General features: G+C 50.6%; 51 protein-coding genes, 1 tRNA gene, 1 rRNA gene, 1 other RNA gene and 1 riboswitch. Of the genes, 39 read left to right on the top strand and 15 right to left on the bottom strand.

The window, feature by feature from the left end; translation table 11 throughout:
- Positions 1-465 precede the first annotated feature (465 nt).
- The 9 genes from guaB to BMX45_RS30310 all read left to right on the top strand — a co-directional run bounded on the left by guaB (position 466) and on the right by BMX45_RS30310 (position 8,949).
- Complete coding sequence (gene guaB / locus BMX45_RS30350; RefSeq protein WP_090914430.1) at positions 466-1,923, top strand: IMP dehydrogenase; 1,458 nt, start codon at positions 466-468, stop codon at positions 1,921-1,923.
- A 152-nt stretch (positions 1,924-2,075) separates the two neighbouring features.
- Positions 2,076-3,494 (top strand): D-alanyl-D-alanine carboxypeptidase family protein, encoded by a 1,419-nt coding sequence (locus BMX45_RS30345; protein WP_090914428.1) that lies wholly within the window; start codon positions 2,076-2,078, stop codon positions 3,492-3,494.
- Positions 3,495-3,658: 164 nt separating this feature from the next.
- Entirely contained in the window at positions 3,659-4,540 is an 882-nt protein-coding gene (pdxS, locus tag BMX45_RS30340) for a pyridoxal 5'-phosphate synthase lyase subunit PdxS (RefSeq protein WP_009595550.1), read from the top strand.
- Positions 4,541-4,555: 15 nt separating this feature from the next.
- Positions 4,556-5,143 (top strand): pyridoxal 5'-phosphate synthase glutaminase subunit PdxT, encoded by a 588-nt coding sequence (gene pdxT, locus BMX45_RS30335; RefSeq protein WP_090914426.1) that lies wholly within the window; start codon positions 4,556-4,558, stop codon positions 5,141-5,143.
- 194 nt (positions 5,144-5,337) lie between these two features.
- Positions 5,338-6,621, top strand: coding sequence for a serine--tRNA ligase (gene serS, locus BMX45_RS30330; RefSeq protein WP_090914424.1), 1,284 nt, complete (start codon positions 5,338-5,340; stop codon positions 6,619-6,621).
- 72 nt (positions 6,622-6,693) lie between these two features.
- Positions 6,694-6,782: transfer RNA gene (locus BMX45_RS30325), tRNA-Ser, on the top strand.
- Between the two features lie 179 nt (positions 6,783-6,961).
- Positions 6,962-7,303, top strand: coding sequence for a hypothetical protein (locus tag BMX45_RS30320; protein WP_009595528.1), 342 nt, complete (start codon positions 6,962-6,964; stop codon positions 7,301-7,303).
- A 104-nt stretch (positions 7,304-7,407) separates the two neighbouring features.
- Complete coding sequence (locus tag BMX45_RS30315; protein ID WP_012818342.1) at positions 7,408-7,557, top strand: hypothetical protein; 150 nt, start codon at positions 7,408-7,410, stop codon at positions 7,555-7,557.
- Between the two features lie 306 nt (positions 7,558-7,863).
- Positions 7,864-8,949, top strand: a complete 1,086-nt coding sequence (locus BMX45_RS30310) for a hypothetical protein (protein WP_090914422.1) — start codon at positions 7,864-7,866, stop codon at positions 8,947-8,949.
- Positions 8,950-9,027: 78 nt separating this feature from the next.
- Here BMX45_RS30310 and tadA read toward each other — a convergent pair whose 3' ends face one another.
- A complete protein-coding gene (gene tadA / locus BMX45_RS30305) occupies positions 9,028-9,522 on the bottom strand; it encodes a tRNA adenosine(34) deaminase TadA (protein ID WP_090914420.1) in 495 nt (164 codons plus the stop codon).
- A gap of 359 nt (positions 9,523-9,881) precedes the next feature.
- Here tadA and BMX45_RS30300 point away from each other — a divergent pair, with 359 nt between their 5' ends.
- Positions 9,882-12,176 carry an ATP-binding protein gene (locus tag BMX45_RS30300; RefSeq protein ID WP_090914417.1) on the top strand — a complete coding sequence of 765 codons (2,295 nt, stop codon included), beginning with the start codon at positions 9,882-9,884 and terminating at the stop codon, positions 12,174-12,176.
- A gap of 34 nt (positions 12,177-12,210) precedes the next feature.
- Positions 12,211-12,912 carry a 23S rRNA pseudouridine(2604) synthase RluF gene (gene rluF / locus BMX45_RS30295; RefSeq protein WP_090914415.1) on the top strand — a complete coding sequence of 234 codons (702 nt, stop codon included), beginning with the start codon at positions 12,211-12,213 and terminating at the stop codon, positions 12,910-12,912.
- A gap of 123 nt (positions 12,913-13,035) precedes the next feature.
- On the opposite strand, the gene motB is transcribed toward rluF, so the two are convergent.
- On the bottom strand, positions 13,036-13,842 hold the full coding sequence (gene motB / locus BMX45_RS30290) for a flagellar motor protein MotB (RefSeq protein ID WP_009595545.1): 807 nt from the start codon (positions 13,840-13,842) through the stop codon (positions 13,036-13,038).
- Positions 13,826-14,626 (bottom strand): flagellar motor stator protein MotA, encoded by an 801-nt coding sequence (motA, locus tag BMX45_RS30285; RefSeq protein WP_009595558.1) that lies wholly within the window; start codon positions 14,624-14,626, stop codon positions 13,826-13,828. The genes motB and motA overlap by 17 nt, the downstream gene beginning before the upstream one ends.
- A 191-nt stretch (positions 14,627-14,817) precedes the next feature.
- On the opposite strand from motA, the gene BMX45_RS30280 reads away from it, so the two are divergent.
- Both BMX45_RS30280 and BMX45_RS30275 read left to right on the top strand, forming a co-directional pair.
- Entirely contained in the window at positions 14,818-15,111 is a 294-nt protein-coding gene (locus BMX45_RS30280) for a hypothetical protein (protein WP_090914412.1), read from the top strand.
- A gap of 108 nt (positions 15,112-15,219) precedes the next feature.
- Complete coding sequence (locus tag BMX45_RS30275; protein ID WP_090914410.1) at positions 15,220-15,534, top strand: 4a-hydroxytetrahydrobiopterin dehydratase; 315 nt, start codon at positions 15,220-15,222, stop codon at positions 15,532-15,534.
- A 100-nt stretch (positions 15,535-15,634) separates the two neighbouring features.
- Here the strand turns inward: BMX45_RS30275 and BMX45_RS30270 are convergent, their stop codons facing one another.
- The 5 genes from BMX45_RS30270 to BMX45_RS30250 all read right to left on the bottom strand — a co-directional run bounded on the left by BMX45_RS30270 (position 15,635) and on the right by BMX45_RS30250 (position 21,090).
- The gene (locus BMX45_RS30270) at positions 15,635-15,991 is read right to left on the bottom strand and encodes a c-type cytochrome (RefSeq protein WP_006207476.1); all 357 of its coding nucleotides are present in this window, start codon (positions 15,989-15,991) and stop codon (positions 15,635-15,637) included.
- Between the two features lie 161 nt (positions 15,992-16,152).
- Positions 16,153-16,653, bottom strand: coding sequence for a GNAT family N-acetyltransferase (locus BMX45_RS30265; RefSeq protein WP_090914408.1), 501 nt, complete (start codon positions 16,651-16,653; stop codon positions 16,153-16,155).
- 646 nt (positions 16,654-17,299) lie between these two features.
- Positions 17,300-17,773, bottom strand: a complete 474-nt coding sequence (locus tag BMX45_RS30260; RefSeq protein WP_090914406.1) for a C40 family peptidase — start codon at positions 17,771-17,773, stop codon at positions 17,300-17,302.
- 4 nt (positions 17,774-17,777) lie between these two features.
- Positions 17,778-17,913: riboswitch (cyclic di-AMP (ydaO/yuaA leader) on the bottom strand.
- 346 nt (positions 17,914-18,259) lie between these two features.
- The gene (locus BMX45_RS30255; protein WP_090914403.1) at positions 18,260-19,087 is read right to left on the bottom strand and encodes a hypothetical protein; all 828 of its coding nucleotides are present in this window, start codon (positions 19,085-19,087) and stop codon (positions 18,260-18,262) included.
- Positions 19,088-19,098: 11 nt separating this feature from the next.
- Positions 19,099-21,090, bottom strand: coding sequence for a M1 family metallopeptidase (locus tag BMX45_RS30250; protein ID WP_090914401.1), 1,992 nt, complete (start codon positions 21,088-21,090; stop codon positions 19,099-19,101).
- A gap of 147 nt (positions 21,091-21,237) precedes the next feature.
- On the opposite strand from BMX45_RS30250, the gene BMX45_RS30245 reads away from it, so the two are divergent.
- Positions 21,238-21,756, top strand: coding sequence for a YwhD family protein (locus BMX45_RS30245; RefSeq protein WP_090914399.1), 519 nt, complete (start codon positions 21,238-21,240; stop codon positions 21,754-21,756).
- A gap of 94 nt (positions 21,757-21,850) precedes the next feature.
- Here BMX45_RS30245 and BMX45_RS30240 read toward each other — a convergent pair whose 3' ends face one another.
- From BMX45_RS30240 to BMX45_RS30230, 3 genes are all read right to left on the bottom strand, one after another.
- Positions 21,851-23,020, bottom strand: a complete 1,170-nt coding sequence (locus tag BMX45_RS30240; RefSeq protein ID WP_090914395.1) for a copper amine oxidase N-terminal domain-containing protein — start codon at positions 23,018-23,020, stop codon at positions 21,851-21,853.
- A gap of 184 nt (positions 23,021-23,204) precedes the next feature.
- Complete coding sequence (locus BMX45_RS30235; RefSeq protein WP_090914393.1) at positions 23,205-25,466, bottom strand: heavy metal translocating P-type ATPase; 2,262 nt, start codon at positions 25,464-25,466, stop codon at positions 23,205-23,207.
- On the bottom strand, positions 25,467-25,850 hold the full coding sequence (locus tag BMX45_RS30230) for an ArsR/SmtB family transcription factor (RefSeq protein WP_090914391.1): 384 nt from the start codon (positions 25,848-25,850) through the stop codon (positions 25,467-25,469). It lies immediately after the preceding gene.
- A gap of 408 nt (positions 25,851-26,258) precedes the next feature.
- Here BMX45_RS30230 and BMX45_RS30225 point away from each other — a divergent pair, with 408 nt between their 5' ends.
- Positions 26,259-27,137 carry a hypothetical protein gene (locus BMX45_RS30225; RefSeq protein ID WP_090914389.1) on the top strand — a complete coding sequence of 293 codons (879 nt, stop codon included), beginning with the start codon at positions 26,259-26,261 and terminating at the stop codon, positions 27,135-27,137.
- 106 nt (positions 27,138-27,243) lie between these two features.
- Here the strand turns inward: BMX45_RS30225 and BMX45_RS30220 are convergent, their stop codons facing one another.
- Complete coding sequence (locus tag BMX45_RS30220) at positions 27,244-29,304, bottom strand: transglycosylase domain-containing protein (RefSeq protein ID WP_090914387.1); 2,061 nt, start codon at positions 29,302-29,304, stop codon at positions 27,244-27,246.
- A 331-nt stretch (positions 29,305-29,635) separates the two neighbouring features.
- On the opposite strand from BMX45_RS30220, the gene speE reads away from it, so the two are divergent.
- The 3 genes from speE to BMX45_RS30205 all read left to right on the top strand — a co-directional run bounded on the left by speE (position 29,636) and on the right by BMX45_RS30205 (position 32,500).
- Positions 29,636-30,463, top strand: coding sequence for a polyamine aminopropyltransferase (gene speE / locus BMX45_RS30215; protein WP_090914385.1), 828 nt, complete (start codon positions 29,636-29,638; stop codon positions 30,461-30,463).
- Positions 30,464-30,481: 18 nt separating this feature from the next.
- A complete protein-coding gene (speB, locus tag BMX45_RS30210) occupies positions 30,482-31,351 on the top strand; it encodes an agmatinase (RefSeq protein ID WP_012818361.1) in 870 nt (289 codons plus the stop codon).
- A gap of 669 nt (positions 31,352-32,020) precedes the next feature.
- Positions 32,021-32,500: an SRPBCC domain-containing protein gene (locus tag BMX45_RS30205; protein WP_090914383.1), complete on the top strand. Its 480-nt coding sequence runs from the start codon at positions 32,021-32,023 to the stop codon at positions 32,498-32,500.
- 97 nt (positions 32,501-32,597) lie between these two features.
- Here BMX45_RS30205 and BMX45_RS30200 read toward each other — a convergent pair whose 3' ends face one another.
- Positions 32,598-34,670 (bottom strand): serine hydrolase domain-containing protein, encoded by a 2,073-nt coding sequence (locus BMX45_RS30200; protein WP_090914380.1) that lies wholly within the window; start codon positions 34,668-34,670, stop codon positions 32,598-32,600.
- 214 nt (positions 34,671-34,884) lie between these two features.
- On the bottom strand, positions 34,885-35,394 hold the full coding sequence (locus BMX45_RS30195; RefSeq protein WP_254778373.1) for a phosphatase PAP2 family protein: 510 nt from the start codon (positions 35,392-35,394) through the stop codon (positions 34,885-34,887).
- 352 nt (positions 35,395-35,746) lie between these two features.
- On the opposite strand from BMX45_RS30195, the gene BMX45_RS30185 reads away from it, so the two are divergent.
- The 6 genes from BMX45_RS30185 to argS all read left to right on the top strand — a co-directional run bounded on the left by BMX45_RS30185 (position 35,747) and on the right by argS (position 40,953).
- Positions 35,747-36,604 (top strand): carbon-nitrogen hydrolase family protein, encoded by an 858-nt coding sequence (locus tag BMX45_RS30185; RefSeq protein WP_090914373.1) that lies wholly within the window; start codon positions 35,747-35,749, stop codon positions 36,602-36,604.
- A gap of 47 nt (positions 36,605-36,651) precedes the next feature.
- Entirely contained in the window at positions 36,652-37,323 is a 672-nt protein-coding gene (locus BMX45_RS30180; protein WP_090914371.1) for a GNAT family N-acetyltransferase, read from the top strand.
- A gap of 80 nt (positions 37,324-37,403) precedes the next feature.
- A complete protein-coding gene (locus BMX45_RS30175; protein WP_090914369.1) occupies positions 37,404-38,075 on the top strand; it encodes a GNAT family protein in 672 nt (223 codons plus the stop codon).
- Positions 38,076-38,205: 130 nt separating this feature from the next.
- Positions 38,206-38,724 carry a hypothetical protein gene (locus tag BMX45_RS30170; RefSeq protein WP_090914367.1) on the top strand — a complete coding sequence of 173 codons (519 nt, stop codon included), beginning with the start codon at positions 38,206-38,208 and terminating at the stop codon, positions 38,722-38,724.
- A 127-nt stretch (positions 38,725-38,851) separates the two neighbouring features.
- On the top strand, positions 38,852-39,277 hold the full coding sequence (locus tag BMX45_RS30165; RefSeq protein ID WP_090914364.1) for a YwiB family protein: 426 nt from the start codon (positions 38,852-38,854) through the stop codon (positions 39,275-39,277).
- Positions 39,274-40,953 carry an arginine--tRNA ligase gene (argS, locus tag BMX45_RS30160; RefSeq protein WP_090914362.1) on the top strand — a complete coding sequence of 560 codons (1,680 nt, stop codon included), beginning with the start codon at positions 39,274-39,276 and terminating at the stop codon, positions 40,951-40,953. The genes BMX45_RS30165 and argS overlap by 4 nt, the downstream gene beginning before the upstream one ends.
- 112 nt (positions 40,954-41,065) lie before the next feature.
- Here the strand turns inward: argS and BMX45_RS30155 are convergent, their stop codons facing one another.
- Complete coding sequence (locus BMX45_RS30155; protein ID WP_090914360.1) at positions 41,066-42,214, bottom strand: S8 family peptidase; 1,149 nt, start codon at positions 42,212-42,214, stop codon at positions 41,066-41,068.
- Positions 42,215-42,579: 365 nt separating this feature from the next.
- On the opposite strand from BMX45_RS30155, the gene rpoE reads away from it, so the two are divergent.
- From rpoE to BMX45_RS30075, 15 genes are all read left to right on the top strand, one after another.
- Positions 42,580-43,143 carry a DNA-directed RNA polymerase subunit delta gene (gene rpoE, locus BMX45_RS30150; protein ID WP_090914358.1) on the top strand — a complete coding sequence of 188 codons (564 nt, stop codon included), beginning with the start codon at positions 42,580-42,582 and terminating at the stop codon, positions 43,141-43,143.
- A gap of 527 nt (positions 43,144-43,670) precedes the next feature.
- A complete protein-coding gene (locus BMX45_RS30140) occupies positions 43,671-45,272 on the top strand; it encodes a CTP synthase (protein ID WP_090914355.1) in 1,602 nt (533 codons plus the stop codon).
- Between the two features lie 273 nt (positions 45,273-45,545).
- Complete coding sequence (locus tag BMX45_RS30135; RefSeq protein WP_009595517.1) at positions 45,546-45,938, top strand: response regulator; 393 nt, start codon at positions 45,546-45,548, stop codon at positions 45,936-45,938.
- A 174-nt stretch (positions 45,939-46,112) separates the two neighbouring features.
- A complete protein-coding gene (gene fba / locus BMX45_RS30130) occupies positions 46,113-46,967 on the top strand; it encodes a class II fructose-1,6-bisphosphate aldolase (protein WP_012818384.1) in 855 nt (284 codons plus the stop codon).
- 322 nt (positions 46,968-47,289) lie between these two features.
- Positions 47,290-48,549: a UDP-N-acetylglucosamine 1-carboxyvinyltransferase gene (locus BMX45_RS30125; RefSeq protein ID WP_090914353.1), complete on the top strand. Its 1,260-nt coding sequence runs from the start codon at positions 47,290-47,292 to the stop codon at positions 48,547-48,549.
- A 154-nt stretch (positions 48,550-48,703) separates the two neighbouring features.
- Entirely contained in the window at positions 48,704-50,032 is a 1,329-nt protein-coding gene (rho, locus tag BMX45_RS30120) for a transcription termination factor Rho (protein ID WP_012818386.1), read from the top strand.
- A 32-nt stretch (positions 50,033-50,064) separates the two neighbouring features.
- The gene (locus BMX45_RS30115) at positions 50,065-51,342 is read left to right on the top strand and encodes a radical SAM family protein (protein ID WP_009595518.1); all 1,278 of its coding nucleotides are present in this window, start codon (positions 50,065-50,067) and stop codon (positions 51,340-51,342) included.
- Between the two features lie 172 nt (positions 51,343-51,514).
- Positions 51,515-51,712: a 50S ribosomal protein L31 gene (gene rpmE / locus BMX45_RS30110; RefSeq protein ID WP_006207505.1), complete on the top strand. Its 198-nt coding sequence runs from the start codon at positions 51,515-51,517 to the stop codon at positions 51,710-51,712.
- A 117-nt stretch (positions 51,713-51,829) separates the two neighbouring features.
- Positions 51,830-52,096, top strand: an RNA gene (gene ffs, locus BMX45_RS30105) — signal recognition particle sRNA large type.
- A 295-nt stretch (positions 52,097-52,391) separates the two neighbouring features.
- Positions 52,392-54,107, top strand: coding sequence for a DNA polymerase III subunit gamma/tau (gene dnaX, locus BMX45_RS30100; protein ID WP_090914350.1), 1,716 nt, complete (start codon positions 52,392-52,394; stop codon positions 54,105-54,107).
- A 39-nt stretch (positions 54,108-54,146) separates the two neighbouring features.
- Positions 54,147-54,458 (top strand): YbaB/EbfC family nucleoid-associated protein, encoded by a 312-nt coding sequence (locus tag BMX45_RS30095; protein ID WP_009595540.1) that lies wholly within the window; start codon positions 54,147-54,149, stop codon positions 54,456-54,458.
- A gap of 25 nt (positions 54,459-54,483) precedes the next feature.
- Complete coding sequence (gene recR / locus BMX45_RS30090) at positions 54,484-55,083, top strand: recombination mediator RecR (protein ID WP_009595539.1); 600 nt, start codon at positions 54,484-54,486, stop codon at positions 55,081-55,083.
- A gap of 224 nt (positions 55,084-55,307) precedes the next feature.
- Positions 55,308-55,595: a hypothetical protein gene (locus tag BMX45_RS30085; RefSeq protein WP_090914348.1), complete on the top strand. Its 288-nt coding sequence runs from the start codon at positions 55,308-55,310 to the stop codon at positions 55,593-55,595.
- A 48-nt stretch (positions 55,596-55,643) separates the two neighbouring features.
- Positions 55,644-55,913 (top strand): pro-sigmaK processing inhibitor BofA family protein, encoded by a 270-nt coding sequence (locus BMX45_RS30080; RefSeq protein WP_009595500.1) that lies wholly within the window; start codon positions 55,644-55,646, stop codon positions 55,911-55,913.
- A gap of 330 nt (positions 55,914-56,243) precedes the next feature.
- Positions 56,244-56,534 (top strand): 16S ribosomal RNA (locus BMX45_RS30075); the annotation flags it as partial.

Here is a 56,534-nt window from a genome sequence, read left to right as displayed (position 1 = left end):
CAGCGCCGATGGTACTTGGACCGAAGGGTCCCGGGAGAGTAGGACGTCGCCAAGCGAACAACCATAAAGGCCGTTATCGAGTAATCGATAGCGGTCTTTTCCTATATGCCGTGACGTGGATTTCTGATTTCTGGACTATCCCGGGCCGGCTTGGGTGATACTAAACGACAGTCATGCGTGATAATGCCTAAAAGGATGCAATATGGCAGGTCAATCGTATACGTGGATAAGTCTCCATTTAATAGTAGAAATCCATCCATTTGTCCACTCCAAAGAGACAGGACAACGCGCTGGATGGATACTTGCGAACTTCAGGGAAAGGGCCAATTCAATCCTTGACAGCCTATGGGCCCTTTGCTAAGATGGCAATAATATATTTCTGAAAATACTTGAAAATGCCGTCCGGTCCAGCTCTGACAGTAGTTGTAGTCCGCAGGAAGACGACAAAAAGGAGGAATAACCCAGGTGTGGGAAGATAAGTTTAGCAAGGAAGGCTTCACTTTTGACGATGTATTGTTGGTTCCTAGAAAATCCGAGGTACTTCCAAAAGAAGTGGATGTTAGCACCAAATTGAGCGAGCACGTGAAATTGAACATCCCGCTCATCAGTGCAGGTATGGACACCGTTACGGAAGCTCCTTTGGCAATTGCCATTGCTAGAGAAGGCGGAATCGGCATTATTCATAAAAATATGACGGTTGAACAACAGGCGGAAGAAGTAGATCGGGTGAAGCGCTCGGAAAGCGGAGTCATCACCAATCCATTCTCGCTTCATGCCGATCATCTTGTATCCGACGCTGAGAAACTCATGGGCAAATTCCGGATTTCCGGGGTTCCGATCGTGGATGAGAACAATAAGCTGATCGGGATTTTGACGAATCGTGATCTTCGTTTTGTTCATGATTACAATACGGTTATCAGCGAAGTAATGACCAGTGAGAACCTGGTTACCGCTCCGGTTGGAACGACCCTTCAGGATGCTGAAATGATTCTGCAGAAGCATAAAATCGAGAAGCTGCCTTTGGTGGACGAGGATAATGTTCTTAAAGGACTTATCACGATTAAAGACATTGAGAAAGCGATTCAGTTCCCTAGAGCAGCGAAGGACGCTCAGGGCCGCCTGCTTGTAGGTGCAGCGATCGGAATCTCCAAAGATACCTTCGAAAGAGCAGAAGCGCTTGTGAAAGCCGGTGTAGACGTCATAACCGTTGACTCCGCTCACGGGCATCACATCAATATTATTGATTCCGTACGCAAACTGCGCGAATTGTATCCGGATCTGACCATTATCGCGGGCAATGTAGCTACAGGCGAAGGTACGCGAGAGCTTATCGAAGCCGGTGCATCCGTCGTTAAAGTGGGAATCGGTCCTGGATCCATCTGTACGACCCGCGTGATTGCCGGGATTGGCGTACCGCAAATCACAGCTATTTATGACTGCGCAACGGTTGCTAAAGAGTACGGCGTGCCGATTATCGCAGATGGCGGTATCAAATACTCCGGGGAAATTACAAAAGCCATCGCAGCCGGCGCCAGTGCCGTTATGCTGGGGAGCATGTTCGCAGGGACGGAAGAAAGCCCGGGCGAAGCCGAGATCTACCAAGGACGCCGTTTTAAGGCTTATCGGGGCATGGGTTCCCTTGCTGCCATGAAACAAGGCAGTAAAGACCGTTATTTCCAAGATGACGACAAGAAATTGGTACCGGAAGGTATCGAGGGCCGTGTAGCTTATAAAGGGCCATTGGCAGATACCATCCATCAGCTGATCGGTGGATTGCGTTCCGGCATGGGGTATTGCGGAACGCAAAACCTGGAGGAGCTGCGGAATGATACCCAATTTATCCGCATTTCCGGGGCTGGTCTCCGCGAGAGCCATCCGCATGATATTCAAATCACCAAAGAAGCGCCTAACTATTCCTTGTAATTCACGGAAAAGAATAAGGATATACAGTATATGTCATTTATTTCCTGGACAAGCTGGATGAATTTCATCTAGCTTGTCTTTTTTTGATACCCCCCCTATGATAGAATAGAACAAGTTAATGACTTATTGAGAATTAGAGGGGAGTAATTCCATTGATAGACAAGTCTATAAAGAAGAATAAGCGACAACGAATTCAAAGAACGCTGGCATCCTTGATGCTGTTTAATATACTATGTTTCTCTGCTGCGCCTGCGGTTTCGTTCGCTGCACCTAATATGCTCGCTACAGCGGATACAACCAAAGCTACGGAAGACAAAGCGGCAACGGACAAGGCTGCGACGAATAATGCGAAGCCGGACAAAGTGCCCTCGGTCGATCAGTTGGGCTTGGAAGTGAGCTCTGCCGTCATGATCGAGCCATCTACGGGCCAGGTGCTGTTATCCATAAATGCGGATGAAGCATTGCCGCCTGCGAGCATGACGAAGATGATGACGGAATACATCGTGGCAGAGAAGGTAAAACAAGGCGAGTTAGCATGGGATGACGTAGTCACGGTAGGGGAAAATGCTGAAAAAACCGTGGGCTCACGGATATTTTTAGCTGAAGGCGACCAACATACAGTGGAAGAGCTCTACATAGCCATGGCTGTCGGCTCGGCGAATGATGCAACGGTAGCATTGGCTGAACATGTCGCTGGTTCCGAAGCAGAGTTTGTTACCATGATGAACGATACGGCGAAAAAGATGGGATTGAAGACCGCTTTCTTCATTAATTCCACAGGCCTTAGCCGTGCAGATATGCCTGAGAAATACCGTCCTGCAGAAGATAAAGAAACTGTAATGTCGGCAATGGATACTGCATTACTTGCCAAGTATATCGTTGAGGATCATCCTGACTTTGCGAGGTTTACGGCCATTCAATCGCATAAATTCCGGCCGCGCGATACGAGTCCGATCATCAACTACAACTGGATGCTGGAGGCCAACAAAAGCATTACGAACTTCAAGGCCTATGCTTACGAAGGTTTGGACGGTTTGAAAACCGGTCATACCAAAGCGGCGGGTTATTGCTTTGCCGGTACCGCTGAGCGTGACGGCATGCGTTTGATCAGCGTGGTTATGGGAACGAAATCCGAAGGGGCTCGCTTTAAGGAAACCAAAAAAGTCCTGGATTACGGCTTTGACAACTTCGAAGTGAAGGAAGTCCAAGCAGCCGGAGCAACCGTGCAAGGATTTGAAACCGTCGAAGTGAAGAAGGGCAAAGGTAAGGAAGCTGGGCTGGTGACCGATAAAGCCCTCACATTTGTTGTGCCTAAAGGTTCTAGCGGAAAGAACATTACCTTCGAAGCCAAACTGGATTCTTCCAGCGTGACAGCGCCTGTCGCTAAGGATACAAAGGTGGGCACGGCAACCTACTCATACAAAATCGAAGGCATGAAGGAAACCCAGACCGAAACGGTGAATCTCATCACGGCAGACGAGGTAGAGAAAGCTGGCTGGTTCAAGCTGTTCCTCCGCGCGATCGGTGACTTTTTCGCGGATTTGTTTGATTCCATCAAAAATCTTTTCTAAGCAGCCGATAAATTCCGAGTAAATGGGTTGTATATTTGATTTTGATGCGGTAAAATATCAAGTTAGATTCATTGCAGGTATGCACCATACGGGTACAGACCATATCGCCAGTGAATGCTCTAAATGGCGATGAGATACAACATATAATCGGGAGGCTAGGGGACATGGAAACAGGAACATCTACTGTAAAAAGAGGTATGGCGGAAATGCAAAAAGGCGGCGTCATTATGGACGTCATGAATGCGGAACAAGCGAAAATCGCTGAAGCTGCCGGTGCTACGGCAGTTATGGCGCTGGAGCGCGTTCCTTCCGATATTCGCGCTGCTGGGGGAGTAGCACGTATGGCTGACCCAACCATCGTTGAGGAAGTCATGAAGGTGGTATCCATTCCAGTTATGGCCAAAGCTCGTATCGGTCATTACGTTGAAGCGAAAGTGCTTGAATCTCTCGGCGTGGATTACCTCGATGAGAGTGAAGTGCTGACGCCTGCGGATGAAGTGTTCCACATCGACAAATGGGATTTCACCGTACCGTTCGTATGCGGCGCGAAAGATATCGGCGAGGCGCTGCGTCGCATCGGCGAGGGCGCATCCATGATCCGTACGAAGGGCGAGCCGGGAACGGGCAATATCGTGGAAGCTGTTCGCCATATGCGTTTGATCAACAGCCAAATTCGCAAGGTTCGCAACATGTCGAAGGACGAACTGTATGCCGAAGCCAAAAACCTCGGTGTTTCCTATGACCTCCTGAAAGGCGTTCATGAGACCGGCAAGCTGCCTGTCGTTAACTTTGCCGCCGGTGGCGTGGCAACCCCTGCGGATGCCGCATTGATGATGCATCTGGGCGCTGACGGCGTTTTTGTAGGATCCGGTATTTTCAAATCCGATAACCCTGAGAAATTTGCTCGTGCGATCGTTGAAGCGACAACGCATTATGATGATTATAAATTGATTGCTGAAGTATCCAAGAACCTGGGTGCTCCAATGAAAGGCATCGAGATATCCAAGCTTAGTCCGGCTGAGCGCATGCAGGATCGCGGCTGGTAAGAGAGAAGGGGTAACATGAAGGTCGGCGTACTGGCACTTCAGGGTGCCGTTGCAGAGCATATTCGAAGCATTACGCTTGCTGGCGCCGAAGGGGTGCCGATCAAGAAGGTCGAGCAGCTGGACGGCATTGACGGCTTGATTATCCCTGGCGGTGAGAGCACGACGATTGGCAAGCTGATGCGCAAGTATGATTTTATGGATGCGATTCGTCAGTTTTCAGCCCAAGGCAAACCGATATTCGGAACCTGCGCCGGACTGATCGTGCTGGCCGAGCGAATTCAAGGCGACGAAGAAGCGCATTTGAAGCTGATGGACATCACGGTGGCGCGGAACGCATTCGGACGTCAGCGTGAAAGTTTCGAGACCGATTTGCCGGTGAAGGGCATCGATGAAACGGTGCGAGCCGTCTTCATCCGCGCTCCGCTTATTCTGGAAGTGGGACCGGGCGTTGAGGTTCTGTCCACGTATAAGGATGAGATCGTCACAGCCAGACAAGAGCATCTGCTTGCAGCTTCCTATCATCCGGAGCTGACAGACGATTACCGGCTCCATCAATATTTTGTGGAGATGGTTCGCTCCAGGGCGACGACGCCACAGGCGTAACGTAATAGTTTCAGTAGAAGACATCTTGACTCTTTGGCAGTATGTGAGAGTCAAGTTGTCTTTTTCGCTGAAATGCAATAAGATGTATCGTATGTAATAACGTATAATGCAGCCTTGTCCCAAGGCTTTTTATCAACAGGTAGGGCAGCTGCTTCGATATACTTGATGGATGTTTTACTTTAGGAGGGTTTCCCGTGTTAGACGTAAAAATATTGCGCAGCGAGTACAGTCGTGTTGAAGAAGCGCTGAAGAATCGAGGCAAATCGCTCGATTTGATTGCGGATTTTCCTAAGCTTGACGCCCGGCGCCGGGAATTGCTGCAGGAAAGCGAAAGTTTGAAGAATCGCCGCAACACCGTGTCGGCTGAAGTAGCCAAGCTGAAGAAAAATCGCGAAAATGCAGATGAACTGATTCTGGAGATGCGCCAAGTGTCAGACCAGATTAAAGCAATGGATGAGGAAGTTCGTGAGCTGGAAGCCAGTATATCCGAGCTTACTTTGGCGATTCCGAATATTCCCCACGAAAGTGTGCCTGTCGGCGCCTCGGAGGAGGAGAACGTGGAAATTCGCCGCTGGGCGGAGCCAAAAGCTTTCGATTTCGAACCTAAGGCTCACTGGGAGATTGCCCAGAACCTGGGTATTTTGGACTTTGAAGCAGGCGCGAAGGTTACGGGTTCCCGGTTTACGTTCTACAAAGGTCTGGGTGCGCGGCTTGAGCGTGCCTTAATCAGTTTTATGATGGATCTGCACAGCGACAAACACGGCTATGAGGAAATGCTGCCTCCATATATTGTCAACCGGGACAGCTTGTACGGAACGGGTCAACTGCCTAAATTCGAAGAGGATTTATTCAAAATCAGCGATACCGACTATTACCTGATCCCAACGGCTGAGGTTCCTGTAACGAACTACCATCGTGAAGAAATCCTAAATAGCGAGGATCTGCCTAAATATTACGTCGCATACAGCTCCTGTTTCCGTTCGGAAGCCGGTGCGGCAGGACGCGACACCCGGGGACTTATTCGTCAGCATCAGTTCAATAAGGTCGAGATGGTGAAGATTGTACATCCGGAAACATCGTTTGATGAGCTCGAGAAAATGACGGCGGATGCGGAGCGTGTGCTGCAGCTGCTGAATCTCCCTTATCGCGTCATGACGCTATGTACCGGGGATATGGGCTTCGGCTCCATGAAGACCTATGATCTGGAAGTATGGCTTCCGGAGAGCGGCGTATACCGTGAAATCTCTTCCTGCTCGAATATTGGAGATTTCCAGGCACGCCGTGCCAATATTCGCTTCCGTCCGGAGCCGAAGAGCAAGCCGGAGTTTGTTCACACCTTGAATGGTTCCGGGCTCGCGGTAGGACGTACGGTTGCGGCCATTCTGGAGAATTATCAACAGGCCGACGGCTCCGTTGTCATTCCGGAAGTGCTTCGCCCTTACATGGGGAATGTTAGCATCATCGAACCTAAGAAATAGGTTGATAACATAGGTTGACTTGTGGTATAATGATTTTTGCACGTGATTCATTTGCAGTGATCATTTCCACATGGAGAGGTACCGAAGCGGTCATAACGGGGCGGTCTTGAAAACCGTTAGGGGGCAACTCCACATGGGTTCGAATCCCATCCTCTCCGCCATACATATACAAACGCAAGCCGTTTCCTTAGGGGAACGGTTTTTTTGTGGTCTTGTCTTTATGCTTTGTTTGCCAGACAAATGCATGGAAGCTTCGGATCTATAGCACTTTATACTTGGGGGAACTGCTGTATAAAACAGCGCCTGTTATCGCAATTTATAGAGAAGGGGAGGTGTGAACATGAACTCAGAACTGAATGTCGATCAGTCGACGCTGGTCAATGCTTGGCAGGAAAGGCTGCCGACCATACTCAAACCGGGGGATCGTGCAGAAGTGGCAGCAGACGAAGGAGATCCGAACGCCATCCGCATTCACATTGGCGCAGCAGGTCGTCAGGAGTATTCGTTTGATTTTCAATGCACCTATGTGGATTCCCGGGAAGTGAAGGTCGCTCTGATCGATGTAGAGCGTGATGGCGCGACGACGGATGAGCGCAATGAGAACATACAGGGCATGGTGGGCGATTATACGCGTCATATTCATGAGTGCGCTCAAACGCTGCAGCAAATCACGCATCACTAAGTTCCATGAATGAATATGAGAGCTGTGATGCTCCTTTTAGGCCGGAGCATCAAGGCCGATTGCGTAGAACAATCGCTGTGATCCATGAAATGGAGGGCTATCAGATGAGTAAACCAAAGTCGATCCCGGTGCCTGAAGCACAGGAACAACCGAGGCAGCGAAAGGACCATGACCGAGGCGGCCAGGAGCCGCTGTCAGGTTCGCACAGAGCGAAGATCCGCAAGCAGGATGGCCATTTTAATCCGGAGGGCTAACAGCCTTTAGGAGCAAAATACGAGGCGCCAAAAAGCAAGAATCGAGAGAACCTTCTGTCATTCGACAGGAGGTTCTTTTTTTCGATTTGAAACCTTTTGCATCCAACTTCCGTATTAGTGTTCAAGTGTAATATTTTGGGGCCCCACCTTATTCGCATGTTAAGAAGTTTGAAATTAAGATGGATGGAAAAAGAAAGGGAATAAAATTTCAGTAAATATTCCAGAAAGTGTTTCTCATTTTGGCTAAATGGTTTATGATTAGAAGGTCTGTTATTTTTTTGACTGTTAGAGGGGAGAGAAATTTTAATGAACAAGAAGTTTGCAGCTATCATGCTGACACTGTTGCTTACGGTGACAGTTGTGCTTTCCGGCTGCGCGAAAAAAGAAGAGCCTAAGGCGGCAATGACCAATGCTGCTACGAACGCGATGAAGATGACATCCTACGAAATGAAGAGTAAATTTGTCATTGAAGACCTTCAAGTTAACATACCTGCAGTTGAAGGCGATCCAAGCGTAACACAGGCGATGACGATGCTGAAGAATGCGGAGGTTACACTGGACGGAATCTACCAGGCTGAGCCAATGCAAACCGAGATGAACATGGGCATCAATTTGAAGGGTGACATGGCGATGTCCTTCAACATTGATATGGTGATGACGAAAGAGAAAATCTACGTTAAAGTGCCAAGCATTCCTATGCTGCCGTTCCCGGAAGACGTTGTTGGCAAGTTCCTCGTTATGGACATGAAAGAGCTTGCTGAGCAATCCGGCGAAACATTTAACCCAGAAACTCTGGATACCGAGAAGTCCCAAAAATTCGTTAACGAAATCCTTGAAGCTTTGCTGAGCGAATATGACCAAGCGAAATACTTCAAAGAGATCAATGTTAAAGATGCCGGCCTTCCAGAAGGTGTTGACGCTAAACAAGTGGTACAATTCTTTGTAACCAATGATAACCTGAATGAAGCATTGGATATTATGGTAAACAAGGTTGCACCTAAGGTTGTTGATATTGCAGCTAAAGACGAGTACCGCGAACTGCTGGGTCTGACCCAAGAAGACATCGATGCTGCCAAAGCTGAAGTATCCAACGTCAACCAAGACGAATTCAAAGCGGGCTTGGAAGAAATGCAGAAATACCTGAAGATCAACACATTCAATATCAACACAGCTATCGATAAAAAAGATTTCCCTGCGTACCAAGATGTTGTGCTGAACGTTGACTTCAATGATCCAGAAACGAATGAGAACGTGAAGTTGGCTGTGAAGGGTAGCACCCAATACAACAACATCAACGCGAAACAAGAGTTCAAAATCGGTATTCCAAAAGACGCTGATGTCATCACGATGGAGCAATTTGAGGAATCCATGAGCCAAATGAGCACTTACTAATTTTATTCATCGTAGACAAGAAAACCCGGCCATGACGGCCGGGTTTTCTGTGTTCATTCCGATTTCGGTACATAAGAATCATATTTTCCCGCGCAAACGCCGAAAGAACTGAGTCAGCAACGATGCGCATTCTTCCTGCAGCACGCCATCCACCACGTGCGTCCGGTGATTAAAGCGCGGCTCTTGAAGCAGATTCATCAGTGTGCCCGCACAGCCTGCCTTAGGATCGCCCGTGCCGTAGATGAGCTGCGGAACCCGGGATTGGACGATCGCGCCTGCACACATGGGACAAGGCTCCAGCGTTACGTATAATCGACAGTCAAGCAGCCGCCAGGCACCAAGATGCCGACTGGCCTCCCGGATCGCTACCATCTCGGCATGAGCCGTCCCATCGTAAGTCGTTTCACGCAGATTATATCCACGGCCAATAATTTCATCGCCCCGTACGATGACAGCGCCAATAGGAACTTCACCGAGCTCTTCGGCCTTCCGAGCTTCCGCGATGGCTTCTCGCATCCAGCGTTCATGATTGTCGTTATCCACAGCCAGTGGGTCTATTGAATTTGATATCAATCTAAAGTCTCCTTTCGCTGCTTGCCAAAACCCTGTATTTATACCCAATGTTCAACGAACATTTATTCGTTTGTTAACATGATGTGGACAGAATTGTGGATAAGTAAAATTTTATTCACAAAGTTATGCACATTATCCCCAGATAAGTTGTGTATTTGTGCGCAATTTGTGGATACTCGTTTTATTATCGGGATTAGCCTCTTATATTGTAAGGATTCCCTATTTCAATAGCAATGCGATTGCGGAAAAAACCCGGCAGCCGCAGTACAGCTTGTCTTTTCAAACGATCGTGATCAAGGTATCATGAGGGTATATATTCACAAGTCGTCGATGTGACAGCAGAAAGGTGAAGATGCCACTTGTCGATTAAGACGAAATTATCGATGATCATGTCCATATCGGTATTATTTATCCTTCTGCTTAACATTACGCTGAATTATTACACGACCCAGGAAAACCTGCAGCAGGATAGTGAAACCAAAATGGTAATGGCCGCCACGCAGATCGCCATTACGGTTCAGCAAACCGGCTTTAGCTCTGCGTATGTGGATAACATTTTCGGGGATATGCTGAAGGTCGCCGCGGTTAATGCGGCAAAGGCCTTAGATCCCGATATTAACAATATAACCAATCAGCAATTGGCCGAATTAAGTAAAGAGATCGGTGTGACCCACATTTCGCTGCTGGTCCGAACCAACGATGATATCGTTGTTGCCCGTTCCTCCTCCCAAGACGAAATCGGCCTTTCCACAAAAAACTGGGGGTATTGGCATACCGCATTTCTGGAATTGTTCCAGCATGGCAAAGTCGTGTCCGTTACGGAGGGGCAGCGTGCCGAGCATTTCTGGTCCGGACCGTTCGAGTTCTCCACATCCAATCCGGAGTTCATTGATAAATGGGGATACTATTATGATGGCAAGCGGAATTATATTATCGATCCCTACATCCGGAATTCGAATATCAAGGATTTTGTGAAGATCACAAGTCCGAACACCGTGGTGGAAGAGACATTGAAATCGAATCCGCGGATATTGGAAGTGACGGGCATCAACCCCGAAACGTTTGGCAATGAATATATGAGAGAGGATGGAACGGACGATGTTCACCACAAGCTCCGCAATCGACCGATCACGTTCGGCACCTACAGGTATGGGAGCCTGGATCAAGATACGGAAGCTGTGCAGAGGGCCGTTTCTACCAGCGACAATGTGGTGTTTGTCAGCACCATCAATAATAAGAAGGTGTTAAAAAGCTTCATTCCCATCCTGTCCGAAAATAAACCGACCAGCGTGATCAGTGTCGTCATGGATTATGAAGCCATCTCTTCCGTGATGAGGGAGCAGATGATCAGTCTGGTGGCTATTTCACTGGTTTTGCTCGAAATCGTGATTTTTGGCAGTTACATTGTAGCGGGTTATTTTACGAAGCCGATTCAGGCCATCCTGGGCACCGTAAACGATGTATCGGATGGTCACTTCGATCGTAGACTCGAGGTTAGCAGCCGGGACGAGCTGGGGCAGCTTGCAGGCCGCATCAATGCCATGACACGTAATCTAGGTACCTACACGAGCCAATTGAAGCAGATGGTCGATGAGAACCAGTCCGTTAAAGAGTATTTAGAATCCGTTATCAATCAGACGGCCGATGCCATTCATACAACCGACACCTATGAACGCGTGATCAGCGTGAATAAAGCGTTTGAGCAATTATATGGCTGGAAAGCGCACGAAGTGGTCGGGCGGAAGCTTGCGCTTGTGCCTCCGGCCAAAGAGGAAGAGGAGAAGAAACGCATCCGTCGTTTGCGGGCTGGTGAGCGGCTTCCGCCGGTGGAGACGGTCCGTCTGCGCAAGGATGGAAGCACGATTGAAGTGAGCATCAGCACCTCGCTTGTGCGGGACGAGAACGGCGAGGTTACCTCCATGATTAGCGTATCCCGCGATGTGACGGAACGCAATCGGATCGAGGAGTTGCTGCGGCGTTCGGAGAAGCTCAATACCGTGGGGCAGCTGGCTGCCGGGGTTGCGCATGAAATCCGGAATCCGCTTACGACCCTCCGAGGATTTTTGCAGCTTCAACAGCAGACTCACCAAGCGAATCCCGATCATATCGACCTGATGCTGTCCGAGCTGGATCGAATCAATCTGATCGTCAGTGAATTTCTGATATTAGCCAAGCCTCAGGCGATTAATTTCCAGGAGAGGGACGTGGGCATCATTATGGGGGATGTCATCTCTTTCCTCGACAGCCAGGCGCATCTGTACGGCATCGAGTTCAAATTGGATTTTATTGAAGAACCGACCTTTGTGCATTGCGAAGAGAACCAGCTCAAGCAGGTGTTCATAAATCTGCTCAAGAATGCCATTGAAGCCATGCCGGAAGGCGGGAATATATGGATCAGGCTTACACGCCCGCAGGTCGAACAGATACAGATCGATATTCGGGATGAAGGTCAAGGCATTCCGGAAGACATGATGCCGCATCTTGGCGAACCGTTTATTACGAATAAGGAAACGGGCACAGGCCTCGGGTTGATGGTAAGCCAGCGCATTATCCAGGGCCACCGGGGGACGATGGAAATCGAGAGTGAAGTTGGCGTAGGCACGAGAGTAAGTATTGTCCTGCCTGCGGTACCGCAGAAAACAATCGAAGGCTAAACATGAAGTAGTTACAGATAAGGGGATGGCATCTTTGAGAATCAATAAATTTATCAGCGAAACGGGATATTGCTCGCGTCGTGAAGCGGACAAGCTGGTGGAGAGCGGGAAGGTCACCATTAACGGGGTGGTTGCGGTCTTGGGCAGCCAGGCCGAGGAAGGCGACGATGTGCGGATCCAGGGAAAGCCGCTTCAGGACAAGAAGAAGCATGTATATATTGCTCTTAATAAGCCGGTCGGGATTACGAGCACCACCGAGTTGCATATTAAGGGCAATATTGTAGACTTCGTAGGCCATAACGAACGGATTTTTCCCATTGGACGATTGGATAAGGACTCCGAAGGACTGATCTTGTTAACGAATGACGGAGATATCGTCAATAAGATCCTTCGCTCCGAAGGAAAACATGAGAAAGAATATATTGTGACGGTGGACCGTCCGGTAACGGAATCCTTCCTTCGCGGAATGGCCGGCGGCGTCAAAATTTTGGGGGAGATGACGCTTCCCTGTGAGGTCACGCGAATGTCCGAACGCGTATTTCGAATCATTCTGATGGAGGGGAAAAATCGGCAAATTCGCAGAATGTGCAGCGCTTTTGGTTATGAGGTTCGAAAGCTGCAGCGAATCCGGATTATGAATATCCGACTTGGCAGCCAACGTATCGGCTCATGGCGCGATCTCAATGACAAAGAGAAGGAAGAGCTTGGCCGGCTGCTGAACTATAAGCTTGAGTAGCAATTATAGTGTACCGGGTTTGTGAATCCCTTGTGTAAAAATAAAACAACCGATGGGATCTGGAGGCCAGATGCATCGGTTGTTCAGGGTGTGTTATAGTCGGTTAGACCGTTCCTTTACCGGCTATTCATTAACGCTGGTAAACGTTGCGCTATCCTGGTATTTACGTATAATGGATACCTCAACCCTACGGTTCTTCGCTCGTCCAACAGCGGTGTTGTTATCGGCGATCGGATGGTATTCCCCATAACCGATCGGCATGAACCGTTTAGGATCCAGTTCCGAGTTGGTGAGCAGAATTTTCATGAACTGCAATGCCCGATCCGAGCTTAAATCCCAGTTGGACGGATATTTGCTGTTGGAAATCGGCACATTATCCGTATGACCGGAAACAATGATCTCATAATCCGGGAATTTGTGAAGCATTTGCGATATGGCCTTGGCCAGTTTACGGGCCTCCGGCTTCACCACGGCTTCGCCGGACGGGAACAGGGCATTATCCCGGATCGTAATGACAAGCTGGGAGTGGTTTAACTTGGTGCTGAGCTCTGAGGTTAAACCGTTATTTTTAATATAATTATCGAGCTGTTTCTTCAGCTTCTCCAGGTCCTCTTGCTCCTGACGCATCAACTCGGCACGACGTTGGTCTGGCGTTGTTGCTGGAACGGAAGGGGTTGTCGCTTTATGATCGTTAATATTCGGCGGGGTATCGCTGGGCTCGGTCTTGCTGTAATCCAGCACGCCGGTTCCGCCGGTGAGAGCGACGCTGAAGGCTTCGCTCATTTCTTGAAATTTGCGTGCATCCGTCGCGCTCATGGCATACAAGACCAGGAACAGGGCCAGAAGCAATGTCAGCAGGTCTGCGTACGGAAGAAGCCAGGATTCGTCGGCATGCTCCTCGTGCGGCTCGTGTCTAGTCTTTTTGCTCACTAGCACCAGCCTCCCTCTCGCTGAGCTCAGCGCGTTCGGATGGGGTCAGGAACACGGAGAGCTTCTGATTGATTGCAATGGTGGATACACCGGATTGAATGGAGAGCAGGCCTTCTACCATCATCAGGCGGATTTCAACCTCGCGCTTGGATAAGCGCTTGAGTTTGTTCGCTATCGGGTGACAGATAACATAACCGGTGAAGATACCGAGCAGGGTAGCGATAAACGCAGCCCCGATGGCATGGGCAAGCTCGCCCATGTCTTCCATATGGGATAGTGCAGCGATCAAACCGATAACGGCTCCGAGTACCCCGAGGGAAGGTGCATACATGCCGGCCTGGGAGAAGATCAGCGAGCCGGAACGATGGCGTTCTTCCGTGGCGTTGATATCTTCCATCAATACATCGCGTACGAATTCCTGATCGTTGCCGTCGATAATCATGCGCATTCCGTTACGCAGGAAGCTGTCATCGATCTCATCGACTTTGGTTTCCAGAGCCAGCAGACCTTCACGGCGCGTAATCGAAGCCCATTCCATGAACAGCTTGATCATGTCCGTCTTGTCCATCAGATTCTGTTTCACGAAGGTCATTTTGACCAGCTTCGGAATCTTTTTCAGCTCGGATAACGGAAATCCGATGAATAAAGTTGCTGCCGTACCGCCAAGAATGATTAGATAGGCTGCCGGGTTATACAAAGCGAGAAGGGAGGCACCTTTAAGAATCATGCCCACCAGTACCGCGACGATACCGATGATTAAGCCTATAATTGTTGAAATTTCCATACCACACCTCATCCGTGAGAAATAAAATAACGAATCCATTCGTCAGAACGGCTCTCATGGAGAACCGGGCCCCTTTTGTGGGGCGTTATCCTATTTATCGTCAGGTCGGGCTTTTTTTTTTAGTTGTAATTTCCGGTATAATGGAAGGAAGGGAAACGAAGCTTAGTACGGTAAGGAAAGGAGTGATTGAGATGGGTGTGAAGCACGGAAGGGATTACGGCGAAATCCTCGCGGAATTGACCGAAGCCGTCGGGCGAATTTCCGACAGCTACGTTTTCTTTGAAATGGAAGCGGAGGATTGGGGCAATCTGGCCGATGCCGAGCGGAATGAGGTTCATGAGGCGTTGGCAGAGGATTTGTTCTATGCGCTGGGTACGGAGCCGGTGATTAGCGTCGGCAGCGGTGTGGTCATGCATGACCAGAATAACCATCGAATACATATTTTGATCGGTGAAGAAGAGTTGGCCTTTGTGGCTCTTGTGTAATCACTCCAGTTATCAACGGATACAGGGCAGAATAGAATAGATGACAGAAGCCCATACTCGTGTCAGTCGGCTTTACGATAGGTTTTTTTTCGGGGAGGAAGATAAAAGATGCTTTATACGCAGCAAGAAGTAGAGGCTCATCTGGAAAAGCTTGAGGGTTGGGAATTTGAACAAGGGAGATGGATCGTCAGAAAGTATACCTTCTCCTCCTTCATGAAGGGAATCGCTTTTGTTGATGAAGTGGCAGCTATTTCGGAAGCTTTCGGACATCACCCCTACATCACCATAGATTATAAAGTCGTTACGCTGCGTCTCACTTCCTGGGACGACGGCGGCATTACGGCTGTGGATATTAAGGAAGCGCAGCAGTTTAACGAGACCTATGAGAAAAGCCGTTCCAAGGACGGCAAGTCGGGACAATAGACGGGAGACGGGTCCATCCGGTCATAGCTCCCCAATATGTAAAAACACGCTTGCGCCGGGAGGTTCTCCAGGTTCAAGCGTGTTTTGCGTATAAGCTGATTTATTTTTTCTCAGCAAGGTACAGCGCGATGTTTGCGATTTCTTCAGGCTTAAGTTGATCCTTAAAGGAAGGCATGCCCTTACGGCCTTTGGTTACAACGTTGAAGATCGCGTCCGCATCCATGTGTCCGCCTACTTGATTCAAAGCCGGTCCAGCGCCGCCTTGAAGTTGGTCACCATGACAGCTGATGCAGCTTGCTTTCAGTGTGGCTTCCGCTGCGGCAGCATCCAGAGTCACTTCCGGCATAGTCGGCTTCTCTTCCTGAGCTACCTGTTCCTTGCCTGGGAGCGTAAACATCAGCGCAATAGCCAACGCACATGCGACGAAGAACAATCCGCTCATGATCCATTTTTGCATCGTCATATCGTCCCTTCTATGTATACTGCACTTTTGCACTTGTCTCCATTATAAACCAACATCCATAGACAGCATAGCCAGTTGTGACAAAAAAAGCAACTATACCGCGCACCTTCATAAAAAGTACACAAAATTGTGCCTTTTCATATAGACAAAGATTACTATTCCTCATTTGTCGGAGGCTCATACACCATGCAGTAGAAAAGGGCGTTTCCCGTCGGTGTAAGGCGCTCATACGTATCGGTAATATGAAAGCCCGCCTTTTCGTACGCGCGGATCGCGCGTTCATTCCAGGTCATTACCTCCAGGTCGATCTCATTGGCAGGCCGCCTCTGCCTCGCTTCCCGGACAATCGTCTGCATAAACCGTTTACCCATTCCCCGCCCGCACCAATCAGGCCGCATGCCGAGCCCGATCCGCGTAACCTCATGCATCGGAAATAGCTGGGCAAATCCCCATAGCGTCTTCCGTTCATCCAAAATCGAAATGTACTGTTCCCGGCGGATGACCGGATCCCCAAACTCGATCTCAAGCCCTTTCATCTGCTCCCAGGGAAGAAAACCGTAAATGTTATAGGGAGGAGGATAGGTCCAGGCGCATATTTCTTTCGCATGCTCTTCACGCATGACCACCGTGTGAAATGAAATCGGTGCTGCATCCATTGGCAAAGTCCCCCTGTCGTAGTAATTACAAATTAAATTATACCCCATTCCTCGAACATTCTAGCCGCATCAAAAAGCCCGTCCAAGAGAAGTAGGTTTCCTTTGACAGGCAAACGGATATGTATGGGCAGGAGGAGGATAAGACATCGAAGCTTGGGCAGGATTCTCCGGTCGACTTTTCATACTGAACATTGCTCATGATGCGCTCGGCACCTACGTATCGCTGCTCGTAGTAGTCCTCAGCAAGCGGTGGATGACCACGCCCCACTTATTTAATGACAAACTTGTTACTGCGTCCATTCTATCAGACAGCAAGCAAGGGTGGGAATTACTCCTGTTGAGTTTTGCTATTTAATTAATCGCATCGGCTGCCGACGCTGAAAATAAAATCAATATTTTTCCATTATGGTGTTTAATGAAGGGAGAGGAGGGTATATAAAGGGTAGAAGATGCAACGACATGAGGAAGCGATGTGAATTTGCATAATAATTTTCTTTTTTTCTCGAAAAGTGGGAACTTTTTCGTTGTCCCAAACGTTATAAAGGTATACACAGAGCAGACAAAAGAAAAAGCCGCTGGATGAGATCGGCACAATCTCATACGCCCAGGGCTTCTTGTAAAGGATAAATCGATGAAGTTCCAATAATTAATTGTAGTTCACGGCTACAGAGTTGTACGTAGACTGACTCATGACTCGCTTAGCACCTACGTATCGATTGGCGTAATAGCTCTGGCTCAGCGGACTGATAATGACACCGCGCGAGGATGAGGAATGAGCGAATTTGCCGCCCCCAACATAAATACCCACATGAGATACACCTCTGCCGGATGTGTTGAAGAACACGAGATCGCCAGCTTTCAGCTTGCTCTTGGCTACGGCCGTACCGACTTTGTATTGAGCTGCAGACGTGCGCGGCAGGCTTAGACCAAGTTTCTTGTAGATATAGCTGGTGAATCCGGAGCAGTCAAAACCATTCGTTGTGGTTCCACCTGTTTTATAAGAGACACCAATGGCTGGTTTGATTGCAGTATTTAATTTGGAATCGGCGAAAGCGCTTCCGGTCCCTAATGTGAGTGCGAGGGCCAGGCCTAGAGAAACGGCCGTTAACTTCTTTTTCAAAACAAAAAGCTCCTTCCATTGCCTGCGAGGTTAGCTTAAGGGTTCGGTTGAAGGTCCCCTATGATCCCTCTCTTGCGAGATCAATTCACCCAAAACGGATCCCCCGCTTCCCAATCATGGGAATTCGGCTCCTTAAAATGTTGATGAACCCATTCATTGATGTCTGACGTTCCAACATGCTTAACGAAATTACATAGTTCCAGCAAAAAGTTACAGTAAAGATGACAAAGTTGTTACTAACATATTCGTTATTTTAGCAGAGTATTAACAATTTGGCAAATGAGGAAAGCTCATTTTTATACAAAAAAACCTGTCCCCGTCAAGCGGGATCAGGTTTTTTTGTAATTTGGCCATCGGAAAATGTAATATTGAGGAAAAAAGAGTTTCTATTCTTTGTAAAATCAAGTCCGAGAGAGAAATGTGTCGCTTCCGATTACAGCATATTTACGAGCTTGTTCATCATAGGATGGTAACGAAATGTAACGATTAGGCATGCTGCGAGGAAGAATCCCGCCACAAATGGTATTGGGCGGAAATTACCCAAATTTGGAAAAGCCCATTTAGAAAATAAGAGGCTTGCTGAATAATCAAGCCGATCAATCCCGCCCAGAGGAGCGATGCCGAACTCAGGAGCAAAAGAATGACGCAGGCTGATCCGCCAACGGTAAGGGATAACAGCACGGCCGTGCCCAGTCGGCGGAAGAGCGCAAGAACGGAGCTGATCATGCCGGAATTGTCCGTACGGCCGAATTGCATATAGAGCAATAACAGGCGAATCAGATAGGCGTACAGAAACCAGCCGGCTGCATGAGGCAGCGCATGAAGCAGCAGAACCGGCTCATGGATCCCGTTCAGCAGGATCGGAAGGATTTTGGGCAGAATCCAGTATCCGGGCACAAAGGTAAGAACAAGTTCGATCAGATAGAATACCGTAACGGGCTTCCACAGCTTCTGCATGCCGGTGAAGAAGAATAATCCGCGCTCGCCCTTGGCCTCCTGGTGGAGGTTATAGAAGATGCCTGCCCGAATGAGCGGGGTACATACCATCCGGATCAGGAGCAGAGCGGCCAGAAGCCAACCATAGGTATGGACGGTGCCGCTTAACGATAGACTCATCTCGCCCTCGTAGAAGAATAACAGGCGACTAAGCTCGTTAGGGGCAGAATCCGGATACCGCATCAACAGGGGGACGACTGCCGATTTTACAAGCCGGTACAGGCAATATCCCCACAGCATGCGGTACAAGAACAGCAGAATGGAGACGTATAATTGGTCTTTAACACTGATCCACCCTTGGCCTGCATAACTTTTCATGTGCTCCCCCCTCACCATGACAGGCTGCCGAACAACGTCTCCACAAGCTTGGTAATACTGAGATTCCAGCGTGTGACCACCTTCGGATCCATTCCTGCCTTCATATAGTTATTGATGTGTCTATTCTCCAAAACGATGGAGTATTTCGGATCAACCATGGCCCAGGCGAGCGGGGTGCTGTACTCCAAGGTGTACGTAACTTTTCCGTCCTTGCCGCTCCAGGTTCGCTCCACCGTTTTGCCGTCCTCAAAGGCGAACACGATAGGCACATCGGTTATATCTCCGTCCTTGCTCGTAATCTTGACCGTGGATTCATAGAGCGGATGGTCTGACGTGCCTTTATTTTTGGTTTTGATTACATCGATGGCGACGTCGGCCATTTGGCTTCCATATACATATTGGTCAAAATACGATTGCCAGGAGGTTTTGCTTACTTGCTCGACGACTTTCTGAAAATCAGACGTGGTTGGGTGCTTGAACCGGTATTTCTGGGCATAGGTATGCATGATTTTCCCCATCATCTGCGGACCGACCTGCCGTTCAATGCCTTGCAGCACCAGCTTGCCTCTCGTGTAAACATTCAGCGCGTAGTTCTCGTGTGAGCTGTATTTCCAGGACTCCATCTTCAGCGGGGCAGGGGAGGTAATCGATGCTCCTTGAGCAGCGGTGTTGGAGGTAATGCCGTATTCCTTCTCCATCACTCTTTCTTCTGCATAGGTTGCAAAGGCCTCGTCCAGCCACGCTTCCTCAAATTCGTTGCTTGCGATCATTCCGTAAAAATATTGGTGGGCGATCTCGTGAATGACGGTCCGTTCGAGCTCATAACCCGGCGAATCGTTCTTGGCACCGAAGGCCGTGACCAGCGTCGGATATTCCATGCCGCCTGCACCGTTGCCCGACTCCGGCGGGACGACGATGGACAACGTGGAATAAGGATAGGTTCCGTACCATTTACCAAACGAAGCCAGTGCCGACTTGGCGGCATCAAAGTAACGGTCCCTCAGGTCTTTATGGGCCGGATCGAGATACAGCTTGATGCGGACGCCCGGCACGCCCGGTGCCGAAAAGGCCTCCTCGGCCGTGACAAAGTTGGGCGAGGCCGACCAGGCAAAATCATGCACATCATCGGCATAGAATTGATAAATTTTTTCCCCGTTCGACTTTTGGGCAGGCTTAGTCGGGAATCCTGTCGCGGCGACAATGTAATTCTCGGGCACCCGGATGCGAACGCTGTAAATGCCGAAGTTGGAATAGAACTCGGAGTTGCCGTGGTATTGATGAAGATTCCATCCTTCCTCGGCTCTTCCGCGAAGTCCGGTCGGTTCATAGACCGATACCTTAGGAAACCATTGGCCAGCCATAATAAAATTATCGGTGGTGCCCATACGCGCGAATATTTTGGGAAGCTCGACTTCAAATTCCATGTGAATGGTGATGCTCTCCCCGCCCTTGATGGGCTTGGGCAATCTTAGTTTGACTAGGCTGTGGTCCTTGATGTTCCCGTCATCGGGTTGGACGAATTGAAGGCGATGGGTCAGGGCCAGTCCTTCCGTCGTTTTCACATTGGTAATGGTCATGGAGCCGTACCCGTCGTCCGGCATGGGGTCGGAACGAAGCCTGCCGCCCGATTCCTTCATAAAGGTCGTTTCATCGGAAGCAAAGGCATTGGGGTACAGATGAAAGTACAGCTCATTTACGCTTTTTTTGCCTGGATGAGTCCAAGTGAGTGTCTGCTTGCCCTTAAGCTTGTTCTCCTCAGGCTCGTACCGAACATCCATGTGATATTCCACCAGCCGATCGCTTAAGGCCGGAGCGGGAGTATTAGGCTGCACCTTAGGCGGTGAGAGCGGGGCCTTCTCCACGGCAGAGGCAGAGGGCTTGCCCGCATTTGGGGCAAGGACAGACGCTGAGGACCCTGGATTCAGAAATATCGGCATCGATCCTGCAAGCAAACCAAGGGCAAGCAGGGATGATAGAAAGACTTTGGCACGTGGTGGGACCATATTGAACAACCTCCCGTTGACAAGCATCTAGTGCATGTATATGTTTGCTTTTGGGGGATTATTAGTTAAAATAAAATTATTGGGACATGGTTATCAATTTAGCGGCTGATACGTGAGAATCGGCTCTGATATAGGAGGTCGGCAGCAGTGGAGAACGAAGATCAGAAGCAGGGTGCGAAGAAACCCATTGCGTTGAACATTATTAATAGCAAGAGTAAGCATAAAGGGTTTGGATCCGGCTCCATCGATCTGAACAGTTTGTCGCCTGTCATCATCGACAATGGCGAGGCGCGAGTGGATATTGGAGCCATGCATGCAAAGAGCAAGGTGGAGAAGGGCATCCGTTTCAGCATGAACCGGGATGAAGTGCCCAACGGACGCCAGGTGTGGATCGTGTGGGTAGCTGTAGACCGTACCGCGGAAGGACAGCATTATGCAGGCATGACCGCGTGCGAAATGTGGATCGACCATGAAGCCCGGCGCGGCTGGAAAATCCTCGCCGATCATGTAAATAAAATGGATGCGGCGATGAAGCGCAAGATTATTCTGGATGGGCTTGGCGACGTGGAGAAGAAAGCGCTGCGCGAACTTCTGATCTCCCGTAACGAGGAATGGTGGAATGCCTCGCCGGAGGAGTTTAAAGAAGCTCTTCAAACAGCGGAGTGATACCATAAATAAGCTATTTTCTAGATGCGGACATAAGGAAAGACCGGTAGGATTCTTGAATGAATCCGCCGGTCTTTTTTTGTGATTGATACGGTTAGAATGGAAGGGCGTAGGTCAGCTTTTTCTTTATATCAAGAAACGGATTTTCGTATTGAAGCTTCAGCTTGCCGCCGGCATATCCGTCATACGTAAGGCCGTCTCCGATGAAACCCACTTCGTTTGGCGGCATCTCTTCAATAGCTTTGATACTCTCCTCGTCCAAAAGTTCGGGATAGATAAGTTCTGCGGACTTGCCTGTCGGTTCAACGATATACAGGGTTGCCTTCGTATAGGGACGGACGAGCAGGAAGTCCCGTTCGATCGCTTCCACAATAAAATGATCGTCAACACCGGTGAGGGCGGCCAGATCGTAGGTTTTTACCGTTTTGCCCATCGGATGAACCAGCTCCAGCGTGCTGCCATTCATCATGGCAATATTGCCTTTGTAGCGGAGTTGGTCCGGATGGTAGTTAATCCCGGCAAAATTGGTGTGATTCGTTTTGGAAAGCTTCAGAATTTTCATGTCCTGAATGAGCACACGATATCTTCCTTCATGGATATGGGGTTCCCCGTAATAATTGGACAAGTCGACGACATAGGTATTGCTGTTGATGCGATGGGCGTTCAAGCCGACTTGATCGATATCCTCGATCGGGAGAATGCCGACATTCGTTGGCGTCGTTCCGGCTTTCCCCATGGACAGCATACCGGTCTCGCGATTTACCCAGAACAGCATGTTGGCCTTGGAGGCATAAGCATATCGGGACCAGGAGTCAAAGGTGGTTCGAAGTCCGGATTTGCTGTCGTACTTCAGCGGAATGCCAAAGCCTTTGGTAATCAGGCTGGCGGGAACATAAGTCACGCCTTTCTTCACAACCGGAGCCGCCTCGAGCTTCAGAGCGGTACCCGTGGCATTGACGGCGCGCGAATTTCCAATAATAATGCGTACAGACTGGGTCGGGCTGTTAATGTACAGCTCGTTCTTTCCAGGGATCGTCAGTTGCAGCTGCAGTTGTTCGGAAACTTCCTTCAATGGAACGAACACGACGCCTTTGCTCGTATAAGGTTTATGCTTGACATCCAGCGTACTCCAGGCTGCCTTGCTCTGCGATGTGGAGGCTGCTGCCGCATGGGCAGGAATGGTGATGAGCGATGAGGATGTAAGCATTAAAGACAATGCTATGGATGCGGTACCTGCTAGTTTGATGATTTGTACGGATTTCATGTCTTTCCTCCTTCTGGTTTTCACTCCCGCCTATATAAACGACTAATTAATGGGAAATGTTTCATCAAATCGAGAAAAATCATGTAAAAAATGATATATGCGATGAAGCAAAGCTGAGGGGAGAAGGTGCATGCGAACCTAAAAAACCGGAGCTGCCCAGAAAGGGACGCAGCTCCGGTTTATATCAATGTCCTGATTGCAGCTCCTGATCCTTGCCAAGCAGAATGGTGAGACCCAGCAGGGTAACGATAATGGTGGCCCCCATGTCCGATATGATCGCGATCCATAGGGTCAGCCAGCCCGGAATCGTTAGCAGCAGAGCGATGGCCTTCAGCGACAAGGAAAGTCCGATGTTCCATTTAATAATCCGGTTGACTCGTCTTGCCGTCTTGATGGCTCCGGGCAGCTTACCAAGGTGATCCTGCATCAATACGATGTCGGCGGTTTCGATGGCGCTGTCCGTTCCTTTTCCCATTGCGATGCCCAGATCGGCAGCGGCCAATGCAGGGGCGTCGTTAATGCCATCGCCGACCATGCCGGTCTTTTTGCGGGAGCTAAGCTCCTTGATTTTGGCAACCTTCTGTTCCGGCAGCAGGCTTGCGAACACCCGCGATACGCCGGATTGTTTCGCGATCGCCTGCGCCGACTGCTCATGGTCGCCCGTCAGCATCACCGTTTCCGTGATTCCAGCCTCGTGAAGCTTGCGGACAACGGCTGCGGTCTCCGGCCTAATCTCATCGGCAAGACCGAATTGACCTAATACGCGCTCCTCGCTTACGGCGGCAACAATCGTGTACCCCTGGGCCTTCATTCGTCGAATGTCATCCTCAACGGCACGGATATGATCTTGAGAGCCGCTGACATGCTTCAGCACTTCTTCGCTGCCTACCCAGAACAGCTTTCCTCCGATTTCTGCCCGAATGCCTTCACCCGGCAGCACCGTAATCTGTTGAGGTTCATTAAACATGCATTGCGGCTGCTTGATCTCCAGATGTTTCATGACGGCTTTGGCCAACGGATGGAGAGAGGATTGCTCCAGTGCGCCTACCACGGAATAAAATTTCTCTTCATCATATACGGTTTCTGCGTAGACGGCCGGCTCGCCCTTGGTCAGGGTTCCCGTCTTGTCGAAAGCGACGGCTTCCAGGCGTCCGAGCTGCTCCAGATGGACTCCGCCTTTGATTAGAATGCCGTTGCGTGCGGCGCGGGTCATCCCGCTAACGAGCGCTATCGGCGAAGAGAGCACGAGCGAGCAAGGACACCCGACAATGAGAATGGACAGCCCCTGGTAGACCCAGGTCATCCAGGGCTGATTCAGCAGCAACGGAGGAATCAGCGCAACCGCCAACGCGATGATCATAATGGCAGGCGTATAGTACTTAGCAAATTTATCGATGAATAGCTCCGTCGGCGTCTTGCTGTCCTGCGCCTCCTGCACAAGATGCATGATCTTGGCCAGGGATGAATCCTGATAGGCCTTCGATATGGCGATGTAGAGCACGCCGTCGGTGCTTACGCTGCCGCCAAAGACGGCGTCGCCCTCCCGTTTCGTAACAGGCACCGATTCTCCGGTTATGGCAGCTTCGTTTACTGTGCCGGTTCCCTGGGTTATGGCTCCGTCCGAAGGAATTTTCTCGCCAGGCCTTACCCGGACAACGTCTCCGGGAGAGAGGCTCTCGATCGGCACGCGTTTGGTTTGGCCGTCTACCCAAAGCTCGGCTTCCTTCGGCGCTGCGGCCAGCAGCGCTTCCATGGATTGGCGGGCACGGTTCATGCCGTAGCCTTCCAGCAGCTCATTGAGGCCGAACAGAATGGCAACGAGCGTGGCTTCCCGCCACTCCCCGATAATGACGGCACCTACGAGCGCAACGGTCATCAGGGTATCCATATTGAATTTGAAGCGGGTCAGGTTACGCAGTCCGCGCAAAAACGTCGTATACCCGCTCAATAACATGGCACCTGCATAGAATGCGATCACGACCGGCTCGGCGGTTTTCCCTTCTAATAGAAAAGTTAGCAGATAAAACACAGCCGAAATGGACAGCAGCCACTTCATTTTTCGTTCGCTGCCATGACTGTGTTTATGTCCATGTTCATGGCTTTGTCCGTGGTCGTGTTCTTCTGACGCACCATGAGCGTGCGACGAAGAGGCGGGCTGAACATCAGCGCCGGGAACCGAATGGGCTGTTTGGGGAGCGTAAACGATACGGGCTCCATCACTTTTCAATATGTTTTCTACCCGGTTTAGGTTCACCTGGGGGGAAAGGGTCAGCTTTCCGCTGTTATAACTCAGCCGGGCGTCGCCTCCATGGTCGAGCTTCTGGATCTCCTCCTGCATTTCACGGGTGCAGTTCGGGCACGAGAGGCCCTGGACCTTGTATTCAACAAGTTTGCTGCCATCTGCGTCAGGAGATGTTTTGGATTGCTGATGGTTGTCCGTGCTCATCTACACCCTCTCCTTCTGGTGCTCCAGCGTCATATGAAGCAAAGTCCGGATATGATCGTCTTTTAGCGAATAGTATACATTCTTACCCGCCTTGCGCGATTTGGCGATATTCTTGTTCTTCAGCGTGCGTAAATGATGGGAGGCTGTTGCGGTGGAGCTTCCGAGAACTTCAGCCACGTCGCAAACGCATAACTCGCCGCCGCGGTCCAGCATATAGGCTACCTTGACCCGCGTCGGGTCGGCCAGCGCCTTGAAAATCTCGGCCATGCCGAGCATATCGTCATCCGAAACCGTTTCTTTTAACAAAGCAACCCTCTCGGTTGAAGGACATTCCGTTTCACACAGCTCCAGAGCCACGTCCTCTTTCATTGTTCGGACATTCATAAGATCAACCTCCTTGAAATAGGAGCAATAAGTGCTCTTTATTCTATATATTCAAACGTTGATTTGATTGTTAGTCATAATATACCCGATTTACACATGATATTCAAACGAATATTTGATTGTTCACAAGCTTTTCACAGCGCAGGTTATGATCCGGCAAGTCATATCATATGAACCAATTCCAGCGTTAGGCGCAGCGGCCGCACAGAAAATCCTTCCATTTCATTTCACGCCAACTTATACTATTAGCAAAAAGATGTAAAATTCGCACAGGAAGAGTATCTGCGGCCCAGGCGCCTCAAGCGCTGCATCATATCCTGTACGGGCCATCGTTTCGACTCGAATGTGTACATTATCTAATACCTATCCTTCGATTTGCGGATGTGTATAAACAGGGGAGGCCGGAGTATGACTTGTCCGATATGTCGAAATGAAACGGGAGATGGGAAATATTGCAAGAAATGCGGGACCAGGCTGATTATCGAGGATTCTCCCGTCTTTGCGGCCATGAAGGAGCAAGCTGCTGCGTCGGAAATTTACGGCGTCGCCAGGCGAGGCGGAAGCATAAATAGGGAGATTTCTCATGTGCGCCAAGGAGAAGCCGCTCTGCCGGTGTATACTCCGCCGGATATTTCATTTCCTACAGCAGGCCGCCAGCATGCCGAAGAGGAAGAGGGGCCGAATCCTTACTGGACCAGCTTAAAATTGTATGGGCAGCTCTATGGGGACCATTTCCTGAAGGGGCTAAGGCATCCCTTCAGCGCAGCTGCCGTAACGGACAATAGCCAGTTCCTAAACGCGATCGTATCCATGCTGCTCTATATTGTGCTCCTTCCGCTCGCGCTGTACGCAGCGCTTCATCATGAACTGCAGGGACTCCCGGAGGGGGCGTTTGTAGATCTTGTCCTGAAGCCTATTGTCTGGATTGCGATTTTCTTGTTTTTGCTGAACGTCTTTACCTTCGCTGCAGTCAAGCTGTCATTTAACCCGGCTGCGAAGCTGAAAGAAGTCATGGCCAGATTCGGCACATTGCTGCCGCTATACCTTGTGTTGTATGCGATCAGTTTGCTGTTCCTGTTTCTGAATGGCGATATATCCAAGGTTATCATCCTCCTAGCGTTCATCAGCACCGTGATGACCGTGCCGTTATGCGTCATGACCGGCTACAAGAGAAGAGTGGCGGGCGGCCTGGATCCGCTGTATGCGATCCTGCTGGTCTACGTTGCCGTCATGCTCGTCATCGTGCTTCTGGGCAGCTCCATGATCGAATATATGAGCATTTTATAAGAAGCCATCTACATAAAGAATCGTGAAAAAGAGAAAAACAGCAGGCTCTTTATCGGGAAAGCCCGGAAAAAGAGCCTGCTGTTTTTTGGCTTGACGGGTTAACCGTTTATTCGACCCACCATCGTTTGAAATCCTTCCACCAGGAACGTTCCTCCTGTTTCTCGGCAGCATCTGCAGGGTTAGCCTTCTTGGCGGGCTCCCCGCCTTCATGTTCGTCGCAATACTCCGTGGGCTCCGTCCCTTTGACGAAAACCTCCAGCATTTTGTCCGGACAGCCGGCGCCTGCAAGCTTGCCCGTCTTCGGATCTACATACGCGCTGACGACTTCATCCGGGATCGGAAAAATCTTGGGCGGCACGTTCTCCAGTGCCTTCTCCGTAAACTGCGCAAAGATCGGCGCTGCGCGCCGTCCGTCGACTTTGCTGATCTCCCGTCCTTTGTCATACCCGACCCATACCGCCGTCGACAGCTCCGGGGTATATCCGACGAGCCAGGCGTCGGTGTCGGTCGTGCCCGTCTTTCCGGCCACCGGCCGTTTCATCAGGGTGGAGACGCGGTTACCCGTTCCGCCGGTCTCGAATACCCCCTCCATCATGCGTGTCATCACGTAAGCTGCAGAAGGCTCAACCACTTGCTCGCCTTCCTCTTCCGGAGCCGTATACAAGCTGCGGCCGGCCGCGTCGGTGATGCTCAGCACCGCGACAGGGGAGACCCGCTTGCCGCTGTTAGCCATGACGGCGTAAGCGGAGGCCATCTCCAGCGGGCTGACGGGCGAGGTGCCCAGGGCCAGCGAAGGGACAGGCTCCAGCGGACTCGTGATACCCATCTTTTTTGCCATGTCGGCGACTTTATCCGGGCCGATCTTCATGATGGTATTCACGGCATAGATGTTATCCGAGGCGGCAATGGCTTCCCGCATAGGGATTTCGCCTAAATATTTATCGCCGAAGTTGCTGGGCTGGTACGTTTTGCGATTGTTATCGTAATGAAACAGGGTAGGTTGGCTGTTGAACACGCTGGTGCTCGTCATTTCCTTGGATGCGATGGCCGTTAAGTACATAATCGGCTTAAATGAGGAGCCGGGCTGCCTGGTTTTGGCCAACGCGTGGTTGTATTGATTCTCGCGGTAATTCTTACCGCCGACCATAGCTTTGATGTGGCCGTTTCGCGGGTCGATGGATACGAGCGCCGTCTCCAGCTCGCTCTTGCTGTCCATGCCCTCGGATACGGCCTCTTCGGCTGCTTTCTGGGCGCGCGGATCCAGTGTGGTATAGATGTTCAAGCCGCCCTGCTCGAGCTGCTGGTCCGTGATGTTCAACTGCTTGATGACGAGACCCCGGACATAGTCCCGGAAGTAGGAGGCAATTACTTTATTCTCCTGCCGGTCCTGCGGGAGCAGGGCAAGCTTGGCCGAAGCGGCTTTATCCGCCTCGGCCTCCGTGATGAATCCGGTCTCCGCCATGGCATTCAGGACGATCTGCTGTCTTTTGACCGCGTTGTCCATATGATTGTAGGGCGAGTAATACGTGGGCCCCTTCGGAATGCCGGCCAGCATCGCGCTTTCGGCCAAGGTCAGGTTTTTTGCCGATTTGCCGAAATACAACAGCGACGCCGATTCGATGCCGTAAGCGCCGTGGCCGTAATAAATCTCGTTCAGGTACATTTCGAGAATTTGATCTTTCGTATATTTCATCTCAAGCTGGGCGGTGAATTTGGCCTCCTTGAGTTTACGTGTCCATGTTTTTTCATGAGATAGGTATAAGTTTCGCGCAAGCTGTTGGGTTAACGTGCTCGCTCCCTGTTTGCGATCCATATGCTGCAGGTTGACCAATACGGCCCTGGCCATGCCCTTCATATCGAACCCGGGATGATCATAGAATTTTCGGTCCTCAACCGCCAAGGTGGCCTGAATCAGGAAGGGGGATATGTTGGCCAGATTCACCTGCTCGGATGTATGTCCCGTGCTTGAGAATGTGGCAATCAAATCTCCCTGGCTGTCGAGCAGGCGGGAATATCGGGATGTTTCCGCGACCGGCAGCGGCGTTATAAATAAATAGGCGATCAGAATGCCGCCGGCGATGATGGAAATGCCAAGGAGTACGAACAGAAATGTAGCAAGCCGGACGAAACGACGTTTGCGCTTGGGTGATTTTTTTTGCCCCGGCATCAGATGTTCTCCTTCCAGTCCTTTTGTAGAGTCAAGGCCTTTGTGCCGCCAAAAACGAGATGTGCTCAAATTCTCCTTGGCTGCCTTCTTTTTCTATACAGTATGGGGCTGCAGCGGTCAGGATATTCATCGGAAAGGGCGATGTTTTTGCTTCCGTTTGCATGTGCCGGAACTTTTGGTTGCAATTTGGGCTTGATTTAATATAATCTAATTTGTTTGGTACAATAGGAAAAGTGTGAAACTGTAAGCTAAAGGCATCTGCCCCGAATAAAGTTTTACGGCTTGGATCTGGACGGCTGAACATTATTCTAGCGGAAAGAAGGTAGTGACGATGGAATTATGGTACACAGAGAAGCAAACCCCGACTTTTGGCATTACGGCTAAAATCCGGGAGACCTTTGTACATGAGAAGACGGAGTTTCAACAATTGGATATGATCGATACCGAGGAATTCGGGCGCATGCTGGTGCTGGACGGTATGGTTATGACTACGATTAAGGATGAATTCGTCTATCATGAGATGGTCGCTCACCCCGCGCTGAACACGCATCCAAATCCGAAGAAGGTTCTTGTCGTCGGCGGAGGAGACGGTGGCGTCATTCGCGAAGTGATCAAGCATCCGGGCGTAGAGAAGGCCGTACTCGTTGAAATTGATGGAAAAGTTATTGAATATTCGAAGCAGTACTTGCCTGAGATCGCCGGCAAGCTGGACGATCCGAAGGTTGAAGTGCTGGTTAACGATGGATATATGCACATTATCGAGCATAAGAACGAATACGATGTTATCATGGTGGACTCCACCGAGCCTGTTGGCCCGGCTGCTCCGTTGTTTGAGCGCGGATTCTATCAAGGGATCTATGAGGCGCTGAAGGAAGACGGTATTTTCGTGGCGCAAACGGACAATCCGTGGTTTAAAGCTGACCTGATTCAGCAGGTCAACAAAGACGTGAAGGAAATCTTCCCGATCGTGCGTGTCTATGGAGCGAACATTCCAACCTACCCAAGCGGTCTGTGGACCTTTACGATGGGCAGCAAAACATACGATCCGCTTGAAGTGGACGTGTCTACGATTGATGAGATGGATACGAAGTATTATTCGCCTCGTCTGCATAAAGCCGCCTTCGTGCTGCCGAAATTCGTAGAAGACTTGGTGAAATAAGGAGGCGCGCATAAACTGATGAAACTGGACCAAGGTTATTCCGGCAACGTGTTTATTCTGAGCTCCGAGGATTATGAAGGATCCAAGGCCGTCATCTACGGTATGCCGATGGACTTCACGGTTAGCTACCGTCCCGGCTCCCGTTTCGGCCCGGCCCGTATCCGCCAAGCATCCGTTGGCTTGGAGGAGTACAGCCCTTACTTGGATAAGAGCATTGAAGATATCACTTATTTCGATGCAGGCGACCTGATGCTGCCTTTCGGCAATGCCGGCCGCAGCCTTGAAGTGATCGGCGATTATGTAGGCAAGCTGCTGGACGACGGGAAGTTCCCGATCGGACTCGGCGGAGAACACCTTGTCTCGTGGCCGATTATTCAGAAGGTGTATGAGAAGTATCCTGATCTCATTCTGATCCATATCGATGCCCATGCCGATCTGCGCGAGCATTACGAGGGAGAGCCGTTGTCCCACTCCACGCCGGTCCGCAAGGCGGCGGGCATTATGGGCGGCAAGAACATTTATCAGTTCGGCATCCGTTCCGGCTCCCGCGAGGAGTTCCAGTACGGACGCGAGAACATCAATTTCTACCCGTTTGAGGTAGCCGCTCCGCTGAAGGAAGCATTGCCTTCCATGGGCAACCGTCCGGTCTACGTGACCATCGACATCGACGTGCTTGATCCGTCTGCCGCACCAGGCACCGGTACGGCAGAAGCCGGTGGCATCACGTCGAAAGAGCTGCTGGAAGCCGTACATCTGATTGCAAACTCCGATGTGAACGTTGTTGGCTGCGATCTCGTGGAAGTTGCGCCGATCTACGATCCGACCGAGCAGACCCAGATCGTGGCTGCGAAATTGATTCGCGAGATGCTGCTGGGATTTGTGAAGTAGGGGATTCCACCCACCCAAACCCTCCCTGCCAGGGAGGGCCCCAAGGGCGCTGCCCTCTGGACACCCGCAACGTTGCGTTCGGCGGGGCTGTGGGGATCGAAGCGGGGCTGGTGCTTGTGCCCGGCCACCCTTCGGTCTCCCCTGCGGGGACGTCCTCGTGGCCTCTAGCGCGAGCTGGTGGCCGAGGCTTTGCCCCTCGGCCGATGAAAGAAAAAGCAAGCCCTCCCTACCTAAGCCTAACGGCTATCGGGGAAGGCTTGCTTTTTCGCGTGAGCGCGGCCCTCTCGGTCAATTCCCTGACGGGTTGCTCGCGGGCCAGCCCCAACATACAAGATCAGCCGAGGCTTTGTCCCTCGGCAGTTAAAGAAAAAGCAAGCCTCCCCTACCTAAGCCTGCGGCTATCGGTGTCGGCTTGCTTTTTCGCGTGAGCGCGGCCCTCTCGGTCAATTCCCTGACGGGTTGCTCGCGGGCCAGCCCCAACATACAAGATCAGCCGAGGCTTTGTCCCTCGGCAGTTAAAGAAAAAGCAAGCCTCCCCTACCTAAGCCTAACGGCTATCGGGGAAGGCTTGCTTTTTCAACTTTGAGCAATTGAGAAGAAATGATTTGTAGTCCTATGTTATATGCTTAAGGAAGCTTGATCCGGATTTGAAATAAGGAGGCTAATAACATGGCAGATTCGTCCGGCAAGAAGAGAATTGACTCTGCTGCGAGGATGATTAAGGCTTCGCCCCAAACCATTTACCAGGCATTCACTGACCCCAAGACTTGGGTGTCGTGGCTTCCGCCAGAGGGGATGTCAGGTCAGATCGATACCTTTGATGCCCGTGAGGGTGGGACTTATCGAATGGTGCTCACCTATATTGGAACGGACCACGCGAACCTCGGCAAATCATTGGCAGGCACGGATATCGTCCAAGGTAAATTCCTGGCGTTGGTGCCAAACAAGAAAATTGTGCAGTGCTTTGAGTTTGAGTCGGATGATCCCGTTTACGGGGGCCAGATGAGAATGACATGGACGTTGACAGCACTTGCGGAAGGCACTGAAGTGGCGGTTGATTGCGAGGACGTCCCTGAGGGCATACGGCAGGAGGACCACGAAGCAGGCCTCCGTTCTACGCTTGAGAATCTCGCGGTTTTTACGGAGTGATAGCGGACAGGCTGCGCGCCTCGCGAGGGCTTTGAACAGTAAAAAAGCAAGCAACCCTACTTAAGCCGAGCGGCTAATCGGGTTGCTTGCTTTCGTGTTATTTCAGAGTGATGCCGAATGCGGAGCCAGGGGCACCGGCGAATACGACAGCTCCGTTAGCCGGGAGCTTAACTTCGTTGGAGCCGCTGACCACGGTGTAGTTAACGACCGTGCCCTTCTCGTCATATACGGCGAATGCGCCTTCTGCCGGCAGGGTTACCGTCATGGTTTTGCCTGCGGTTGCTTCAGGTACGGTATACCACTTGGCATAGCCGTCGGCTTGCAGGGTAACGGTGGATTTTTTCCCTTTATACAATGGCTTCACATGCTTGCCGCTGATAAACAGGGATCCAGCGCCCTCGAGATACTCTACGCCTTTTTCCTTATAGAAGCGGAATTCGGACGTATCCCGGCTGCCGATCGCCGGAACCTGATGCTGGCTTACTGCGGTATCCGGATCAATAATCTTCTTGTCGATCAGATATCCTTCCAGGCCGCTCTTGCTGTTAATCTCTACCGTCGGTTTCGTAATGAAGTACATCAGCGATGTGAATTTCTCGTTCAATGGATAGAACGTTTCGCCTTCCCGCTTCGCCCATGCGGCAGCGGTTTCCTTGGACAGCGGGTTCGCTTCCATTTTTTCGGCCGAATATTGCGACAAGGCCATCTGTCCCAGTCCAGGAATCGAAACATATTGTCTTACCCATAGGTAGATGCGATCATTCTTTTCCTTAACGAAGCTGACCTTAATGCTGCCATCCGCGCTCACAAACGTTCCGTCCGCGGTGTATACATATTTCTCGGCAGGATAGTCCGGCACCATCGGTACGGTAATGGACAGTTCGCCGTCCTTGATGTCGACTTTCATCTGCTGATTCGTCACGCCATAGTAACCGGCGAATTCCGCCATATTGTCAGGCATATCCGCTTGGACCGGTTTGCCGAACGATTTTTCCGGCTTGAACTCCTTGATGGTGCCTTTTTCCTTAAGCGTATGCAGCAAAATTTCGTTTGCCAGCAATTGGTTGGTTGAACTCGAACCGCCGGAAGATAGTACGGCAGCTGCCATGTTCTGCTCCGGAAGCACAACGAGCGAAGCATGGTATAGAATGGTGTCGCCGCCTTTAGTCACGGCTTTCATGTCATATTGGTTAAACGGGAACAGTCTCACGCTGTCCCAGCCAAGTCCATAATCGAACGAATTATCGGCATCTTCTGGCCACAGGCCTTTTTTATACTCTTCCTGCTCCATGGCTTTTACAGACGCAGCTGAGAGGATTCCCTCGGCTTCCCCGGTGAAGATCTGCGCAAACTGCACCAGGTCTTCGGCCGTCGAGTAGATGCCGCCGGTTCCGATGACATTGATGGTCTCGTTAGGCAGCTGTCCTTGATGAGCCGGATAATAGAGGCCCGCCATTTGGTTTAAATCCAATGTGTCTTGGGATGTCTTGGTGTGGTCCATGTTTAACGGCTCGGTAAAATGTTCATGAATGAATGCGGTAAAATCCTTGCCGCTCACTTTTTCCACGAGAATCTCGGCCAGCGTAAATCCGTCATTGCAATACACGGAGAATGCACCCGGATCTGCTTTGAGGTTTTGAGTGGACAACTGCTTCAGCAGCGTGTCATGTGCATGCGGGTCGTTATCTTCGAACAAAAACGCGTTGTTCAGGCTTGAGCCCTGCAGACCGGAGGAATGGTTAAGCAGCATGCGCGGCGTGATTTTTTTGTAGCGTTCGTCTTTCATCGTGAATTCAGGTATGTACTGAACGAGAGGCGCATCCAGATTGATCTTCCCGTCATCCACCAATTTCATGACCGCGGCTGCAGTGAACACTTTACTCGTGGAGCCGATCCCATACATCGTATCTTCGGTCAACGGGATCTTTCCTTCGATATCATTGACGCCCGCTTGCCCGGACACGGTAATCTTGCCGTTGTCGATCAGGGCATATTGGACGCTTGTCGTTCCATACGTCTCGGTGAGCAGCTTGGCCTTCTCTGCAGCGATCTTCTCAAGACCCCCTCCTGCAGCGGCAGTCTGGCTGTTATCTGCTGCCATGGCTCCGGCTGGAAGGATCATCGTAACCGCGAGCAGGGCTACCAGCATTCGTGATAATCTTTTCTTCAATGAACAAATACCTCCTTATTATGAATGTATAAGTTAGTACGATTTACCAGCCGGAATGGTTCGAATTATTTTTATGTTTTTTGGGGTTTATGAAAGGAGTATATACAGGAAGAGCGTCTAACTGTTGTTAGGTGATATATTCACAGATGAGAAGGGGTAAAAAAACAGGCACCCAATCATCAGTTGCGAGAACTGCGTGAGGATGCCTGGTAATTTAACTAAGCACGATCAGTAGCGCCGAAGCGGTGCCGACGAAACAGCCGGCCAGACAATCCGAAGGATAATGAAAGCCGAGATATATGCGTGACAGACTGACCGTAAGGGCCAGCAGGATCAAGAGCAACGACAGCCAGGGCGTAACGAACAGAAATGGCGTGACGATGGAAAATATGGCCGTCGAGTGTCCGGAAGGAAAAGAATGGTCCTTCATCGGTTTCTTTTCAAACCTCACTTTTTCCAATGCCTGGTATGGCCGGATGCGCCGCAGTTTTTTTTTGATGAGAGCCGTAATCAGGAAGCTGAGGGACAGTGCGATAAAGCTCTGCCATCCCATCGTATCCCACGGCTCCGGTGCAAAAAACGCTATCGAAAGTGTCAGCACAATGGTAAAGATAGCACCCCCCATATGGGTGACCAGCGAGAGCATCGAATCCACCATTTTGTTGCTGATCTTGCGGTTTAACCAGCGGAAGATAAGGTGGTCATGTTGCTGAAGCCAATCCATCGAACGAGTTATCATTGTGAACAGAACACCTCACATTATAGTTTGGCAAGCTGATAGCCCTAAAGTCAAAACGGGCTCGTGTGTATGCTTGTAAGGGCCGGTATTGATCGTATAGACAAGAGGCTTACATACGACAGTATACAGGAGAATTGTTAAGCGTGGGTATGAATGGCGAGTATTTTTTCATAATTCGAGCATTCTTTGGCATAGGTACTTTCGATGATAACCGTATACCATATGGGATGCGCTTAAGATTATGGTTTCCAATTGACGGCGACTTGATGTTCCCATGTTCTCTAAGCCCGGAATCCGATATAATGAAAGCATCTAACCATGCATAAGGAGGAGAAGCATGAAATTTCGCGTTTCTGCCGTGCAATATCATCTGCACACGATTCAATCCTTTGACGATTTTGCCCGTCAATCGGAGCACTATATCCGAACGGCGGAGGAGTTCGAATCCGATTTTGTGCTGTTTCCGGAATTTTTTACGACGCAGCTGATGTCCATCGGGGACGATCAGGGCCAGGCGTTAACGATCAATGACCTTCCGGATTTCACAGACCGTTACCGCGAGCTGTTCCAAGGCTTTGCGAAGCAATATAGCATGCATATCATTGGCGGGACCCACGTCATTCGCCGGGAAGGGAAGCTGTACAATGTGGCGCATCTGTTCTATCCGGACGGCCGCATTGCGGAGCAGGCGAAGATTCATATTACGCCTTCGGAGATAACCGGCTGGAACATGGGGGCCGGCGAAGGGCTCGAAGTATTCGAGACCGAAAAAGGCACCATCGCGATGCTCACCTGCTATGACATCGAATTCCCCGAGATCGTGCGCATGGCCAAGGCCAAAGGGGCCGACGTCATTTTCTGTCCGTCCTGCACCGATGATCGCCACGGATTCCACCGCGTGCGTTATACCAGCCATGCCCGCGCCATCGAGAATCAAATCTATGTGGTGCTGACCGGCACGGTTGGATCGCTGCCTACCGTGGATCTGATGCGTGCCAACTTCGGGCAGGCTGCCATCATTACGCCGAACGATATTCCGTTCCCGCCGAAGGGCCTGCTGGCCGAGGGAGAGCTGAATAACGACATGATCATTACCGCCGATCTCGATCTGGATTTATTGTATCAAGTGCGCGAGAAGGGCTCCGTTACGACATGGCGTGACCGGCGTACGGATTTGTATCCGGATTGGGAGTAAGTCTTTTTATCATGGTTTGAAAAATGGGAAAAGGCGGTGTAGAGGAAATGGCCCGGTTTCATCAACAGTTTTATGTATTCGACGACGTCCGGCCGGTGCCGGTTGTTATTCGAGGCTACACGGAAGCGGACTTCGACGAGCTGATCGCCATTCAATCCGAGACGTTTCCGCCTCCGTATCCACCGGAGCAATGGTGGAACAAGGAACAGCTGATGCAGCATGTCACCTTGTTTCCCGAGGGGGCGCTATGCGTCGAAGTGGACGGCATGCTCGCCGGGTCCATCACCTCGCTCATCGTGGATTACGATCCGATGGAGCCTGCCCACTCCTGGGCGGAGGCCACGGATAACGGATACATCCGCACGCATCAGCCGGACGGAAATACCCTATACATCGCCGACATTTGCGTCAGGCCGCGCTTTCGCAAGCTTGGGCTCGGCAAATGGCTGATTCAATCGCTGTATCACGTGACCGTCGAAAGGGGACTGGACCGGCTGCTTGGCGGCGGACGGATGCCCGGCTATCATCGGCATGCGCACGAAATGTCGGCCGTAGAATATTTGGATGCCGTTGTCAGGGGGGATCTCAAGGACCCCGTAATTACCTTCCTGCTCCGGTGCGGTCGGACGCCCGTCGGGGTAGCGGCAGAGTATTTGGAGGATGAGGAGTCCTGCAATTACGGGGCCTTGATGGAATGGAAGAATCCGTTCCGAGAGTGAAGGGTTTATATTGGATGGGATTTAAGGCTTCAGAGAATATAAAGATAATTTCATTACATATATAAGGAGGCTTTTAATTGATGGAATATATCCGCATTACGAGCATCGACGATCCCTTGTTCCGCAAAATGCACGATCTCATGAAGGAAGTGTTCCCTCCGGAAGAGGTGCTGGAATTCAGCTTATGGAAGGAGCCTCTCGAAGATCCGGGCATTCGGGTATTTGTTGCCCTGCATGAGGGCGAAGTGCTGGGTACGACGGAATACCGCTATTACGAGGATTGGAACGTGGCGATGACCGATTTTACCATTATCGGCCGTGAAGGGCTCGGCATCGGCCGATTCCTGGCACAACATCGCTTGAAGGATCTGAATCAATTGGCGACAGCAAACGGCAAAGAGCTGTTCGGCATGTTTGCCGAGATTTACGATCCATATCGGGTGCAGGACCATGCATTCGGCGGCGTGAAGCCCATGGATCCGTTCGTTCGCCGCGAAGTCCTGTCGCATCTGGGTTACAAACGCACGGATATCGACTATGTGCATCCATCCTGGAACAATGATGGCGAAGCGGTGAGCGGGCTTGATTTCTGCTTCATGCCGGGCGACGATGCCGTTGATGAATTGCCTGCCGAGCTGATTGCCAACTTCCTGAGACGATACTATTCGGTGCTGCCCGAGAAACCGCAAGCCTGGAACGACATGGTGGCCAAGCTCGACGCGCGGGAGAAGGTATCCTTGCTTCCGCTGTAACCTATACTATGGATCATGCCTGATTCTTCTTGAATCAGGCCTATTCTTTTTCTTGGCCGCCCATTGATTTCAATTTTTTTGGTATTCTAATCCTATGAACGGCCAGGTCGACATAATAGGGAGGCTGCTTATGAAGCGAAATCGTATTTGGTTATGGGCAGGTATTGGTTTGAGCATCGTAATCCTATATTCATTCATGCAACTTAGCGTTCATTCAGGCAAACCCATGTCCGAGGAACAGAAGATAGCGGCCTCTTACGTGAGATCACTGGGCTATAAGATTGTAAGCCACTCCAGTAAACCGATTACTTATACGCTTGAGAAATCCCTTCTCGCACCTGGTAACGGCGCAATCCCCTATATTCAGACATGGAGTGTACAGAGCCAAGATCCGGCAAACTATTACGGAAAAGAAATTGTCACCTACCGTTTCAAGGTTTCCGGGCATCCGCTTGACCGCATGTATAATACGAATACGGCCTTGTTCGTGATGATGTCGGAGGGGAAGGTCATCGGGGGAACCTCGTTCCCTGATCGGAATGATCTAGATGGAGCACCTTATTCCATTGATGGAAAGACCTTGGAGGAAATCACGGGTAACAGCTTCGGAGAATGGCGCGAGCAATGGGCCAAGAAATACGGGAATTAAGGATACGCTCCAACCTCTCCGAAAATACGACGAGAGACATTTTCTTTCCTTTTGCTAAAATCCTCATTTGAATTGCAAGGCTATACTGGATATAGTAATACAATAGGTAAGGAAAAGAGGAACGTACATGAACGACCGAAAACAAGTGAGCATCCGTCTTCAGAGCCTTCACGAAGGAGAGAATACGATACAGGAGCTTCCCGCAGAGGCGTTTATCAAGGGGAAGGTGCTGTATGTGCGCTATACGGAGCCGGCGCTTGGACCGCATCAAGGGGAAACCCGGGCCATGCTCAAGCTGGCGGAGGACGAGCTGAAGCTGATCCGTCACGGCGAGGTGGAGTCCGAGCAGGCATTTAAGCTGGGTCAGCGATTGCCTGGATATTATCGCTCCCCGTTCACTTCATTTAATCTGTCTACGCACACCCAGCGTCTGGAGCTAGCGCTAGAGGGCGTGACCGGACGAGCGGCTTGGGCGTATGATTTATATGTGTTTGACGAGTTTTCGGGACACTTTTCGATCAGTTTGACTATTCAGGAGGCACATGAATCATGACAATGAATCCATTAGATCACATTAACGGGCTGGTTGCAGAGGCGGTAGGAGACGCTGCCGTAGCTGCCGGACTGGTGTCCCGCGAGGAGCTGCCCGGCATTACGCTGGAAGTTCCGAAGGATAAGTCGCACGGCGACTTGGCTACGAACGTAGCGATGCAGCTGACGCGGATTGCCAAGAAGAACCCCCGGCAAATCGCGGAAGCTATCCTGGAACATTTGGATACGGCAAAGGCTTCCATCGAGAAAGCGGAGATTGCCGGACCCGGGTTTATTAACTTTACCTTGGACAAGGGGTATCTCTATCCGATCGTGGCATTGGTACAAGAGCAGGGCGATAACTACGGGCGGATCGCTACGGGCGAAGGGCAAAAGGTCCAGATGGAGTTTGTCAGCGCCAATCCCACCGGAAGTCTGCATCTTGGACATGCCCGCGGAGCGGCGGTAGGCGATGCCCTTTGCAATGTGCTTGATTTTGCGGGATACGAAGTTACGCGCGAATACTACATCAATGATGCAGGCAACCAGGTAGTGAACCTGGTTAAATCCCTCGAAGCCCGCTATTTGCAGGAGCTCGGCCAGGATGCCGAAATGCCCGAGGATGGATACCATGGCGAAGATATCAAAGGGTTTGCCAAAGAGCTTGTAGCCGAGAAAGGCGATTCCTTGCTATCGATGGATCCAGGCGAGAGAACGGCATTCTTGCGTCAATTCGGGCTTGAGAAGGAACTTGGTAAAATCAAACGCGATTTGAATCGATTCCGCGTCCATTTTGACGAGTGGTTTAGCGAAACGTCCCTGTATGAGGATGGATTGGTGGAGAAATCCCTGGAAGAACTGAAAGCCAAGGGCGAAGCTTACGAGAAGGATGGGGCAACCTGGCTCCGCACCACCGATTATGGGGATGACAAAGACCGCGTCCTCGTTAAGAATGACGGCACGTATACCTACCTGACGCCGGATATTGCCTACCACCGCAATAAATACGAGCGAGGCTATGACAAGATCCTGAATATTTGGGGAGCCGACCACCATGGTTACGTTCCGCGCATGAAGGCTGCCATGGAGGCGCTCGGCAATGACCCGGACAAACTCATCGTATTGATCGCCCAGATGGTCAGCCTGTTCCAGGACGGCGAGAAGGTGAAGATGTCCAAGCGTACCGGTAAAGCGGTCACGATGGAAGATCTGATGGATGAGGTCGGCGTGGACGCGATCCGTTATTTCTTCACCATGCGCAGCATGGATTCGCATTTGGATTTCGATATGGATCTGGCGGTGTCCACATCCAACGAGAACCCGGTCTTCTACGTACAATATGCGCACGCACGCATTTGCAGCGTATTCCGCCAAGCGGAGGAGCAAGGCGTTAGCATCCTGCCGCTTGCCGACGTGAACCTGAGCGTTCTGACCGCCGAGCATGAATACGACATTTTGCGCAAAATGGGAGAACTCCCGCAGGAAGTGTCGCTTGCTGCCGAGAACTATGCACCGCACAGGCTTATCCGGTATGTATATGAACTGGCCTCCTTGTTCCACAGCTACTACAGAGCCGAGCGCGTGATTACGGAAGACGCGAATCAAACGCAGGCCCGCCTTGCTTTGCTGGGAGCCGTCCGCACGGTCATTGCCAACGTGCTTCGCCTGATGGGCGTATCGGCGCCGGAACGCATGTAAGAAGGGGCTTCCCTTTCATATGCCATAACAGCCAACAGCCGTCTTTCTTTGGAAAGACGGCTGTTTTTAATGCGTGAACGACATGGCGTTTGCCGTTGCCGATGAACCGAATTTATAATTTCATGCCCTCGCGCAAAAATTTCAAGGCATTTACCTCTCCATCGGAGGCGCTGTATCCTTTTTTGAGCTTAAGGGGGGAGGAGGTGCGCCGCAGCAGGGCCTTGATCGTAGCTGTTTTTTTTAAGTCAGGCCTCTGGGCAAGAAGCAGGGCGATCGCTCCGCTGACGTGTGAAGTGGCCATGGAAGTGCCGCTCATTTCGTGGTATTTTCCCTGCAGCCAGGCTGACACGATTTTATCTCCGGGCGCATAAATATCGACAAATTGCCCACGATTGCTAAAGCCGGGGATTCTCCGGCTGCGGTCGGTAGCTCCGACGGATATCGTTTGGGGATAACGGGCAGGATAGTCCGCGGTACGGCGTTTGCCGTCATTGCCGGAAGAGGCCACAATGAGGACGCCTGCTTGGTTGGCCTTGCTTACGATATCCATCAGCGTGCGGCTTCGGGTCTGCATGCCGAAACTCATATTGATGATATCGATCTCGGCCCGCACGCACCAGTCGATGGCCAGAATGATATCCGATACGAAGGCGGATCCGTTGTGATCAAAGGCTTTGACCGGATACACGACAGATCTGGGAGCAACCCCGATCATACCTTGGGTGCTGTTTGCTGCAGCAATGGTGCCCGAGATATGCGTTCCATGCCCATTGTCGTCATAAGGCGGGATGCTGCGATGGACGAGGTTGACCCCTCTGGTCAGCGAATACTTCAGATCCGGGTGACCGAAATCCACCCCAGTGTCGATAACGGCAATCTTCACGCGGTGTCCTGTCGAGGTAGACCAGGCTTGAGGGGCTTTGATTTGCTTGATACCCCATGGGATCCCGGTTAGCGTTCCTATTGTCCCCTGTATGGCATGGATATGAACCTGTTCATCCTCTTCAACCATCAGTTCGTTCCGAAACTCCGCTTCAAACTTCGCGGTTTGGGGAGCTGGAGCGATGATGGTGCGGGTAAGCGGCGAGCGGCTGACCGAACTCGGGAAACGCCTTTTCCCTGCGAGCCGGTTCCATTCGCGGATGCATTTCTGGTACAGCTGAGGGTCATGAAACGTGAGGAGCCGCCGGTTCATTTCCCGGACGTTCCGCATAGGGTTCGTCTCTGCAAGTAGTGATTGCATGATCCGGGTGTAATCCATGTGTGGCAATCTCCCTTCTCGATGAACCGTTGCTTCAGTATTGTATGAGGCGGGGAGAGTGCCCGAATGGGATGTTGCCCTTTTTCCGGGAAATAGGCCCTGTTTACCGTGTCAAAGCAGCAGGGCTAACATAAGATACATGGAGAGAATATCAAGGTTCTCTTATCTATCCCGTAAGGAGTCGATCCTAGGGGCGGGTACAGTCAGAAGGCGGAGAGAATCGTCTCCGTCTTTTTCCATTTGGTATCTGATGGGTAATGGAGCATAAAAACTTGATTTTTATTTCCAAATAGGTTTTACTTAGTTTTGATAATGGATATGTTGAGGGTATAACGTGAAGATTGTGTGAGAGGAAGTGTGCGTTAGTGAGTAATCCGCTCAATTTAAAGATCGATCCGGAGAAGATTCAGGAAATCCCGATGGTTGACCTGGCTTTTATGGTTCTGAAGGCGGCGAATACGCCGTATTACTACCGTGACCTGATGAATGAGGTGGCCAAGCTTCGCGGCTTTACGGAACAGGAAATTAACGAAACGATTGCCCAGTTATATACCGAGATCAATATAGACGGACGTTTCGCATGTGTAGGAACGAATCTGTGGGGACTAAAGCGCTGGTATCCGCTGGAGAAGTCCGAAGATCCGATTGCGAACGCCAAACGTCCGCGGATCATCAATGATGAAGACGACGATGACGATGACTTCACGGATGAAGAGGATACCTATAGCGGCGACGATGCCGAAGAGGATTTCGACAGCATCGACGATGAAGACGACGATCACGACGATCTCTTCCCGGATGATGACGATGCCGACGATGATGTAGATGAGGACGTTGTTCTGGATGATGACGAATTGGATGACGAAGATGCGGATTCCGAGGAAGAAGATCTGGAAGAGGAAGAATTTGAGGAAGACGATAGAGATTAATCTGTCATTCCGCTCGGAATTTAAGCCTGCCCGCATGGTTTATGACTCTGTTTTACGATGTCGGCCGATTGGGGAATTTTGAGGTTGGTTCTTCTCTTGACAAGCAGACAAGGCACAGAGTAAACTATTGCTTGGGCTTATGATTGTGGATTAAATATGTTTAATATAAAAGTGCCCCGTTATTTATTCGGGGTCACTTTTTTTGTTTTTAAGGCTCGGAAAGTGTAACACGACGCTAGCTTCCGGGCCAATATAGCAAGACCAAGATTCAGATATGAAGAGTAAGAAGATGTATTGGAATCGCTCGGCCTGAAGCCTCATAACGTTATGCCGTACCGGCAGCCCGATGGGGATCATTTTAGCGTCAATATATGCGGTTTGTAATAGGTCGGAGGTCAGCTCGCTCACCATTATTGGAAGCGAGCGATGTTTTTGTTGGTCCCTCTGATGAATCAGGGGAAAACGGGTTAGGATAAACATCATATGTCGCCTGAAGTTATGGAGATTATATAGGAGGGTTTTTAACAGTGACAAAGTATATTTTTGTAACAGGCGGAGTCGTGTCATCTCTAGGTAAGGGAATTACCGCCGCTTCGCTCGGCAGATTGCTTAAGAACAGAGGGCTCAAGGTAACGATTCAGAAATTCGATCCGTACATTAATATAGATCCGGGCACCATGAGTCCTTACCAGCATGGCGAAGTGTTCGTTACTGACGACGGTGCGGAAACCGACCTGGACCTGGGACACTATGAGCGCTTCATCGATATTAACCTGTCGAAGAACAGCAATGTGACAACAGGAAAAGTATACTCTTCTGTTATCAGCAAGGAACGCCGGGGGGAATATTTGGGCGGCACCGTGCAGGTTATTCCTCATATTACGAACGAGATCAAGGAGCGCGTATTCCGTGCGGGCCGTGAAGCGGGTTCGGATGTGGTCATTACCGAAATCGGCGGAACGGTCGGCGATATCGAAAGCCTTCCTTTCCTGGAGGCCATCCGCCAAATCAAGAGCGATGTTGGCCGTGAGAACGTGATGTATATTCATGTAACCCTCATTCCATATATTAAGGCAGCCGGTGAAGTGAAAACGAAGCCGACGCAGCACAGTGTAAAAGAACTCCGCAGCATCGGCATTCAGCCGAATGTCATCGTGTGCCGTACGGAGCATGAGCTTTCAACCGAGATGAAAGCCAAAATCGCGCTCTTCTGCGATATCGACCCTAACGCGGTCGTAGAATGCCGCGACGCGTCCTCCCTGTATGAGGTGCCGCTGAATCTGCGCGATGAAGGCCTGGACGAAATTGTTGTCAATCATCTGAAGCTGACGACTCCTGCGCCGGATATGAGCGAGTGGGAAGATCTGGTGGAGCGCGTCTCCAAGCTGGAGAAGACCGTTGAGATTGCGATTGTCGGCAAGTATGTCGCGCTTCATGACGCCTACCTCAGCGTCGTTGAATCCCTGTCCCATGCCGGCTTTGATGCCAATGCCGATGTGAAGATCCGCTGGGTGAACGCCGAGGAAATTACGTCGGACAATGTGGAAGAGACGTTGAACGGCATCGGCGGTATTCTGGTACCTGGTGGATTTGGAGACCGGGGGATCGAAGGCAAGATCAGCGCGATCCGTTATGCCCGCGAGCGCAACATTCCATTCTTCGGTATTTGCCTTGGCATGCAAGTGTCCGTCATCGAATATGCCCGTTCGATCGTAGGTCTGAACGGCGCAAACAGCTCCGAAATTGATCCGGCTACCGAATATCCGGTCATCGACCTGCTTCCGGAGCAGAAGGATATCGAGGATCTTGGCGGAACGATGCGCCTTGGCCTGTATCCCTGCAAGCTGGTTCCGGGCTCGCTTGCGGAGTCCTGCTACCAGGACGAGTTGGTTTACGAAAGACATCGTCACCGGTACGAGTTCAACAACCAATACCGCGAAGATATCGAGAAAGCAGGCCTGCGTATTTCCGGTACTTCACCGGACGGACGTCTGGTCGAGATCGTGGAGCTGCCAGGACATCCTTGGTTCCTCGCCGTGCAATTCCATCCGGAATTCACTTCCCGTCCGAACCGTCCGCAGCCATTGTTCCGTGAATTTGTAAAAGCCTCGATCCAGCATCAGGCATAATGGGGAAGAGCCTCTTTTTTGAAGAGGCTCTTTTTTTTACGTGCAAATTCGTTTGTCGCTGCGTGAATGGTGGAGCTGAGGTCCGGAATCCTGTCCAGCGCTGTCGATTTCGGATGCAGCCAATTCGTGATCTTTTTTTCTTACTTTTTCAAGGACAGGAAGGAATTCGACATCTACAGGCGAATACAAATAATGGCCGGTTTATGGGAAAGTTAGGAACTTTCGAGTTTGCATATACTCATTGTACGATTTAAGTATCGGGAGGTTGGAAGGATGAGCAAACAAAGCAAACACAAAGTGCTGATTGTGGATGACCAGAATGGGATCCGCATCCTGCTCGTGGAAGTGTTCAGCAGTGAAGGATATGAGACGTTCCAAGCAGCGAACGGCAAGGCTGCCCTTGAAATCGTGAAGATGCATGCCCCGGATTTGGTGCTGCTGGATATGAAAATTCCTGGAATGGACGGGCTTGAGATTTTGAAGCATATTAAACAGATGAATCCGGACATTAAGGTGATCATGATGACAGCCTATGGAGAGCTTGACATGATCAAGGAAGCGACCGATCTTGGAGCGCTGATGCATTTTACCAAACCCTTCGACATCGACGAGATGCGGCAAGCCGTCAACATGCAGCTGAAAGGGACCGCGAACAACATCGGTTGAATGATGAATTCTGCTCAAGGGGCGGAATTCTTTTTTTTGCCAGAATGTGAGTTCCTTCGCAGCAATTTAGGAAATGCTTGTTTAGTATTTATGACGCGATGTGGTATAATAAGTCCGTATGTTATATCGGCTAAAAACCATAGACAAACTAAGCATCTATAGGAGGATGAAACCATGCCATTAGTATCAATGACAGACATGCTGAACAAAGCACTCGAAGGTAAATATGCTGTTGGTCAATACAACATCAACAACCTGGAGTGGACATATGCAATTCTTGAAGCGGCTGAGCAAGAGAAATCGCCTGTAATTCTCGGTGTTTCCGAAGGCGCAGCTCGTTACATGGGTGGATTCAGCACCGTTGTACACATGGTAAAAGGTTTGATGGAGGACCTGAAAGTTACAGTTCCTGTTGCCATTCACCTTGACCACGGTTCAAGTGTTGAGAAATGTAAAGAAGCAATCGACGCAGGATTCACTTCGGTTATGATCGATGATTCCCACAGCCCGATTGAGACGAATATTGCAACAACGAAACAAGTGGTTGAGTATGCTCACGCCAAAGGCGTTTCCGTTGAAGCCGAAGTCGGCATGGTCGGCGGACAAGAGGATGACGTTATCGGCGACGTGATGTACGCGAAGCTTGACGACTGCGTGCGCATCGTGAACGAGACAGGCATCGACACATTGGCGCCTGCGCTTGGTTCTGTTCATGGTCCTTACAAAGGCGAACCAAACCTTGGTTTCAAAGAGATGGAAGAGATTCGCGATGCCGTGAAACTTCCGTTGGTGCTTCATGGCGGTACGGGCATCCCGACGCATGACATCAAGAAAGCTATCTCCTTGGGTACTTCCAAAATCAACGTGAACACCGAGAACCAAATCTCGTTCACCAAAGTTGTTCGTGAAGTGCTTGCTGCTAAACCGGAAGCTTACGATCCGCGCACATTCCTGAAACCAGGCCGCGAGGCAATCAAGGAAACCGTTGTCGGCAAAATCCGTGAGTTTGGTTCCAACAATCAAGCTTAATCATCCGTAACACACAAAAGTCGCTTGCAGCCTTCAAGGCCGCAACATGACGATAGGAATCACCTAAGATATTTTAAGCTGTCTTATGCTGCATACAATGAAATGGAAAGCACACCGCATAGCCGGTGTTTTTCCATTTCATTTATTAAGTTATCAAAAAGCGCAAGCGGATTGAGAGGCTTCACAACCGGATAATCGCTACGAAAACGAACGCTTATTGCGTCTGTCATCCTTTAGGAACGTCGATACGACGTTTTTCTTGTAATGACGGGCATCAGAACCATTTCCGGCTGCGAAGTGATGTAGGGGGAACCGAAAGCTTATGGAAAAATTGATGATCAGCGGTGGACGCCCACTGCGAGGTGCTGTAACAATCAGCGGCGCCAAGAACAGTGCTATTGCGTTAATTCCCGCCGCAATCCTGGCGGAATCGGAAGTCGTACTTGATAATTTGCCGCTTCTCAGCGATGTGGCTGTTTATGCTGAGATCCTTGAGGAACTAGGCGGGCAAGTATCATGGGAAGGCAATCAGATGAGAATTGACCCTTCTGATATCAAATCCATTCCGATGCCTAACGGACCCGTCAAGAAACTGCGCGCGTCCTACTATATGATGGGCGCCATGCTTGGAAGATTTAAAGAAGCCGTGATCGGCCTGCCGGGCGGCTGTAATTTTGAACCTCGTCCCATCGACCAGCACATCAAGGGCTTTGAAGCGCTTGGCGCGACCGTGACCAATGAACACGGCTCGATTCACCTGCATGCCAAAGAGCTGCGGGGCGCGAAGATCTATCTCGATGTAAGCAGCGTAGGTGCAACGATTAACATTATGCTGGCGGCTGCCAAGGCCAAAGGCTCTACAATTATCGAAAACGCGGCGAAAGAGCCTGAAATTATAGATGTTGCAACACTTTTAAATTCCATGGGAGCTGTCATTAAGGGTGCCGGAACGGAAACCATCCGGATCGAAGGCGTGACCGAGATGCATGGCTGCCGACATTCCATTATTCCAGACCGGATTCAGGCCGGAACATATATGATTGCTGCCGCAGCCACGCGCGGCGATGTTCTGATTGACAACGTCATCCCGAAACATCTTGAGGCCCTCACGGCCAAGCTGATCGAGATGGGTGTGGGCATCGAAGAGCTGGACGAAAGCATCCGTGTGATCGGTAAAGCCCGATATCAGCATGTGGATGTGAAGGCGCTTATATATCCTGGATTTGCAACGGATTTGCAGTCTCCGATGACCAGCCTCCTTACGCAAGCGGAAGGCGTCAGCGTCCTTAGTGATTTTGTATATAGCAACCGATTTAAACATGTTCCGGAGCTCCTTCGCATGGGAGCCAAAATTCGCGTGGAGGGACGCTCTGCCATCATCGAGGGCGGCCCGCTGAACGCAGCCAAGGTCAAAGCGACCGATCTGCGCGCGGGTGCGGCTCTTGTCATTGCAGGACTGACGGTGCCTGAAGGGATAACGGAGGTAAGCGGCGTGGAATTCATTGATCGCGGCTACGACCATCTCGTTTCCAACTTGCGTGAGCTGGGTGCCGACGTGTGGCGCGAGACCGAAGAAGAGTGACTTTTTTACCAAAATGAGGGAAATGTGTGGTGGAAACTGCATATCTCCCTCTGATTTGGGTAATGCTCCTAGTAAAGCTCTCATAGACTAATAGACTACATGACAGCAGGGAACTGCTGCGACAGAAACAAATAATTGAATAGGTGGTTATTGAATGGATTTACAAATAGCCGATTTGGAAGGCATGAAGCTGACGGATCTGTATAAGCTGGCCAAGAAGTATCAGATTCCTTATTATGGCCAGTTGAAGAAAAAAGAATTGATATTTGCCATTCTCCGGGCGCAGGCCGAACAGAGCGGCTTGATGTTCATGGAGGGCGTACTCGAGATTTTGCCGGAAGGATACGGTTTTCTGAGACCGATCAACTATTTGCCGAGCACGGAGGATATCTACATTTCGGCCTCCCAGATCCGCAAATTCGATTTGCGGACCGGAGATTTGGTTTCGGGCAAATGCCGGACGCCGAAAGAGAACGAACGTTACTTCGGGCTGCTGCAGGTCAACGCCGTGAATGGCGAGAATCCTGCCGTCGCAGCGGAACGATTACACTTCCCAGCCTTGACTCCTCTATATCCGCAAGAAAAGCTTGTTCTTGAAACATCCCCTAATCAGTTGTCAACCCGAATTATGGATCTGCTTGCACCCGTAGGTTTAGGACAACGCGGTTTGATCGTGGCACCGCCAAAAGCAGGGAAAACGCTCCTCTTAAAAGAAATCGCCAACAGCATCTCAACCAACAATCCAGAGATTGAACTGTTTGTTTTACTCATCGATGAACGGCCTGAAGAAGTGACGGATATGCAGCGTTCCGTTAAGGGTGAGGTGGTTGCTTCTACTTTTGACGAGCTTCCGGAGAACCATATCAAAGTGGCGGAACTGGTTTTGTCGCGCGCCTTGCGGCTGGTGGAGCATAAGAAGGACGTTGTTATCTTGCTGGACAGCATCACCCGTCTGGCCCGTGCGTACAACCTGGTCATTCCTCCGTCCGGCCGAACGCTGAGCGGCGGTATTGATCCTGCGGCATTCCATCGTCCGAAACGTTTTTTCGGATCGGCTCGTAACGTGGAGGAAGGCGGAAGTTTGACGATCCTGGCGACAGCCCTGGTTGAAACCGGATCGCGGATGGATGATATCATTTATGAGGAATTTAAAGGAACAGGCAACATGGAGCTGCACTTGGACCGCCGCTTCGCGGAGCGCCGTATTTTCCCGGCAATCGATATTCGTCGCTCCGGTACCCGGCGCGAAGAGGTGCTGCTGAACAAGGATGAACTGGATACCATTTGGGCGATCCGCAAAAATATGAACGACTCTGCCGATTTTGTGGAAGGCTTCCTTAAAAAAATGCGTGATAGCAAGAATAACGCCGAGTTCTTGGCATCATTTGACGTGAATGCCAACAACGGCGGCGGAACCGGGACTCAGGGCCAGACAGCCAGACGTCCATCGCGTGCATCTGCGGCGACGGCCCCTCAGAGCTAAGCCCTGAATCAACCGGAGAATAGGAGATCAACATGTATTTGGTTTATGCAGATGAACAAGGGAATGTATACGATCATTCCGAGCTGTTCGGGCTGGCCCGCAGCGGAGATATGATCGTCGAGATATTGGAAGATGAATTGATACCTTTGCCGGAGGGAGCTACGCTGGTCGGACTGCCGAGTACCCGAGCGATCGGAATGGATCCGGAGACCGGTGACATGATGCCGCTAGAGGACGGATATACGGCTGTCGGAGCGCTTCTGCCGCAAGGCTACACCCGGCTCTGCCTGCCGGGATACGTGAAGTCGGACAAGGAGTATAAGCTGCCGCTGTTTGGTTACTCGGCGGTCGTATGGAAGGATGGCGCTTTCTATACGACGGCGCGTTTGTCCGACGATCCCGAGAAGTGGAATCCTGTGAATTGCGACCTGGACGACCTTGAGCTTGGGGTTAAGACGCTGAAGGAGAAGTATCCGGAGAACCGGCTCTACGAACATCTGTCTAACTGTGCGCTGGGATACGAATGCCTGACGGCGTCCAACACATTCCTGAATCGCTGGGAAGGCGCGGTTCCCGTGTCTTACTCCTGCAATGCGGGATGCTTCGGTTGCATTTCGGAACAGCCGGATGACAGCGGCTTTGTCTCCCCGCAGACGCGCATGAACTTCCGTCCGAGAGTGGATGAGCTGGTGCAGGTCATGCTGGAGCATCTGAAAACCCCGGAGTCGATCATCAGCTTTGGCCAAGGCTGTGAGGGCGAACCCTCCACCCAGGCAAAGATCATTATAGAGGCCATGCGAGAAGTCCGGGCACAGACCGACATGGGTTACATTAATATTAACACCAATGCGGGACTGACCGATTTTATCCGCGGTATCGTGGATGCGGGTCTTGATCTGATGAGAGTCAGCACGATCAGTGCATTGGATGCCCATTATAACGCATACTACAAGCCAAGAGGCTACACGCTCGCTAATGTGGAGAAATCTCTTCGTTACGCAACGGATCAGGGCGTATATACATCCATTAACTATCTGATCTTTCCGGGCGTGACCGACCGCGAGGAAGAGCTGGAAGCCATGATCGAGTTTGCCCGGCGCACGGGACTCAAATTGATTCAGCTTCGCAATCTGAATATTGACCCTGAGAGCTATCTTGGCCTCATCCCGCCTGCCCAAGGCGAGATTCTCGGAATGAAGCAGGCGATCGAGATCATGCAGGAGGAGCTGCCGGATGTGGTGATCGGCTCCTATACGCATGTGCCCCCTGCTGGACAGGCGAGACCGAAAAAGCGGCCTTCGATTATTTAACCAGCACGGACTCGAATGTGCTAAAAATAGGGTGTAGTTCCAATTGCGGACTTGTCTGATGATTTGTGTATGGACTATTGCGCATTCAATATGCTCGTGCTATACTCCTTTTATGTGTCCATATAACTCTGGGTCCGCATGAGGCTCAGGGCGGAAAGAGGTGAAAGCTACAATGAAACAAGATATTCAACCGAAATATCACGTTACAACAGTTACTTGTGCTTGCGGTAATACGTTTGAAACAGGTTCTGTGAAACCCGATCTTCGTGTAGAGATTTGCTCGAACTGTCATCCGTTCTTCACAGGTAAACAGAAATTCCTGGATGCTGGCGGTCGTGTTGATAGATTCAAGAAGAAATACGGTATCTAATAAACAAACCCTTCGCCCTTGTGGCCGAAGGGTTTTTGTCTGTCTGCAGGGCTGGTGGAGTATGCAACTTCTTCCGTCGGTTGCTTTTTTGGTAGCCATGCGATATACTAAAGTTCGCCGTGCTAGACGGGGAGGTAGCGGTGCCCTGTAACTCGCAATCCGCTGTAGCGAGGTTGAATTCCTGTTAGAGGTGTTGTCGATGTGAGGCTGGTCCCTGCGCTCAACGTTGACGGTTGGGTCCTCCGCAATGAGCACTTGTGAACCTGGTCAGGTCCGGAAGGAAGCAGCCATAAGCAAGACCGCTTTTGTGCCGGAGGAGTGCCTAGCCCGAGTTGCTGCTCAGGATTGCCGCTCGGATCGCAATGATCAATAACAGGTGCACGGTATACATATCTGCACATAACACCTTTGCCTTTGGCAAGGGTGTTTTTTGTCGAGGCGGGATTCTATATTGGAGCGAATGCTTCACGTGAACTTTGGATAAAGTTTTCCAAGTAAACGTTTTGCTAAGGCAGGGGAAAGTAGTATAGAATGTAGTATAATATAACCGTTAACTCATGCCGTTTAGGCTGGGATTGACCATGAATATAACTTGTAAAGCACGTGAGGATGGGGCTTTGGTGTGAGCCTTGGAAGTCCTAATCTTCGCGAAGTGGAAGTTGAAAGAGGGTAAAGCATAGTGGAACATATCGCGTTATATCGAGCTTGGCGACCACAGTCGTTCGGCGACATGGTGGGCCAGCAGCATATTATCCAGACCCTGCAGAATGCCATTCGCGAGCAGCGGGTTTCCCATGCCTACCTGTTCAGCGGTCCACGGGGTACGGGCAAGACCAGTGCCGCTAAAATTTTGGCCAAAGCCGTGAACTGCGAGCATGGTCCGGCTGAGGAACCCTGCAATGCATGCGAGGCCTGCCGACGCATAACGTCCGGAGCCGTCATGGATGTCCAGGAGATCGATGCGGCATCCAACCGCGGCGTCGAGGAAATCCGTGATTTGCGGGAGAAAGTCAAATACGCACCGACCGAAGTGCGGCGCAAGGTTTATATTATTGATGAAGTACACATGCTGACGACGGAAGCGTTCAATGCCTTGCTGAAAACGCTGGAGGAGCCGCCGGCACACGTGATGTTTATACTAGCGACAACAGAGCCGCACAGGCTTCCGGCAACGATTATCTCACGCTGTCAGCGGTTTGACTTCCGAAGGGTGTCCCTGGAGGAACAAACCGGACGTCTGGAGCAGATCTGCGGGGAAGAAGGCATTACGGCTGAGCATGAAGCCCTGCAGTACATTGCGCGTCTATCGGATGGCGGTATGCGGGATGCATTGAGCATTCTGGATCAGATCGCTTCCTTCACTGGAGGTACCGTATCTTACCGGCAGGTCATGGACATGACGGGAGGCATTGCCTCAGAGCAGTTTGGCCGTCTGGCCGGCGCCGTGAAGCAGGGGGATGCCGGACTGGTCCTGCAGATCGTGGAGCAATTCATGCAGGAGGGAAAAAGCGCAGATAAATGCATGGAGAATCTCCTGTACTATTTCCGCGATTTGCTTATGATCAAGATGGTTCCCGATGCCGACAGGCTGACTGATCGGGTTTTGAACCCGGCCGAGTTTCAGGAGATGGCAAATGCCTTCAGCCGCGATGAGCTGTTTCAAATGATTGATACGCTCAACCGTTATCAGAGTGAGATGAAATATGCCTCGCAGCCGCAAACCCTGTTTGAGGTGGCACTGCTCAAGCTTTCCGGCATTACCCAATCCGGGGGCGGGTCCGCAGCTGCCCATTCTACCGCCGATGCGGGAGAACTGGCTCAGCTGAAGCAGCATGTAGCCGCACTTGAGAAAAAGCTGGAGCGTTTGATTCAAAACGGTGTTCCTGCATCGAATCAACGCGAACCGGCCAAGTCTACCCGAACACCTGCACCGAAAGCAGCTTCAACGGCCAAGATTCCGCAGCATATGGATCAGTATGTATCTTCCCGGACCGGAGAGGATTATACCGCTGTACATCGGCAGTGGGCCCAAATTCTGCAGAACGTGAAAGAGGAGAAGGTAACGGTTCACGCATGGCTGATGGATGGTGAGCCCGTATCCGTATGGGAAGACAAGGTTCTTGTCGCTTTCAAAAACAACATCCACCGCGAAACCACGGAGAAACCTGCCAACAAACAGGTGATTGAAGGGGTGCTTGAGTCTATGCTCGGCAAGCCCTACCATCTGGTGACCATGATGCTTCGCGACTGGAATGATGCGGTAGAAGGAGTAGGCAAGGCTCAGGCGGAAGAGCTTAAGCTGGAACATGAAGAAGCTGATGCCGGTGGAGAAAAACCATGGATTGATGAGGCGATCCAGCTGTTTGGAGAAGACCTCGTTGTCATAAAAGACTAGCGCGTCCTACGTGCACCCTATTATAAGGAGAGATGAATCATGAATAATATGAACCAAATGATGAAGCAAGTGAAAAAGATGCAGGAGCAAATGCTGAAGGCGCAGGAAGAGCTTGCTACAAAAACCGTTGAAGGAACTTCCGGCGGCGGCGTGGTTACCGTAGAAGCGAATGGCCATAAACAAATTTTGTCCATCAACATCAAGCCTGAGGCGGTTGACCCGGATGATGTGGAAATGCTGCAGGATCTGGTGCTGACTGCGGTTAACGATGCACTTGCCAAGGCTGAAGAAATTGCGAACGCCGATATGGGCAAATTCACAGGCGGCATGAAAATCCCGGGCTTGTTCTAAACTAACCTAGAAGGAGTAGTTACATTTGTACTATCCTGAACCGATCGCGAAGCTCATCGATGCCTTTACGCGACTGCCGGGTGTGGGGCCGAAAACGGCCGCCCGCCTGGCTTTTCATGTTCTGAACATGAAGGAAGATGACGTTATTGATTTTGCCAAAGCGCTAGTCAGTGTCAAAAGGAATCTGCACTACTGCTCCGTCTGCTGCAACATCACGGATACGGATCCATGCCGGGTATGTCAGGACAAGACTCGGGATGCTTCGATCATCTGCGTTGTACAGGATGCGAAGGATCTGGTGGCGATGGAGCGCACGAAGGAATTCGAGGGCTACTATCATGTCCTCCATGGGGCCATATCTCCGATGGAGGGGATCGGGCCGGATGAAATCCGTCTGAAGGAGCTCCTCACGCGCCTGAGTGACGAACGGGTGAAAGAACTCATTTTGGCGACGAACGCTAATATCGAGGGAGAGGCAACGGCGATGTACATATCGCGCCTGGTCCGTCCTTTTGATATTAAGGTGACTCGCATTGCCCATGGACTGCCGGTTGGTGGCGACCTGGAGTACGCAGATGAAGTGACTTTATCCAAGGCGCTTGAAGGTCGAAGAGAACTGAACTGATATTATTGATTCCTGCAGCATTTGATTGAAATATGAAAGCAACATAAGAACGAGCATCGGAAGCGATTCTGATGGCTCGTTTTTTGTTTGCACATTTCTAGGTCATAAAAGTAGAAATTGAAAGTGTTCTTATGGTTCTAAGTTTGTCCCTCTATCGATATGAATGTTACAGACGGTCTTAATAAGGGCAGGTTAATCATTCATATTCATAGGGAGTGAACGGAATGAAGATATGGTGGAAGTCGAGGAAGAAAGAAGAGGAAACGTATATCACGGCAGAGGAGCAAGAACGGATGTGGCATGTCTTCCTGGACGTCCAGAGATCCCAGATGGAGTGGGAGCGGGCGCACTTGCTGTTTCAGGAGGCTACGGGACAGGATCAGATCGATTATGCGATCTACATGTTGGAGGCGGCGGAGCGCAAATACCAGATGAATCTCAAACAGGCCAAGCAGCTTAATCTGGATGGGGCAAGGATGCAGTATATGGAGCAAAAAAGGGAGAACGGTTAAACGAAGTTGATTGATAGATTCCTAATGACCTATGAAGGAGGAGTATCTATGAAATTGATTGTGCTTGGCGTACTATGCATATCGCTCTTGCTGCTTATTTATGTTGTGTTTAGAAAGAAGCTCGGGCTGGGATGGCTAACTGTATTCGGGGCGCATCTGGCCCTTTCGGCTGTAGCTATCTATGTTGTGAATTTCACCGGATTAGCAGCTGAAGCGTATATTCCTCTGAATCCGATGACCATAGGGACGGTCATGGTCCTGGGCTTACCGGGTGTGGCCCTTCTTGTCGGTTTAAAATTTACGATATTAGGTAGTTGACGTATGCTTATATTCTATGATACATTAATGTTCGCCCGTTTGATTGCGGGTGATAGAGATTCACCGGTCAAGCAGAATATGGATTAGAAAAATAATTAAAAAACTCTTGACCAACAGCAAGCTAGTGTGATATATTATAAAAGTCGCCGCTGAGATGCGGATGACAAATAAAATATGATTGATCTTTGAAAACTGAACAACGAGTGAGTAAGGATTTCACTAGTGAGATCCATTGCGAAATCATCATGTACAAGCCTTGGTTTGTTGGGTGATGGAGCATAAAGAGAATTGAACAAATTCTCGTCAGTTAAGAAATGAGCAAGTCAAACTTTATTGGAGAGTTTGATCCTGGCTCAGGACGAACGCTGGCGGCGTGCCTAATACATGCAAGTCGAGCGGACTTGATGGAGTGCTTGCACTCCTGAAGGTTAGCGGCGGACGGGTGAGTAACACGTAGGCAACCTGCCCTCAAGACTGGGATAACTACCGGAAACGGTAGCTAATACCGGATAATTTATTTTGCAGCATTGTGAGATAATGAAAGGCGGAGCAATCTGTCACTTGAGGATGGGCCTGCGGCGCATTAGCTAGTTGGTGGGGTAACGGCTCACCAAGGCGACG

The sequence above is a fragment of the Paenibacillus sp. cl141a genome, from assembly GCF_900109305.1.
GTDB lineage: Bacteria > Bacillota > Bacilli > Paenibacillales > Paenibacillaceae > Paenibacillus_AQ > Paenibacillus_AQ lautus_A.
Note: the sequence above shows the minus strand (reverse complement) of the source record. Positions and strands in the feature narration are given on the sequence as shown.

Excerpts from the sequence above, each read along its gene's own strand:
- BMX45_RS30240 (WP_090914395.1), bottom strand. The coding sequence starts at position 23,020 with ATGAAATCCGTACAAATCATCAAACTAGCAGGTACCGCATCCATAGCA.
- fba (WP_012818384.1), top strand. The coding sequence starts at position 46,113 with ATGCCATTAGTATCAATGACAGACATGCTGAACAAAGCACTCGAAGGT.
- BMX45_RS30195 (WP_254778373.1), bottom strand. The coding sequence starts at position 35,394 with ATGGATTGGCTTCAGCAACATGACCACCTTATCTTCCGCTGGTTAAAC.
- BMX45_RS30170 (WP_090914367.1), top strand. The coding sequence starts at position 38,206 with ATGAAGCGAAATCGTATTTGGTTATGGGCAGGTATTGGTTTGAGCATC.
- BMX45_RS30185 (WP_090914373.1), top strand. The coding sequence starts at position 35,747 with ATGAAATTTCGCGTTTCTGCCGTGCAATATCATCTGCACACGATTCAA.
- BMX45_RS30315 (WP_012818342.1), top strand. The coding sequence starts at position 7,408 with ATGAGTAAACCAAAGTCGATCCCGGTGCCTGAAGCACAGGAACAACCG.
- BMX45_RS30095 (WP_009595540.1), top strand. The coding sequence starts at position 54,147 with ATGAATAATATGAACCAAATGATGAAGCAAGTGAAAAAGATGCAGGAG.
- pdxS (WP_009595550.1), top strand. The coding sequence starts at position 3,659 with ATGGAAACAGGAACATCTACTGTAAAAAGAGGTATGGCGGAAATGCAA.
- BMX45_RS30270 (WP_006207476.1), bottom strand. The coding sequence starts at position 15,991 with ATGCAAAAATGGATCATGAGCGGATTGTTCTTCGTCGCATGTGCGTTG.
- BMX45_RS30205 (WP_090914383.1), top strand. The coding sequence starts at position 32,021 with ATGGCAGATTCGTCCGGCAAGAAGAGAATTGACTCTGCTGCGAGGATG.
- BMX45_RS30265 (WP_090914408.1), bottom strand. The coding sequence starts at position 16,653 with ATGGATGCAGCACCGATTTCATTTCACACGGTGGTCATGCGTGAAGAG.
- BMX45_RS30180 (WP_090914371.1), top strand. The coding sequence starts at position 36,652 with ATGGCCCGGTTTCATCAACAGTTTTATGTATTCGACGACGTCCGGCCG.
- speB (WP_012818361.1), top strand. The coding sequence starts at position 30,482 with ATGAAACTGGACCAAGGTTATTCCGGCAACGTGTTTATTCTGAGCTCC.
- speE (WP_090914385.1), top strand. The coding sequence starts at position 29,636 with ATGGAATTATGGTACACAGAGAAGCAAACCCCGACTTTTGGCATTACG.
- BMX45_RS30255 (WP_090914403.1), bottom strand. The coding sequence starts at position 19,087 with ATGAAAAGTTATGCAGGCCAAGGGTGGATCAGTGTTAAAGACCAATTA.
- motA (WP_009595558.1), bottom strand. The coding sequence starts at position 14,626 with ATGGAAATTTCAACAATTATAGGCTTAATCATCGGTATCGTCGCGGTA.
- rpmE (WP_006207505.1), top strand. The coding sequence starts at position 51,515 with ATGAAACAAGATATTCAACCGAAATATCACGTTACAACAGTTACTTGT.
- BMX45_RS30310 (WP_090914422.1), top strand. The coding sequence starts at position 7,864 with ATGAACAAGAAGTTTGCAGCTATCATGCTGACACTGTTGCTTACGGTG.
- BMX45_RS30155 (WP_090914360.1), bottom strand. The coding sequence starts at position 42,214 with ATGGATTACACCCGGATCATGCAATCACTACTTGCAGAGACGAACCCT.
- BMX45_RS30125 (WP_090914353.1), top strand. The coding sequence starts at position 47,290 with ATGGAAAAATTGATGATCAGCGGTGGACGCCCACTGCGAGGTGCTGTA.
- rho (WP_012818386.1), top strand. The coding sequence starts at position 48,704 with ATGGATTTACAAATAGCCGATTTGGAAGGCATGAAGCTGACGGATCTG.
- BMX45_RS30235 (WP_090914393.1), bottom strand. The coding sequence starts at position 25,466 with ATGAGCACGGACAACCATCAGCAATCCAAAACATCTCCTGACGCAGAT.
- BMX45_RS30080 (WP_009595500.1), top strand. The coding sequence starts at position 55,644 with ATGAAATTGATTGTGCTTGGCGTACTATGCATATCGCTCTTGCTGCTT.
- BMX45_RS30135 (WP_009595517.1), top strand. The coding sequence starts at position 45,546 with ATGAGCAAACAAAGCAAACACAAAGTGCTGATTGTGGATGACCAGAAT.
- BMX45_RS30085 (WP_090914348.1), top strand. The coding sequence starts at position 55,308 with ATGAAGATATGGTGGAAGTCGAGGAAGAAAGAAGAGGAAACGTATATC.
- pdxT (WP_090914426.1), top strand. The coding sequence starts at position 4,556 with ATGAAGGTCGGCGTACTGGCACTTCAGGGTGCCGTTGCAGAGCATATT.
- BMX45_RS30175 (WP_090914369.1), top strand. The coding sequence starts at position 37,404 with ATGGAATATATCCGCATTACGAGCATCGACGATCCCTTGTTCCGCAAA.
- BMX45_RS30220 (WP_090914387.1), bottom strand. The coding sequence starts at position 29,304 with ATGCCGGGGCAAAAAAAATCACCCAAGCGCAAACGTCGTTTCGTCCGG.
- BMX45_RS30280 (WP_090914412.1), top strand. The coding sequence starts at position 14,818 with ATGGGTGTGAAGCACGGAAGGGATTACGGCGAAATCCTCGCGGAATTG.
- BMX45_RS30250 (WP_090914401.1), bottom strand. The coding sequence starts at position 21,090 with ATGGTCCCACCACGTGCCAAAGTCTTTCTATCATCCCTGCTTGCCCTT.
- BMX45_RS30115 (WP_009595518.1), top strand. The coding sequence starts at position 50,065 with ATGTATTTGGTTTATGCAGATGAACAAGGGAATGTATACGATCATTCC.
- BMX45_RS30165 (WP_090914364.1), top strand. The coding sequence starts at position 38,852 with ATGAACGACCGAAAACAAGTGAGCATCCGTCTTCAGAGCCTTCACGAA.
- BMX45_RS30275 (WP_090914410.1), top strand. The coding sequence starts at position 15,220 with ATGCTTTATACGCAGCAAGAAGTAGAGGCTCATCTGGAAAAGCTTGAG.
- BMX45_RS30230 (WP_090914391.1), bottom strand. The coding sequence starts at position 25,850 with ATGAATGTCCGAACAATGAAAGAGGACGTGGCTCTGGAGCTGTGTGAA.
- BMX45_RS30225 (WP_090914389.1), top strand. The coding sequence starts at position 26,259 with ATGACTTGTCCGATATGTCGAAATGAAACGGGAGATGGGAAATATTGC.
- BMX45_RS30320 (WP_009595528.1), top strand. The coding sequence starts at position 6,962 with ATGAACTCAGAACTGAATGTCGATCAGTCGACGCTGGTCAATGCTTGG.
- argS (WP_090914362.1), top strand. The coding sequence starts at position 39,274 with ATGACAATGAATCCATTAGATCACATTAACGGGCTGGTTGCAGAGGCG.